Raw genomic sequence first — 57671 nt, forward strand, 5'->3', positions numbered from 1 at the left:
GGCCGCCGACGCGGCGCGCGACGGCGATGTCCTCCACGTCGTTGTGGAGCAGGCGGGGGGACGATTGGTCCACGCCGCCCTGGGCCCGCGCCCCTCCCGGTGGGTCGGGCTCGGCACCGGCCTCCGCGGGCCCGAGGTCGGCGTGGCGACGGACGGGCAGGCCGAGGTCGTGGCCATCCGCAGCGACGACGGGGACCTCGTGCGGCGCCGCGTCGGGCTCGACGGCGAGCCCGAGGGCGACTGGGCCCCGTTGAGCGCCACCGACGTGGTCGACGTCGACGTGACGGTCAACCTCGACGGTCGGCTCGAGGTCGGCGGGGTGACGTCGGACGGCACGGCCTTCAACATCTGGCAGTCCGAGCCGCCCCACGGCTGGTCGAGCTACTCCGACGACCGGGGCGGGACCGCCGGGCGGCGCGTCCAGCTGCTGACCAACCGCGACGGGCGCCTCGAGATCTACGCCGAGCGCGCCGACCGCACCCTGTGGAACACCTGGCAGGTCGCCCAGGGCCGGGGCTGGTTCCGGGAGTGGAACCCGCGGCACGTCGAGGACCTGCGTCGATGGCGGGTCGCCGTGGGCGCCGACGCCCGGCTCGTGGCCGTGGCCCTGACCGACACCGGCGTGATCCTGCGGCGCCAGGTCCCGGTGCCGCAGGCCGACGGCTCGGTGCGGATGATGTGGCCCCCGGCGACGGTGGTCGAGCCGCTCGACCCGCTCGGTGGGGCCACGCCGACCGACGTCACCGTGGTGTCCACCGACGACGGTGCCCGGGTCGTCGCCACCGGCGCCGGGCGGACCACCGCCATCGAGGTCGGGCTCGACACGCTCTCCCCGGTCCGTCCGCTCGCGGCGGGGGCCCTGGCCACCCTGGTGCCCGTCGACGGCTGACCGGTGCCCTCCCCCGCCACCGGTCAGCCGCCCGGGTCGACCGCCCGGCGCCACCCTGCCCGCCCCCACCGGGCCGGGCCACTGCACACCCGTGAACAGAAGTGAACCCCCTGGTCAGGGCCCATCTCTGGTCGCTCAGAGGTCGACGCCGCAGGGGTCGATGCCCTGGAGCGCCAGGGTCCGGCCGACGGAGGCGTCGATCGCCGCCTCGGTGAGGGTCCCGTCGGCCACGGCCGCCTCCAGCCGGTCGAGGAGGCCGGGCCGGTCGGCGTCCGACAGCAGGACGACGTCGACACCGGCGGCGAGCGCCCGCACCACGGCCTCGGCCGGCCCGAACCGGTCGGTGATGGAGTCCATGGCCGCCAGGTCGTCGGTCATCACGACCCCGTCGAAGCCCATCTCCACGCGCAGGAGGCGAACCGTCGCCGGGCTCAGGGAGGTGGGGGTCTCGGGCTCGGTGAGGCCGGGGACGTCGAGGTGGCCCAGCATCACGGCCGCCCGGGTCCCCAGGGTCGGGAGCAGGCGTCGGTAGGGCACCAGGTCACGGTCGCGCAGGGCGTCGAGCGGGGGCGTCGAGGCGGCACCCTCGTGGGTGTCACCGGACGCCGCGCCGTGGCCCGGGAAGTGCTTGAGGACCGGGGTGACGCCGGCGGCGAGGAGGCCCTCGGCGTAGGCCCCGGCGTAGGTGGCGACCACCTCCGGGTCCTCCGACCACGACCGGTCACCGATGACGGTCCGGTCGGGCTGGTCGGACACGTCGACCACCGGGGCCAGGTCCACGGTGACGCCCAGGCCGGCCATGACCCGGCCTCGGCGCTCGGCCAGGGCCCGGACCTCCGCGGGCGTCATGGTGGCGGCCATGTCCCGTGCCGAGGGGACCTCGCCGTCCAGGGCCTCGATGCGTTGCACCCGGCCGCCTTCCTCGTCGACGGCGACCAGCAGGCCGGTGGGTGACCCCGCCCGCAGCTCGGCGAGGGCACCGCTGGTGAGCAGCCCGGTGGCGTCGCCCCCCACGAACAGGCCCCCGACGTGGTCGTCCTGCACCGCGGCGGTGGCCTCGGCCGGGTCCGCCGGGTCCACGCCCACGACCACCAGCGTCGCCAGCCGGCGCCGGAGGGGCCATCGGTGGATGGCCTCGAGCGGGGCGCACCCCTCGGGGGCCGCCGTGGTGCCCGGTCCGTCGCCCGTGGTCGACGAGGGACCGCCGGTGGTCGACGGGTCGCCGGTGGCCGGGCCCGCTGTGGTCGGCGACGTGGGGGTGGGGGCCGACGTGCTGGCGGCCGTCGTCGGGTGGTCGTCACCCCCGCAGCCCGCGGCCAGCAGGGCGACGGCGGCCAGGGCGACCAGGGGGCGGCGCAGCGCGGTCAGGTCCAGAAGTCGTCGACCTCCTCGGTCGGGTACACCGTCTCGCACGGGATCCCGTCCCGATCCTCGTCCATGCGCTCCGGCCGGCCCTCGTCGAGCCAGTAGGCGACCGCGGCGCTGTAGTCGAGCTCCTCGGCGCGCAGGTCGCGGCACAGGAGCCCGGGCTCGATCCCGTCGTCCTCCAGGCGTGGCCCCCAGATCAGCTCCACGTCGCGTGCGGGGTACACGGTCTCGCACGGGATCCCGTCGAGGTCCTCGTCCATGGGCCCCGGTCGGCCCTGCTGGAGCCAGTAGGCCACGGCGTCCTCGTAGGCGAGGCCCCGGCCCAGCAGGTCGCGGCACAGCAGGCCGGCCGGGAGGTCGCCGCCCGCACCGGCCTCGGTCACGGGGGGCACGGTCGGGACCGACGTGGCGCTCGCGGGTGCGTCGTCGTCGTCGCCGAGGACGACGGCCATGAGGATGATGACCACGACGAGGACGACGACCCCGCCGACGGCGACGATGGTCAGGGCGTTGGCGGTGGTGTCCCCGGGGCGGCGCCGCGGCGCAGGCGGGCCGGCGGCGACGGCCGGTGGAGGGCCGAGACCACCCGACCGGGGGCGGGTGGAGGGTGACCGCCACGGCGACGCCCCCTCCTCCGTCTCCCCGGCCGTGGGACCGTCGACCACGTCGGTGGCCGGGGCCGGCCGCACCGTGGGCGCCGGCAGTGGATCGGGGAGGTCGGCGGCGCCGTCGAAGGCGACCGTCTCGTCCCCCGCCGACCCCTGCGGCTGCGGGTCGGTCGACGGCCTGTCCCCGGCCGGCGTCGCTCCCTCGGTCATGGCTCCCTCGTTCGCCGCCCGGCGGCGGGACGGTCCGTCACGGCGACGGTCACGGTACCGCCGCCCTCCGGACCCGGGCGCGGCGCGAGAGGGGGGATCGCTACCCGGCGCGCCGTCGGGCCGGCGACGGCGGGCGGGCCACCCGCTCGGCCAGGTCGGCCCGCATCTCGTCCTCGCGGGCCCGCATGGCGTCGCGGCCCTCGGTCACGGCGTCGCGGACGGCGGGGGCGACGCGCTTGGCCGCCTCGGTCGCCCGCTCCTGCACCTTCTCGGGCACGTAGCGCTCGACCGCCAGGCGGACGCGGCGCTGGACCCAGAGCGACGAGCCCAGGCCGGCCGCGGTTCCAGCGACGAAGTAGAAGGTCCGCTTCGGCATCAGTCCCTCCCTCGGAGCTTGCGGGCGGCCCGCTGGGCGCCGGTGGCGGCCGCCGCCGTCTTGATCACCGGGCGCGACAGCGCCACGTAGGCCGCCTTGGAGGCGCCGTCGACCCGGGTCGAGACGGCCTCGGCGGCGTCGAGGATCTGGCTGACCCGCTCGGTCTCCTCCCCGGCCCGGCGCACCGCCTCGGTGGCGTCGCGCAGGGCCGGCAGGGCCTCGCTCCGGACCTCCTCGACGGCGGCGGCCACGTCGGCGACGGTGCGGGACAGGCGGGCCACCACCACGGCCAGCACGGCCACCACGGCGAGGCAGGTGACGGCGGCCAGGACCGACGCCAGGTCGGTCGCGGTCACGACGGTCCCGGGTCGGGCTCGCTGCTGCGGAGGCGGTCCATGCGCTCGCGGATCTCCCTCTCGTGGCCGTGGGACGACGGCTCGTAGAACGTGCGGCCGGCGACCTCGTCGGGCAGGTGCTGCTGGGGCACCCACCCTCGGGGGTCGTCGTGAGGGTAGTCGTAGCCCTCGCCGTGCCCGAGCCCCTTGGCCCCGGCGTAGTGGCTGTCGCGCAGGTGCCCGGGCACCCGGCCCCGGGCGCCCTCCCGCACCTCGGCCCGGGCCCCCCAGATGGCGAGGGCGGTGCGGTTCGACTTCGGCGCCGTGGCCAGGTGCACGACCGCCTGGGCCAGGTTGAGCTGGGCCTCGGGCAGGCCGACGTGGTCGACCGCCCGGGACGCGGCCTCGGCGATCAGGAGCGACGTGGGGTCGGCCATGCCGATGTCCTCCGAGGCCAGGATCACCAGGCGGCGGGCGATGAAGCGGGCGTCCTCGCCCGCCTCGAGCATGGTGGCCAACCACCACACGCCGGCGTCGGGGTCCGAGCCGCGGATGCTCTTGATGAAGGCGCTGATGACGTCGTAGTGCTCGTCGCGGCCGTAGCGGAGGGCGTTGACGCCCAGGGCCGCCTCCATGTCCCCGGCGCCCACCTGGATCGGCGCGCCGGGGGTGCGCTCCCGCCCGGCGGCCAGGGCCACGGCGACCTCGAGGGCGGTCAGGGTCTGGCGGCCGTCGCCGCCGGCCCGCAGCACGAGGTGGTCGACCGCCTCGGCGGCGGCCTCGGCCCCCTCGGCCCGGAGCCCCCGCTGGACGAGGAGGCGGAGGGCGTCGGCGTCGAGGGGCTCGAGCCGGAACAGCGTCGACCGGCTGAGCAGCGGCGGGTTGACGGTGAAGTACGGGTTCTCGGTGGTGGCCCCGATCAGCACGATCAGGCCCTCCTCGACGGCCGGCAGGAGGGCGTCCTGCTGGGACTTGGAGAACCGGTGGACCTCGTCGAGGAACAGGATCGTGCCCTGGCCCCGCTCCCCCAGCCGCTGGCGCGACCGGGCGATGACCTCCCGGACGTCCTTGACCGAGGCGTCGACGGCCGAGAGGGCGGCGAACTCCTTGTCCGTGGTGCGGGCGACCAGCCGGGCGAGCGTCGTCTTGCCGGTGCCGGCCGGTCCCCAGAGGATCGCCGAGCTCAGGCGGTCGGCCTCGATCAGCCGGCGCAGCGGGGCATCGGGTCCGAGCAGGTGCTCCTGGCCGACCACCTCGTCGAGCGTCGCCGGTCGCAGCCGGTCGGCCAGCGGGGCCCGGGCGGACAGGCGCTCCGCGGCGGCCGCGGCGAAGAGGTCGTCGGCCACCGGCGGAGGCTACCCGGGCTCAGGCGTCGGCCAGCGCGGTCCGCACGGCGGCGACGACCTCGTCGGCGGGGACGGTCGTCTGGTCACCGTCGGCGGCACCCCGGAGGCGGCGCAGGCCCACGACGCCCTCGGCCTGCTCCTGCTCCCCGACGATGACGGCGAGGGCGGCACCGGAGCGGTCGGCCGCCTTCATCTGGGCCCGCATCGAGCGGTCGTCGAAGGCCCGGTCGGCCCGGAGGCCCTCGCGGCGCAGCACCCGGGTCAGGTCGCGGGCCACCGACCCGCCGGTCAGGTCGACGACGAAGACGTCGACCCCGCCGTCGGTGACCTCCAGGCTCGAGACGGCGAGCAGGGCCTCGATCGTCGTCGCCCACCCCACCCCGGGCACGGCCGGTCCGCCCAGGTCCTCCACCATGCCCTCGTGGCGCGAGCCCCGGATGACGGTGGCCTCGTCGGCGCCCTGGAGCTCGAAGGCCACGTGGACGGCGTGGGGCGAGCCCCCCGTCACCCGGTGGTCGAGGAGGTAGTCGATGCCGGCGGCACCGAGCCCCTCCTGCACCTGGGCCAGGTGCCGCCGAGCCTCGTCGGACAGGCCGTCCATGGCCCGGGGGGCGCCGGCCAGCACGGCGCGGGTGGCGGGGTCGCTGCTCCCCAGGACCTCGAGCGGGGTCGTGGCCGCTCGGCGCCGGTCGCGATCGGGGAGGTCGTCGGCGCGGGTCGCCAACCAGGCGCGGAGGGCCTCGACGTAGCGACGCCGGTCGGAGATCGTGCCCAGGCTGTTGAGCACGAGCGTGGGGCGGGCGACCCCGAGGGCGGCGAGGAGGTCGGCCGCCAGGGTGATGGCCTCGACGTCGAGGTCGGCGTCCGACGACCCCAGGGCCTGCACGCCGACCTCGTTGCGCTGGACCAGGCCGTCGGCCCCCGGCACGAGGCACGGGACGAGCGACCAGACCTTCCACGGGGTGGCCGGGTGGTGCTGGGCGAAGGCCCGGGCCGCGCTCGTCGCCCCCCCGGGCGTCAGGGCCAGGCGGGCGCGCTCGCCGGGGAGGCCCACCTCCACGACGGTGTCACCGACGACCCCCCGCACCAGGTCGGCGTCCTCGACGAGGGGGCTGCGGAGCCGGCCGTGGCCGGCCGCCTCGGCGACGGTGCCGACGACGTGGAGGAGGTGCTGCCAGCGCGCCGCCTCGGGGGCGAGCACGTCCTCGGTCCCCCTGGCGGCGCGGGCGGGGGTGCGCTCGGCCACTCCCGGCGACGCTAGTGGGTGCGGCGCGCCGGCCCCCGGGGACGGGGTCAGCTCAGCGCGTCGACCAGGGCCTTGGTGAAGGCCGGCAGGTCGTCGGGGTTGCGGCTGGTGATGAGGGGGCCGGCGCCGTCCTCGTCGACGACGACCTCCTCGTCCACCCAGGTGGCGCCGGCGTTGACCAGGTCGGTCCGGAGGCTCGGCCAGCTGGTGACCCGACGACCGTCGACCACGTCGGCGTCGATGAGCGTCCACGGCCCGTGGCAGATCACGGCGATGGGCAGGCCGGCGTCGGCGGCCGCCCGCACCAGGCGCTGGGCCTCGGCGTCGGTGCGGAGCTGGTCGGGGTTGGCCACGCCCCCCGGGAGGACGAGGGCGGCGTAGTCGGAGGCCTGGGCGTCGGCGGTGGTGAGGTCGACGGGGAAGGTGTCGGCCTTGTCGAGGTGGTCGAAGGCCTGGACCTCGCCGGCCTCGGTGGCGACCAGCACGGGGGTGGCGCCGGCCTGCTCCACCGCCTTCCAGGGCTCGGTCAGCTCCACCTGCTCCACGCCCTCGTTGGCGACGACGAAGGCGACCTTCTTGCCGGACAGATCAGCGGCCACGGTGCGGCTCCTCTGGTTCGGGGACCCGTCGCGGCTACCCACCCGTCGGGGTCCGAACCACCCCCAGCAAGCGCGGACCAACGACCGGTGCGTGGCACCGGTCGGCGCTCCGGCTACGGGGTGTTGCGGCCGGGCATCACCCGGTAGGCCTCGAAGACGCCGTCCAGGCCGCGGATGGCCCGGAGGACGGAGTCGAGGTGCGACGGGTCGCCCAGCTCGACCTCGAAGCGCATGGTCGTGTCCCGGTCGGGGTCGGACCGCGACTCGCAGGCGAGGATGTTGATGTCCAGGTCGGCGAAGGCCGAGGACGTGTCGCCGAGCAGGCGGGGCCGGTCGAGGGCCTTGATCTCCACCGCGGCGGTGAACGACCCCGATCCCGACTGGTCCCACTCGACCTCGATCAGCCGACCACCCTGGCCCTGGGAGAGCGACACCGCGTTGGCGCAGTCGGTGCGGTGGACCGACACCCCCCGGCCACGGGTGACGAAGCCCATGATCTCGTCGCCGGGCACCGGCGTGCAGCACTTGGCCAGGCGCACCATGACGTCGTCGAGGCCCTCGACGTGGACGCCGATGGTCGAGCGGGGCCGCCGGGCCCGCGGCGCCCGGGCCGTGATCGGGAGCTGCTCCTCGTGGTCGGGGTCGCCGCTGTGGAGCCGCTTGGCGATGCGGTTGGCCACCGACTCGGGCGAGACGTGGTGCTCGCCGATGGCGGCGTGGAGCGAGTCGAGGTCGACGTAGTTGAGCTCGTGGGCGATGTCGGCCAGCACCGTGCTGGCGTCCCGGATCGGCAGGCCCTCGCGGCGCAGCGCCTTGTCGAGGCCCTCGCGGCCGGTCTCGATGGCGTCCTCCCGACGCTCCCGGGAGTACCACTGGCGGATCCGGTTGGCCGCCTTGGGCGTCTTGACGATCTGGAGCCAGTCCCGCTTCGGGCCCGCCCCCTGGGTGCGCGACGTGACGATCTCGCAGGTGTCGCCGGACGTGAGGGTGTGGTCGAGCGGCACCAGGCGCCCGTTGACCTTGGCCCCGGCGCAGGTGTGGCCCACCTCGGTGTGGACCGCGTAGGCGAAGTCGATGGGCGTGGCCCCGTTGACCAGGGTGATGATCCGACCCTTGGGGGTGAAGACGTAGACCTCGTCCTGGTCGAGGTCGACCTTGAGCTGGTCGAGGAACCGCTCCGGGTCGGAGATCTCCGACTGCCACTCGACGATGCGGTTCAGCCACAGCATCTGGTCGCCGTCGGAGCCCGGCTCCTTGTAGCTCCAGTGGGCGGCCACGCCGACCTCGGCCCGACCGTGCATCTCCCGGGTGCGGATCTGGACCTCGAGGGGCTTGCCCTGCGGGCCGACGACGGTGGTGTGGAGCGACTGGTACAGGTTGAACTTCGGGTGGGCGATGTAGTCCTTGAAGCGCCCCTGCACCGGCGTCCAGGTGGCGTGGATCGAGCCCAGGGCGGCGTAGCAGTCCTTCACCTGGTCGACGAGGACGCGGATGCCCACCAGGTCGAAGATGTCGTCGAAGCCCCGCCCCTTCACGACCATCTTCTCGTAGATGCTCCAGTAGTGCTTCGGCCGACCGGTGACGTCGGCGTCGATCCGGAGCTCCTTGATCCGGCCCCGGACCTCCTCGAGCACCTGCATTAGGTACAGGTCGCGCTCGGGGGCCCGCATGGTGACCATGTGGTCGATCTCGGCGTAGTGCTTGGGCTTCTGGGTCGCGAACGCCAGGTCCTCGAGCTGCTGGCGCAGGTCCTGCATGCCGAGGCGGTGCGCCAGCGGTGCGTAGACGTCGAGGGTCTCCTGGGCGACGCGCTGCTGCTTCCAGTCCGGCATGGCCGCCAGGGTCCGCATGTTGTGGAGCCGGTCGGCCAGCTTGATGATGATGACCCGCAGGTCTCGGGACATGGCCACCAGCACCTTGCGCACCGTGGCCGCCTGCTGGGCCTCCTTGGAGTCGAACTGCAGGCGCTCGATCTTGGTGACGCCGTCGACGAGGTGGCGCACCTGGGCCCCGAACTCCCGCTCGACGTCGGCCAGGCTCATCCCGGTGTCCTCGACGGCGTCGTGGAGCAGGGCGGCCGAGATGGTGATGTCGTCGAGGCCCAGCCCGGCGACGATGCGCGCCACCGCCAGCGGATGGGTGACGTAGGCCTCGCCCGACTTGCGGCGCTGGCCCTCGTGCGCCGCCTTGGCCACGTCGTAGGCCTTGACGATGGTGGCCGTCGACCCCTTGGGGTGCTGGGCCCGGTAGTCGTGGAGCAGCGGGGCCAGGACCTCGTCGCGGGGCGCGGCCGACCGTCTCCACGGGAGCACCCGGTCGACGGTCGGCATGGCCCCATCATGCCGTGCGCCGGCCCCCGACCAGCGCGCCGGGCGGGCCATCGGTGGCCCCGAAGCCCTGTCGAACCGGGTTCCGGCGCCGACTGGTGAGGGATGACCACGCCGGCCCCATCCACGATGGCCCGCACCCGACGGGCCGTGGCCACCGCCCTGGCCCTCGCCGTGGCGACGACCGCCGCCCTCGTGCTCGCCCCGGTCCCGGTGGCGGCCGCCGAGGGCGACGACTGCATGGTGATCCGGGCCCACGAGGTGTTCCTGGGCCGGGAGCCCACGGGGAGCGAGCTCCAGACGTGGGTCGTCGCCTTCGAGAGCGGGACGCCGCGGTACGCCCTCCCCCGGGCTCTGGCGGCGAGCGACGAGTGGCTCCAGGTCGAGGTCACCAAGATCTACCGGCAGGCCCTCGACCGCGACCCCGACGCCGATGGCCTCGCCTTCTGGGTCGAGGAGCTGCGGGCCGGTGCCCAGGTGACGCGCATCGCCAGCCGCATCTACGGCTCCGGCGAGTTCGCGACCCTCGCCGGCGGAACCGACGAGGGCGTCATCACCGCCCTGTACGAGCGGATCCTCCACCGGTCCCCGTCCGACGACGACCTGGCCTACTGGCTCGGCGAGGCGGCGGTCCGGAGCAACGGCTCGATCGCCGCGTTCATGGTGGGATCGGTCGAGTCGCGGAACGACCGGGTCACCACGCTCTACCAGACGATCCTCGGGCGTGACCCCGAGCCGGACGGGCTCGTGTTCTGGTCCGAGCGCCTCCGCACCGTCAACGACGTCCGCCTCGCCGTCGACCTGGCGTCCAGCGGCGAGTTCTTCACCCGCGCCCAGGTGGGCTGTGGCGAGCCCCCGCCTCCGCCGCCACCGGAGGGCACCATCGCCTTCCAGGGACGAGGCTGGGGCCACGGTCGGGGCATGAGCCAGCACGGCGCCCTGGGCTACGCCGTCGACCACGGCTGGGGCACCGACGCGATCCTGGCCCACTACTACGGCGGGACGACCTCCGGCGTGGTGGCGGGCGATCCCCTCCAGCGCGTCTACCTGGTGGGCAGCGCCGGCACCGACCTCACCGCCACCCAGCCCGCCGGGCGCCTCCGGGTCGACGGGTGGGCCGGCGAGTGGGCCGCCGTCAGCGTGCGCCGCCTGAGCGCCACCGCCTACCGCGTCTACGCCGCGACGACGCCGGGCTGCAGCCCGTCGTGGACGCTCCTCGGCGAGACCACCGCGGCCGAGGTCGGCGTCGCCTCCACCGTGGCCCAGGGGGAGGACCCGGACCTGATGCTCCGGGACTGCCGCACGGGACGGTCCTACCGGGGCTCGCTCCGCAACGTCCGCACCGGCGGCACCGTGGGCAGCGCCGTCGTCAACGTCGTCGGCACCGAGGACCTCCTGCGCGGCATCGTGCCCAGGGAGGTCTCGCCCTACTGGGCCGGCGTCGGCGGCGGCCAGGGCGCCGCCGCCGTGCGCGCCCAGGCCGTCGCGGCCCGGTCCTACCTGCTGGCGGGCGACCGCCGGTGGGGCTCGTGGGCGACCACGTGCGACAGCGCCACCTGCCAGGCCTACGGGGGGTTCGGCGCCGAGGACGCCCGGACCGACGCGGCCGTCGCCGCCACCGCCGGTGGGGTCCGCCTCACCTCCTCCGGCGCGGTGGCCCGCACCGAGTTCGGGTCGTCGAGCGGCGGGTGGACCGCGGGCGGCGCCTTCCCCGCCGTCGTCGACGAGGGCGACGACATCAGCCTCAACCCGTACCACTCCTGGACCGTCACCATGGACGAGTCCCGCATCGAGTCCGCCTACCCGGGGCGGGGCGACTTCCAGCGCTTCAGCGGCTTCGTGCGGAACGGCCTCGGCCCGCTGGGCGGGCGCGTCACCCGGGTCACCCTCGTCTTCGCCAGCGGCACCCTCACCCAGACCGGCGACCAGGTCCGCGCCGCCCTCGGCCTCAGGTCCGACTGGTGGGCCGCCTGAGCCCCGGCGTCCGGGCAGGTCGCCTCAGTAGGTGACCAGGCTGGTGACGGGCACGTCGCCCAGCTGTGACCGTCCGTCGAGGAACGAGAGCTCGACGAGGAAGGCGAAGCCCGCCACCTCGGCCCCCAGCCGCTCGACCAGCCGGGCCGTGGCCGCCGCCGTGCCCCCGGTGGCGATGACGTCGTCGACGACGAGCACCCGCTCGTCCGCCGCCACCGCGTCCCGGTGGACCTCGAGGGTGTCGGAGCCGTACTCGAGGGCGTAGGTCTCGGACTCGACCTCCCACGGGAGCTTGCCCGGCTTGCGGACGGGCGAGAACCCCACCCGCAGGGCGAGGGCGACCGGCGGTCCGAGCAGGAAGCCACGGGCCTCCATGCCCAGCACCCGGTCGACCGGCCCGATGTCTCGCGCCACGGCCGCGGCCAGCGACTCGACGGCGTGGGCCAGCGCCGAGGCGTCGCCCAGCAGCGGGGTGATGTCGCGGAACAGCACTCCCGGTACGGGGAAGTCCGGGATCGGTCGGATGTGACGGGCCAGGTCGGCGGGGTCGTGCACGGCCGGGGGCCCGTCGGTCATCGCCGCTTGCCCTTCTTGCGCGGCCGGGGCGGCGGGGTGCCCTTCGGGCGGGGCGGGGCGGCGCCCTTCGTCCGGGGCGCCGCTCCGGTGGCCGGGGCGGACCCGGCCCCGGTGGGCGCCGGCTCCTTGGCCAGCGCCACGCCGCCGTCGGCGTCGTCGACCTTCGCCGGGGTGCCGGTCGACGGGCCGGTCGCCGCCTTGGCGCCCTTGCCCTCCAGGCGCTGGCGGAGGGTCCGGAACCGGGGCTCGCGCTCCTTGAGCAGGGCGAGCAGCGGCGAGGCGATGAAGATCGACGAGTAGGCGCCCGAGAGCTGGCCGATGAACAGGGCCAGGCCGAACTCCTGGAGGGTCGACGCCCCCAGCGCCAGGGACCCCACGACCAGCACCGACAGGATCGGCAAGATGGCCGTGATCTGGGTGTTGAGCGACCGCATCAGGACCTCGTTCAGCGACCGGTCGACCATGTCGCTGTAGGTCATGCGGGCGTTGGCGGTGAGCAGCCGCGTGTTCTCGTCGACGCGGTCGAACACCACGATGCCGTCGTAGATCGAGAAGCCCAGGATGGTGAGGATCGCCACCACCGTCGCCGGGGTGACGGGCAGCTGGAGGAGGGCGTAGGCGCCGATGACCACGAGGATGTCGTGGACCAGGGCGCCCAGGGTCGCCATGGCCATCCGGAACTCGAACCGGATGGTGATGTAGATCACGATGGCGATGAGGAAGACCACGAGGGCCTGCAGGGCCTTCCGGGAGATCTCCTCGCCCCAGGACGGGCCGACCTCGTTGATGGCGACCTCGTTGGCCTCGGCGCCGGTGAGCTCGACGAGGGCATCGACGACCTCGGCCCCCCGCTCCTGGCGCTCGGTGTCGTCGCCCTCGATGGTCGCGGTCTGGATCCGCAGGTCGTCGCCGACCTCCTGGACCTCGACCTCGGAGAAGCCCAGCTCGGAGACGGCGTCCTCGACGTCGGCGACGGTGGCGTCGCCGGCCGGGACCTCCCACTGGTTGCCGCCGGTGAAGTCGATGCCCAGGTTCAGGCCGCCGCGGACCCCGAAGGCGGCCAGCCCGACGAGGATGAAGGCGGCGGACACGCCGAACCAGATCCGCCACCGGGGCACGAAGGCGAACTCGGTCTCGCCGTGGTAGAGCCGCCGCAGGATGCCGCGCTTCGGTCCGGCCTGGCCGGTGGTCGGGGTGTCGCTCACGACGTCGCTCCTGCCTGGGCCCGGGGGGTGCGCCGGGCGCCGCCGCCCTCGTCGCCGCTGCGTCCCAGCCCGCGGGCCACGCCGAAGATCGGGTGCTCGGTGAAGAACCGGCTCCGGGCCAGCAGGGCGACCATGGGCCGGTCGAAGCAGTAGGCCACGAGGAGGTCCAAGACGACCGAGAGGCCGAGGAAGAAGGCGAAGCCGCGGACGGCGCCGACGGTGAGGTACCAGAGCAGGGCGGCGCCCATCAGCGAGGCGAGGTCGGCGGTGAGGATCGTCTTGAAGGCCTTCTGGAACCCCTTCTCGGTCGAGGACCGCACGCTCTTGCCCAGGCGCACCTCGTCCTTGAGCCGTTCGAAGTGGACGACGTAGGAGTCCACGGTCGTGCCCACCGACACCACGATGCCCACCACGCCCGACAGCGACAGGGTCAGGCCGCGGGTCGCCGAGAGCCAGCAGACCGTTCCGTACATCAGGGCGCTCCACACGCCGAGGCCGAGCACGACGACGACGCCGAGACCCCGGTAGTAGACGATGAGGTAGAGGGCCACGGCGGCGAGGCCGATCAGGCCGGCCAGGAGCCCGGCGCGCAGGGAGTCCTCGCCCAGGGTGGGCGACACCTGCCGCTCGGCGCTGCGGGTGAACTCCACCGGGAGGGCGCCGTAGCGGAGCTTGAGGGCCAGGTCCTTGGCCTCGCTCTCGGCGAAGCCGCCGTCGCCGCCCCCGCTGATCACGAAGTCGTCGTCGGCCAGGTTGGGGTCCCGCACCTGCGGCGCGGAGATGACCTCCTCGTCGAGGACGATGGCCATGAGGCCCGTGGGGCACGACGCCGCCACCGAGCTGCAGCCGTTCATCAGGGCGTTGGCCTCGTCGCGGCGGCTGCCCTTGATGGCGACCGACACGATCCAGCCCTGGCCGTCGGGCGAGAGCTCGGCCTGCGACTTGCTGAGCGCCTCCCCGTCGATCGACTCGGGGCCGACCTGGGTGCACGAGATCGGCTCGGCGTCGGGGTCGGGGCGGCTGGGGAAGGCGACGGCGGCGGCGGCCTCGGCCGACGGGTCGACGGGCGCCGTCGTCGTCGTGGTCTCCTCGGCCGGGGCCGTGGTCGTGGTCTCGTCGGTCGGCGCCGTGGTGGTGGTCTCGTCGGCCGGGGCGGTCGTCGTGGTGGTCTCCTGGCGGGCCAGCGGCGGCGCCGCGTACTCGCCGTCGACCGCGGGGGCGGCGCCGGCGGGGGCGGGACCGGCGGCGCCCTCCTCGCTGGTCGGGGGGGCCTCGGTGGACTCGGTCGGCGCCGGCTCGGTGGCGCCCGGGGCGGTGGTGGCGGTGTCCCCGGGCACCGTGGTGGCGCCGGGCTCGGTGCTGGTCGCCGGGTCCTCCGCCGGGACGCTGTCGGTCGGCGCCCCGGCGGCCCCGGCGACCCCGGCGGCGCACGGGTCGTCGCCGGCGGCAGCGGCCTCGGCGTCGTAGGGCAGGTTCTCGGCCAGCACCGGGCGGAACTGCAGCTTCGCCGTCTCGCCCAGGATCTCCTGGGCCCGCTCGCGGTCCTCGATGCCGGGCAGGTCGACGACCACGTTGTCGCCCTGGCGGGTGACCTCGGGCTCGGCCACGCCCAGCCCGTCGATGCGGTTGCGGATGATCTCCATGGCCTGGTCGATGCTGTCGTCGGCCGGGTTGCCCTGGGCCGAGAGCACGACCGAGAAGCCACCCTGGAGGTCGAGCCCCAGCTGCGGCTCGGAGCCTGTGACGACGACCATGGTCAGCGAGAACACGGCCAGGGCCAGCACCGACGCCAGCGCACCGAGGCCGCGGTTCCGCAGCCCGGTCAGCTTGCCCCGGCGCTCGAGGACGGTGCGGGCGGCGAGCAGGACGGCCCCCACCACCACGACGAGGGAGGCCCACGCCCAGCCCGAGGGCGAGGTGTCGTCGATGGCCAGGGTGACGATGCGGGCCACTAGGAGGGCGACCACCAGGGCGAGGACGGCCTCGGCCTCGTACCGGCGGCGCCGGGCCCGGCGCGATCCCTTGGCCCCGGCCTTGGGGCGGGGCGGGGCCGCCTTCTTGGCCGCCCGGGCCTTGCTGGGCCGGGGCGGGGGGCCGCTCTTCTTCGGCGTCTCGGCCGCGGGCGTCGACGGCGCGGCCGCGGCGTCGTCGCCGTCGTCCTCGTCGCTCTCGGTCGCGTCGCCGTCGGTGCCGTCGTCCTCGGTGGCCTCGTCCGCCGCGGCGTCGTCCCCCGTGGGGTCGCCCTCGGTGGCGTCCCCCGCGGCGTCGGGATCGGTGGCGCCGTCGATCGGGTCGTCGTCGCGGCCGTCGCTCATCGCCGCCCTCGCCGGGGCGCGACAGACGGTCCGACGGGGGTCTCCGATGTCAGCGGCAGATGTGGCACACAGGGTCCGATCAGATCCGGGAAAACAGCCCGGGCGACCATAGTGCGCGGCCCTCAGGCGGCCGGTGCGCGCTGCGGTGGCCGCCGGCGACGGATCCCGAGCGATCCGTGGCGCCGGGTCCAGCGGGACCGGTCTGTGGCCCCGCGGGCGCGCCGGTGACCCGCCGGGTGGGGCGGGTCACCGGGGGTCGGGGGTGTGGTGCCGTGGTGGGCTGCCCGCGTCAGGCGGCGGGTTCTCGGGTCCCGGCCAGGGGGTGGCCGGTCCCGTCGGGCGGGTGGCCGGGTGCCCGGGTGGGGACGAAGGAGACGCAGTCCTTGTGGAGGCGTTCGCCGGTGGGTCCGTCGTCGGGGGGCACCTGGGGCATTCGATCGTGCACCTGGAGGGCCTGATCGGTCCCAGGAACGGTGGGGCCGAGGGGCGTGTCCCGTCCTCGGTACCGATCGTGGATCTGGGCGGCGTGATCGGTACCAGGTACGGCGGGGCGGCCCGATCGGCGGCGCGGGCGCGTTCGTCGCGGACGGCACCCGGCCCGGCGTCCACCGGCTCAACCCCAGACGGTGAGCACCTCGGCTCGCCAGGCGTCCAGGCGCTGCTCGCGGATGGCGTCGGTGGTGCGGGCCACGAAGCGGAGCAGCCACGAGACGTTGTGGATCGTGAGCAACCGGTACGCCGACAGCTCGCCCACCTGCATCAGGTGGCGGAGGTAGCCCCGCGAGTAGCGGGCGCACGTGGGGCAGGGGCAGGTCTCGTCGACCGGCCCGGGGTCGCGGGCGTTGGCGACCCGCTTGACGTTGAACCGGCCGGCGTCGGTGAGCAGCGTGCCGTGGCGGGCCAGGCGGGTGGGCAGGACGCAGTCGAACATGTCCACGCCCAGGGCGATGGCCTCCACCAGGCTGGCCGGGTCGCCGACACCCATGAGGTAGCGGGGCTGGTCCTCGGGGAGACCGGCCAGGGCGGCGGCCAGGGCCGGGAGCATCTCGGCCCGGCTCTCCCCCACCGACAGCCCGCCGATGCCGTAGCCGTCGAAGCCGACGTCGGTGGTCCAGCGGGCGCTGGCGGCGCGCAGGGCCGGGTCGATGCCCCCCTGGACGATCCCGAACTGCGCCTGCACCAGCCCCCGCTCGGCGCTGGTCGCCTCGGCGGCGAGGAAGGCGGCGCGGCCCCGCTCGGCCCACCGGGCGGTCCGCTCGGCCGCCGCCCGCACCACCCGGTCGGGGGCGGGGAGCCCGGGGCACACGTCGAGCACCATCTGGATGTCGGCGCCGATGTCGGCCTGCACCGCCACCGCCGTCTCGGGCGACAGATGGTGGCTGCTGCCGTCGTAGGTCGAGCGGAAGAGGGCCCCGTCGTCGTCGACCTTCGGGGCCAGGCTGAAGATCTGGTAGCCGCCGGAGTCGGTGAGGCTGTGGCCGTCCCAGCCGGTGAAGGCGGCCAGCCCGCCCAGCTCGCGCACCACGTCGGCCCCGGGGCGCAGCATCAGGTGGTACGTGTTGGCCAGCACGACCGGCGGGGCGAGGGCGTCGAGGTCGTCGGCCCCGAGGGACCGCACCGAGCCGCGGGTCCCGACGGGCATGAAGGCCGGGCTGGGGAAGCTGCCCCGCGCTGTGACCACCCGGCCGGCGCGGGCGGCGCCGTCGCGGGCCTCGACCTCGACGGTGGCCTTCACACGTCCTCCGACCCCACCCGCCAGCCCGAGGGCGTCGGCGGCGCCGACACCGACACCTCCGACCGGCCCGGTCGGCCGTCGAGCAGGCAGCAGTCGCCGAAGGAGAGGAAGCGGTAGCCGCCGGCCAGGGCCGCCTCGTAGAGCTGGCGCCACCGGGGCCCCACCAATGCGTCGACCAGGACCAGCAGCGACGAGCGGGGCACGTGGAAGTTGGTCAGCAGGGTGTCGACGAGCGTGGGGCGGACGTCACCGTGGAGGTAGATGTCCGTGCGGCCCTCGGTCTGGCCCGTCGCCTCGACGGCCTCGAGGGCGCGCAGCGTCGTGGTGCCCACCGCGACGATGCGGCGCCCGTGGTCGCGGGCCCGGCGGCAGGCGTCGACGACCTCGGGCTCGACGCGGTAGGCCTCGGCGTGCATGGCGTGGTCCTCGACGACCTCGGTGGCGATGGGGCGGAACGTCCCCAGCCCGACCTGGAGGTCGACCCGCTCGATGCGGACGCCCCGCTCCCGGCAGCCGTCGAGCACCCGCTCGGTCAGGTGGAGCCCCGCGGTCGGGGCCGCCACCGACCCGGGTCTCCGGGCGTAGACGGTCTGGTAGCGCTCGGCGTCGTCGAGCTCGGCGTGGATGTAGGGCGGCAGCGGCACCTCGCCCACGGCGTCGAGCGGGGCCTCGTCGCCCAGGCGGACCCGCCGCACCCCGTCGCCCAGGTCGGCCCCGACCTCGATCGTGAGGGGGCCGGCGGACACGACCGTGCCCGGCGCGACCCTCCGGCTGGGGCGGACCAGGGCCCGCCACGAGCCGGTCGGCTCCCGCTCGAGCAGGAGGACCTCGACCGCTCCCCCGGTCGGCTTGGTGGCGTGGAGGCGGGCGGGCAGGACGCGGGTGTCGTTCACCACCAGCACGTCGCCGGGGTCGAGCAGCGCCGGCAGGTCCCGCACACCACGGTGGTCCGGTGGGGCGAGGGGGCCACGGTCGACCAGCATCCGCGCCGCGTCCCGCGGCTCGACCGGCACCTGGGCGATGCGGTCCTCGGGCAGGTCGTAGGCGAACGCCTCGACCGCGGTCCCGTCCGTTCTGTCAACCCTGGTGGGGCGTGGAGACGCATGGGGGTTGACAGAAGCGGGAGGGGTGGTCACGAGGACGCGACGGCGAGGGCCTCGAGGGCGGCACCGGCCAGCACCCGGGCCCCGATGGCGATGGCGCCCTCGTCGACGTCGAAGGCGGCGGCGTGGATGTCGGGCCCCTGGGTGCCGACGGGGCTCACCCCGAGCCGGATGAAGGCGCCGGGCACCCGCTCGAGGAACCACGAGAAGTCCTCGCCCCCGCCGCTCTGCCGGGTGGGCAGCACCCCCGACGGGCCGACGACCGCCGTCGCCGCCCGTCCCATCAGCGTGGTGGCCCACGGGTCGTTGTCGACCGGCGGGGCCCCGACCCGGTGGTCGAGCTCCCACGAGGCGCCGCGGGGCTCCGCGATGCCGGCGATCAGGGCCGGGAGGATCTTGGCCGCGTCCTCCCACCCGGCCCGGCCCGTGGCCCGCAGCGAGCCCCGGAGCTCGGCCGCGGTCGGGATGACGTTGGCGGCGTCGCCGGCCGCGATCGACCCGAAGGTGAGGTTCACCCCGTCGCGCGGGTCGGTCAGGCGGTCGAGCGAGGCGGGCAGGTCGGCGGCGAGCCGGCCGGCCACGTTGATCAGGTCGGCGGTCCGGTGGGGGCGGGCGGTGTGGCCGCCGGGTCCGGTGAGGCGGATCACGACCATGTCGGTCGCCGAGGTGATGGGGCCGGGCGACAGGCCGACCTGGCCGACCTCGATCTGGGGGTCGCAGTGCAGGGCGAAGACGGCGGTGGCCCCGTCGATGCGGCCGGCCTCGGCCAGAGGCCGGGCCCCCGACGGGATCGCCTCCTCGGCCGGCTGGAACACCACCCGGACCCGACCCGGGCGCCCGCGCAGGACCTCGGCCAGGGCGAGGGTCGCCCCCACCCCGGCGGCGACGTGGACGTCGTGGCCGCAGGCGTGGCACACACCGGGCACCGTGGACCGGTAGGGGACCTGCTTGACGTCCTGCATCCGCAGGGCGTCGATGTCGGCCCGGAGGGCGACGAGGGGTCCGTCGGTCCCGACCTCGGCGACCAGGCCGGTGGCACCCTCGCCCGGCGCGACGGCCACCCCGCGGGCGGAGAGCAGGTCGCGCAGCACGGCGGTGGTCCGCACCTCCTCCCACGACGGCTCGGGGTGGGCGTGGAGGTCGCGCCGCAGGGCGACCAGGTCGGCCTCGACGGCGGTGACGGCGCGCGCCACCCCGGCGTGGTCGATCTCGGCGTCGACGCCGCTCGGTCCCTCCGCGGACTCGCTCACGGGGACGAGAGCAGCACGCCGGGCCGGTCCGACGCCAGCTCGCCGACGAGGAGGTCGACCACCGGCCGCAGGGCCTCGGCCCCCACGGCCCCCTCGGGCACGACGGCCCGCTGTCGCTCGTAGCTCGCGCCTCCGCTGAGGATCCCGTCGACGCGGGCCAGCTCGGCCTCGCAGCCCAGCCGGGCCGCCACCGGGGCCATCTCCGACAGGAGGTCGCCGATGGCGGACCGCACCGGCTGCTGGGTGCCCCGGTCGTCGATGATGACGTCGGCGTCGAGGCCGTAGCGCCCGGCGCGCCACTTGTTCTGGCGCAGGACCCAGTCCTTGTGCCGGGGCAGGGTGAAGCCCCGGTCGACCATGGTGTCGAGGTGGCTCACGAGGCACTGGGCCAGGGCGGCCACCGCCGTCACCTCGGCCAGGGTGGGGATGCCGTCGCACATCCGCAGCTCGACGGTGCCGAAGTCGGGGTGGGGACGGATGTCCCACCACACCTCGCGCACCGTGGAGATCGCCTGCGAGGAGACCAGCGTCTCCATGAACTGCTCGAAGTCGTCCCAGCTCTCGATGGGGGCCGGCAGCCCGGCGGTGGGCAGGCCCTCGAAGATCTTGCTGCGCGACGAGGCCAGGCCGGTGTCGCGGCCCTCCCAGAACGGGCTCGACGCGCTGAGGGCGAGGAAGTGCGGGATGTAGCCGGCCAGGGCGTTGGCGATGGCGATGGCCTTCTCCGGCGAGCGGATCCCCACGTGGACGTGGACGCCGAAGATCTGGAGTCGGCGCGCCATCCACTGCATCTCCTGGATGAGCCGGGCGTAGCGGGGGTTGGGGCTGACCTCCTGGTCGTCCCACAACGAGAAGGGGTGGGTGCCCGAGCACATGAGGTCGAGCCCCCGGCGGTCGGCCGCCTCGGCCACCTCGTCCAGGGTGGCCTGGAGGTCGTGGCGGGCCTCGTCGACCGTGGTGCAGACGCCGGTGATGATCTCGACGGTGCACTCGAACAGCTCGTGCTTGGCCTTGGGGTGCTCCCCGTCGGGGTGGGGCGCGCCGATCTCGGCCAGCATCTCGGTCGCGGCGCTGGCCAGCTGGCCGGTGGCGCGATCGACGACCTCGAGCTCGACCTCGATCCCGAGGCTGGGCCCGGGCGAGCTGTTGAAGTCGATGTCCACCGGCGCATCCTTCCACCCGGCGCCGGACCCAAGCGCGGTCAGGTCTCTGCCGTCGCTCTGGGAGCCGGTCTCAGCCGAACAAGCCGGGGGGTGGGGCGTCGTCACCGCCGGGGGCACCGCGGGGCGGGACCCGTCCGGCGTGGGCCCAGGCCGCGGCGGTGGCGACCCGGCCCCGGGGGGTGCGCATGAGCAGGCCCTCGCGGATGAGGAACGGCTCGTGGACGTCCTCGACCGTCTCGGTGGGCTCGGCCACGCTGATGGCGAGGGTCGACAGCCCGACCGGCCCGCCACCGAAGCGGCCGCAGAGCGCCTCGAGCAGGGCCCGGTCGATCTTGTCGAGGCCCCGCTCGTCGACGCCGAAGGTCGCCAGCCCGGCCTTGGCCGTGTCGAGGTCGACGACGCCGGTGCCCCGGACGTCGGCGAAGTCCCGCACCCGGCGCAGCAGCCGGTTGGCGATCCGGGGCGTGCCCCGGGCCCGGCGGGCGATCTCGTGGGCGCCCTCCGGGTCGACCTCGACGTCGAGGATGCCGGCGGCCCGCACGACGATCGCCTCCAGGTCCTCGGGCTCGTAGAAGTCGAGCCGGGCGACCAGGCCGAAGCGGTCGCGCAGCGGGCCGGTGATGAGGCCGGTGCGGGTGGTGGCCCCGACCAGGGTGAAGCGGGGGACGTCGATGCGGATCGTGCGGGCCGCCGGCCCCTTGCCCAGCACGATGTCGACGGCGAAGTCCTCCATCGCCGGGTACAGCACCTCCTCGACGGCGCGGGAGAGCCGGTGGATCTCGTCGATGAAGAGCACGTCGCCGTCGGTGAGCTGGCTGAGGATGGCGGCCAGGTCGCCGGCCCGCTCCAGCGCCGGGCCCGAGGTGACGTGCAGGGCGACGTCGACCTCGGTGGCCACGATCCCGGCCAGGGTGGTCTTGCCCAGGCCCGGGGGTCCGGCGAAGAGGAGGTGGTCGGCGGCCTGGCCCCGGCGCCGGGCCGCCTCCAGGATGATGTGCAGGTGCTCCTTGAGCTCGGCCTGCCCGACGAAGTCCTCCAGGCGCCGCGGCCGGAGCCCGGCCTCGGCCGCCTCGTCGCCGGGGACGGGCTCGGGGGCCAGCACCTCGTCGTCGTCCGACGGCCCCAGATCGTCGGGCCCGAGCAGCTCCTCGCGGGCCATCAGCGCCGGGACACCATCTGCCGCAGGGCCACGCTGACCAGGGTGGACACGTCGTCGCCGTCGGGCAGGCCGCGGGTGGCCTCGGCGACCTCCTCGGGCGTGTAGCCGAGGGCGGCCAGGGCGTCGCGCACGTCGGCCCGGACCGACCCGCTCGACGGCGCGCCCCCGGTCGTGGGCCCGGCGGCGGCCACCGCGGCCCCGACGTCACCGGCCGGCAGCTCGAGCCGGCTCTTGAGCTCGACCAGCAGGCGCGCCGCCGTCTTCTTGCCCACCCCGGGCACCAGGCAGAGGGCGGACACGTCGTCGTCGGCCAGGACCCGCCGCAGGGCCAGCGGCTCGTGGATCGAGAGGATGGCCAGCGCCAGGGCGGGGCCCACGCCGTGGGCCGAGATCAGGGCCTCGAAGGTGACCCGCTCGTCGCGGGTGGCGAAGCCGTAGAGGACCTGGGCGTCCTCGCGGACGTGGTGGTGGGTCCACACCCGCACCTCGGCCCCGATGTCGCCCAGCAGGGCGGCGGTGGCCGGGCCGGCCTGGACCCGGTAGCCCACGCCCCCCACCTCGACCAGCAGCTCGCCGTCGGGGGTGCGCTCGAGGAGGGTGCCCCGCAGCGATCCGATCATCCCAGGCATGGTTGCTCCTCGTGCGGGGTCAGGGGCGGCCGGCGCCGAGGGCGGCGCGGGCCAGGGGCGAGTGGGCCAGGTGGCACAGGGCGAGGGCGGCGGCGTCGGCGGCATCGGCCGGCTCGGGGACCCGGTCCAGGCCCAGCAGGGTCTGGACCATCCGCCCGACCTGGTCCTTGTCGGCCCGGCCGTCGCCGGCCACGGCCTGCTTCACCTGGGTGGGCGTGTACTGGACGACCTGGGCGCCGGCGCGGTGGGCGGCGGCCATGGCCAGACCGCTGGCCTGGCCGGTGGCCATGGCCGAGCGCACGTTGACCTGGAAGAACACCTGCTCGACGGCGACCACCGCGGGCCGCGTCTCGTCCAGCAGGGCGACGATCTCGGCCTGGAGCTCGGCCAGCCGGGCCGGCAGGGGCGCCTGCGCGTCGGTGCGGATCACGCCGATGGCTCGCGCCCGGGACCGGCCCCGCGGGACGGCCTCGACGCAGGCGTAGCCGCACCGCGACAGCCCGGGATCGATGCCGAGGACGAACATGGGTTCGGAGCCTAGGCGGTCGCCCGGCGCGCCGAGCGCACCCCGGCCCGGGCGGATCCCGACCGGGCCACGGGCGGCGCACCGATGCCGCGTGACCCGACGGCGCCCGACCGGCCGGCGGCCCCCGGGCCTCCCACCTCCCCGTCCCTCACGAACGGGGGCACGACGACCGATGAGGGACGGGATGGCCCCGCCCGACCAGCCCCTCACCTCCGCCGCGCCCGCCGAGCCCGTGGTGCTCCTCGAGCACATCTCCCGGCGCTTCGCGCGCGTCGAGGCCCTGCGGGACCTGAGCCTGCGCGTCGACCGGGGGACGATCACCGTGCTCCTCGGCCCGAACGGGGCCGGCAAGACGACCGCCATCCGGATGATCACCGGGGCGCTCGGCGTCCACAGCGGCACCGTGCGGGTGTTCGGCCTCGACCCCGACGACAAGGTCCAGGGCCAGGAGGTGCGTCGCCGCTGCGGTGTGGTCTCGGCCAAGCCGGCGCTGTACGACCGGCTCTCGGGCTTCGACAACCTGCGCTACGCGGCCGAGCTCTACGGGCTGGGCTGGACCGACGAGACCAAGGAGCGGGTGGTCGAGGCGGCGACCCGCTTCGGCATCCAGGGCAGCCTCGACGCCCAGGTCGGCGGCTACTCGACGGGCATGAAGACCCGGCTGGCCCTGTCCCGCTCGGTGCTCCACCGCCCCGACCTGCTGCTGTTCGACGAGCCCACCTCCGGCCTCGACCCCGAGTCGAGCCAGGCCGTCCTCAAGCTCATCAAGGACATGGCCGCCGACGGCACCACCGTCGTCATGTGCACCCACCTCCTGCTCGAGGCCGAGGGCCTCGCCGAGCAGGTCGTCGTCATGGAGGCCGGCCAGGACATCGCGGCCGGCCCGCCCGACGACCTGATCCGCCGCTACTGGCCCGACGACACCGTCCGCCTCGGCGTCGAGGACCCCGCCATGCTCGACGACCTCTCCTCGCTCCCCGGCGTCCGCCGGGTGGTCCCGGTCCCCGACGTCCCCGCCGAGGTCGACGTCGACATCGACCACCTCCAGCGGGTCCCCGAGGTGGTGCTCGCCCTCACCACCCGCGGCGCCCGGCTGACCAAGGTGGCCCCGCACGAGCGCTCCCTCGAGGAGCTGTACTTCGCGGTCCGTCGTCCGCACCTGGCGACCGGCGACGCCGACGCCCTCGGTCGCGACGACGCCCCCCACCCCCTCGCGGTGGCCCCGCCGCCCGACGCTGTCGCCCAGGCGCAGCACCCTGCCCAGGAGGCATCGGTCTGATGGACCTCAAGCGCGTCCGCATCGTGGTCCGGACCGAGCTCAAGCAGCTCGCCCAGGCCAAGGACTTCTGGTTCCCGATGGTGATCCTCGGGAGCCTCTTCTTCGTCGTCGTCCCGACCGTCCTGTTCCTGACGATCACCCAGATCGGCGACGTCCAGGTCGTGGACAAGGTGTCCCGCGCCATCGACGTCCTGCCCCAGTCGACCCAGCAGGCGATCCCCGACGCGTCACCCGCCGGGCGGACCTCCTACGCCCTGGCCGTGTTCCTGCTGGCGCCGGTGGCGATCGTCGTGCCCCTCACCATCTCGACCGCGGTCGGCGCCGCCAGCCTCGTCGGCGAGCGCGAGAGGGGCACCGGCGAGTTCCTGGCCCACTCCCCCGCCGCCGCCCGCGAGATCTACCTGGGCAAGGTCATCGCCAGCATCATCCCCGGCTACATCACCACCTTCGTCGGGTTCGGCGCCTACTCGCTGATCGTCAACCTGCTCGTCGGCCCCGAGGTGGGCGGCTGGTTCTTCCCGACCGGCCAGTGGTGGGTCATGGTGCTGTGGGTCCTGCCGCCGTTCCTGGCCATCACGCTGTCGATCGTCCTGCGCCTCTCGGCCCGGGTGAAGTCCACCGCCGCCGCCCAGCAGGCGTCGGGCCTGGTGACGCTGCCGCTGATCGGCATCGCCTACGGCCAGGCCACCGGCTCGCTCTTCGGCGCCGCCTCGCTGGGGCTGTACATGGGCGCCCTCGCCTGGCTCGTCGCCCTGGTCTCGCTCTCCCGCGGCATGCAGAAGGTCCAGCGCTCCCGCCTCCTCGGCGTCGCCGACGGCATCTGAGCCCGACCCAGCACGGACCTGCACCGCATGGGTGCACATCCGAGTCGAGGACGGACGGCGAGGCCCTGGGCCGGGGACGACGCGTCGGTGAGCGCCGGGGCCGGCTGGCCGCTCAGGCCGGCTTCTGCCAGACCGACACGTGCGAGGGGCTGTCGGCGGTGAACGGCGCCCGCGTCCAGTCGGCCCACCGATGGCGCAGCTCGAGCCCGGCCAGGCGCGCCATCAGGTCGAGCTCCGAGGGCCACACGAAGCGGAACGGCGTCCGGACCTCGCGCGCCCCGGAGCCGTCGGCCACGAAGTGGTGGGAGACGGCGTGCTGGGCGACGAGATCGTCGTAGCGATCGATGCCGACGTAGCCGGGGGCGTGGGCGAACACGACCGCATCGTGGCCCGGGACGAGCCGGCGGAGGTCCGGGACACCGACCTCGACCACGAAGCGGCCCCCGGGCTCGAGGTGGGCGGCGGCGGTGGCGAAGCACGCGACCTGCCGGTCCTGGGTCTCGAGGTTCCCGATCGTGTTGTAGACGAGGTACACCAGCCGATGCGTCCGCCCGACGCGCACCGTGGCGATGTCGCCGATGGTGACGGAGACGGCATCGCCCCCCGGCTTGGCCCACAGGCGGGCCACCATGTCGGGCGACAGGTCGACGCCGCTGACCGGCACGCCGCGGGCGGCGAGCGGCAGGGCGACCCGCCCGGTCCCGATGGCCAGCTCGAGGGCGGCGCCGTCGCCGGCCAGGTGAGCGAGGAGGTCCACGGTCGGGCCGAGCACCTCGGGCGAGCCCATCGCTCCGAGCGTGGCGTCGTAGCGAGCCGCGACCTCGCCGGCGAAGTGATCGTCGAGCACGGCCGGACCGTCACACGCGGCGCCGCCGCGCTCCAAGCGAGTTCCGAGCCGAGCGAAGGGCCCGGCCCATCGCGGCGGTGGGCGAAGGGCGGCGACCTACGACGCGGTCATGGCCGCGACGGCGGCGACGATCTCCTCGCTGGGCTGGAAGGAGAGGCCGGCGACGGCACGGTGGATCCACCCGACGGTGCCGTCGGGGGCGATGACGAACACCGACCGCCGGTAGAAGCCGAGCGGGCCGACGATGCCGTAGCGGAGGCCGACGGCCTTGTCCTCGTCGGCCAGCAGCGGGAAGGCGAAGCCCCCGTGGTCGGCGGCGAAGGCCTCGTGGCTCTCGACCGACTGCGGGCTCATCGCCAGCACCTGGGCGCCGACGTCGGCGAAGGTGGCGATCTCGTCGGTGTAGGTGACGAGCTGGCGGGTGCAGACGGGGGTCCCGTCGCCCGGGTAGAAGACGAGCACCACGGGCTGGCCCCGGAGCTCCGAGAGCGACCAGGTCCGGACCTCACCTCCCTCGACGCCCGGGAGGGTGAAGTCGGGGGCCACGTCGCCCACCTTGGGCCCGGCGACCACGGGTCGCGGGGTCACCACGCTCACCCGACCTCCAGCGTCGCGAACACGTCGTCGGAGATGTCGAAGTTGGCGTGGACGGCCTGGACGTCGTCGTTGTCCTCGAGGGCGTCGATGAGGGCGAGCACCGACTTGGCCGCGCCCGGGTCGTCCAGCGGCACGAGGTTGGCCGCCTCCATCACCAGGTCCGACGACTCGACGGCGAAGCCGGCCTCCTCGAGGGCGGTGCGCACGGCGTTGGTGTCGCTGGGCGGGGTCGTGACCCGCCAGGCGGCGCCGTCGTCGGCGATGTCCTCGGCCCCGGCGTCGAGGGCGGCGAGCATCAGCTCGTCCTCGTCGGCGGCCCGGTCGACGATCACGATCCCCTTGCGCTCGAACTGCCAGGCGACGGCGCCGGGCTCGGCCATCGACCCGCCGGCCCGGTTGAAGGTGGTCCGGATCTCGGGGCCGGTCCGGTTCCGGTTGTCGGTCAGGACCTCGATGAGCAGGGCCACCCCGTGGGGGGCGTAGCCCTCGTAGGTGATCTGCTCGTAGATGACGCCCTCGAGCTGGCCGGTGCCCCGCTTGACGGCCCGGTCGATCGTGTCGAGCGGGACCGACGCGTCGCGGGCCTTCTGGTACATCGTCCGCAGCGTCGGGTTGGAGTCGACGTCGCCCCCGCCCTGGCGGGCGGCCACCTCGACCTGGCGGATCAGCTTGGCGAAGAGCTTGCCGCGCTTGGCGTCGGCGGCCCCCTTCTTGTGCTTGATCGTGGCCCACTTGGAATGGCCCGACATCTGGTTACTCCTCGAAGGTGGACAGGAACAGCTGGTGGAGCCGCAGGTCGTCGGTCAGCTCCGGGTGGAACGATGCCACGATCACCGGCCCCTGGCGGGCCAGGACCGGGCGGTCGGCCACGGCGGCCAGCACCTCGACCTCGGGGCCAGCCTCCTCGATCACCGGCGCCCGGATGAAGACGGCATGGAGCGGGACGTCGTCCCCGGCCACCTCCAGGTCGGCCTCGAAGGAGTCGACCTGGCGGCCGAAGGCGTTGCGGCGGACCCGGATGTCCACGGCGCCCAGGCTCCGCTGGTCGGGCCGGCCGTCGAGGACCTCGGTGGCCAGCAGGATCATCCCCGCGCAGGTGCCGAGGGCCGGCATCCCGCCGGCGAGGCGCTCGCCGAGCGGTCCGCGCAGGCCGCTGGTGTCGAGCAACCGGGACATGGTGGTCGACTCGCCCCCGGGCAGGACGAGCCCGTCGACGCCGGCCAGGTCGTCCGGGGTGCGGACCTCGAGCGGCGTGGCGCCGAGCGCGACCAGGGCGTCGAGGTGCGGGCGGACGGCGCCCTGGAGGGCGAGGACGCCGACCTTCCGGCCCCCGCTCACCAACCGCGGTCGGCGAACGTCGTCTCCAGCGACCCGACCTCGAGCCCGGGCATGGCCGGGCCGAGCCCGCGCGACACCTTGGCCAGGATCTCGGCCGAGCGGAAGTGGGTGGTGGCCTCGACGATGGCCTTGGCCCGGCGGGCCGGGTCGTCGGACTTGAAGATGCCCGAGCCCACGAAGGTCGCCTCGGCGCCGAGCTGCATGACGAGGGCGGCGTCGGCCGGGGTGGCGATGCCGCCGGCGCAGAACAGCGGCACGGGGAGGGCGCCGGTGGCGGCGATCTCCTGCACCAGCGGGAGCGGCGCCTGGAGCCGCTTGGCCCACTCGAACTGCTCGGCCGGGTCGGCCTGGGTGAGCTTGCGGATGTCGCCGAGGATCGTGCGCAGGTGGCGGACCGCCTCGACGATGTTGCCGGTGCCGGCCTCGCCCTTGGAGCGGATCATGCAGGCGCCCTCGGAGATGCGCCGCAGGGCCTCGCCCAGGTTGGTGGCACCGCACACGAAGGGGACGGTGAACGACCACTTGTCGATGTGGTGGGTCTCGTCGGCGGGGGTCAGGACCTCGGACTCGTCGACGAAGTCGACGCCCAAGGCCTCGAGGATCTGGGCCTCGACGAAGTGGCCGATGCGGGCCTTGGCCATGACCGGGATGGTCACCGCCGCCTTGATGCCCTCGATCATCTCGGGGTCGCTCATGCGGGCCACGCCGCCGTCGCGCCGGATGTCGGACGGCACCCGCTCGAGGGCCATCACGGCCACGGCGCCGGCGTCCTCGGCCACCTTGGCCTGCTCGGGGTCGACGACGTCCATGATGACGCCGCCCCGCAGCATCTCGGCCAGGCCCCGCTTGACGCGGAACGTCCCCGTCTCGGGCGGGGCGGACGCAGCGCGGGGCGTGTCGGTCATGCCGCCAGTCTACGACCGCTCCCGCGGATCCCCGAAGCCCGAATGGCCCGAGGATCGGTCCACCTCGGCTTCTGCCGACCCGCACGTGCCTCCCCGCGCCCTGGGGTTGGCCGGACGGTCAGGACGGAGGGCGCCGACGGGCCAGGACGGTCTCCCTCGTGGGGACGCGCCAGAGGATCCAGGCCACGCCGACGGCGCCCAGGGTGACGATCGCCAGCCGGACGGCCGGGCGGTCGACGCCGAGGGCGGCGCTGAGCCCGCACGAGACCACGAGCATGGTGATGGCCACGACCTTGGCCCGGCGGGGCATCCCCAGCCCGGCCCGGTAGTCGCGGACGAGGGGCCCGACGCCCGGTCGGTCGAGCACCCACTGCTCGAGCCGGGGGCTCGACCGCGAGAAGGCCCAGGCGGCGAGGACGAAGAACCCGGTGGTGGGGAGCCCGGGGACCACGATCCCGAGGGCGCCGAGGCCCACGGCGCCGCAACCGAACGTCACCCACCCGGCGCGGCCCAGGCGGCTCCGGGAGACGATCGTCTCTCCCGGCGCCGCCATGTCAGAGGGCGAGCCGCCAGGCGAGCCCGGGGCCCGAGCGGCCCGTCGCCGACGAAGGAGGCGACAAGAGCGGGCAGGCAACGCGAAGTGCCCACGATCGGTTGCGGCTCGAGGGCCGTCGACGCCCCTGACCAGATCGCGGCGCGATCACGCGGCGATGAGCTCGGCGAGGTCGAGGGCGATGAGGACCGCGAGCATGGCGATCACGGTGCCCCCGACGGCGGTGTAGTGCCAGCGGTACCGGTGGTCGGCCTGCCAGAAGCGCCGCATGCTCTTGACGTTGAACACCACGGCGAGGAGCCCGATGGGGATGCCGAGCAGCGGTCCCACCCCGGCGGCCAGGCCCAGGACGGGGCCGAGGAACGGGATGAGCAGGTAGGTGATGACGCAGCGGATGGCCGACACGAAGATCGACCGGCTGAAGGCGCTGCGCAGCGCCTCCTCGCCGAGGCGGGGCTGGGCGTCGCGGACCCGCAGGAGCCGGCGCATGAAGACGTCGGCGGGGCGGCGCGCCACGACCGGGCGGGCCGCGCCGGCGGTGCCGGGGGCGGCGGCCGGGGCGGCCGGGTCGGCGGTGACCGTGGGAAGGGTCGTCACCTCGCCATGCTCGCACCGGCTCAGGGCGCCGGCCAATCGGGCCCTCATCGGATGACGGTGGCCGTGCCCGGGCGGACCATCTCGATCCAGGTCCGGCCCGAGGACAGGGTGATCGGCTCGCCCGCGCCGTCGACGAGCACCAGGGGTGCGTCGAGCGACGGGCGCACCCAGCGACCGTCGATCGCCTTCCCGTCGGTGAGGACGGTCGCCGGGCCGCTCCCGACGCTCACCGCCTCGGGCGAGCGGGGGTCGGCCGGGCTGGCGCCGTAGTCGGTGACCATGACCACCACGTTGCGGGGCCCGATGGCGTAGCCGTCGCCGTCCACGTGGAGGCGGCCCCGCTGGTGCCGCACCCAGCGCCCGTGGTCGGGCAGCCAGCTCCAGGTCACCCGGGCGGCGGCGGCGCCGGAGAACGCCAGGTCGACGCCCCGCACGGGCTCGCCCGCCGGCGACCCGGTGCCCCGTGGTCGGAACGGCGCCAGCACGGGCGGGGTGCTGGCCCCGTCGGGGCGGGCCCAGACCTCCCACGGCCGGAGGTACAGGTTGTGGGGGGCGCGCCGGGCACCGACGCGGACGTAGGCCGGTGCCCACTCGCCGCCCCGGTCGACGAGGAAGGGGGAGGCGGCCACGGCACCGAGCACGCCGGGGTTGCCCCCCGAGTAGGCGAAGAGCGGCCGCCCGAGGATCGGCAGCAGGTTGACGTCGGTCGTGCGGGCCGAGCGGACGGGGCCGACCTCGGGGGCGTCGGTCGAGTGGAGGACGGCGACGAACCGGGTGATGCCCCCCTCCACCACCTCCTCGACGACCACGTCGGCGTGGGCCAGGCCGGTCTGGGGCACCGCCGTCTCGCCCGGCACGTCGAGGTTGTCGATCTTCACCGCCAGCGCCGGTCGGCCGAGGGCGGCGGGGTCGAGCACCGGCAGTCCCGTGAGCGGGGCGACGGAGCCGCCGTCGGGCTGGTCCTCGGGGAGGAACCGCAGCTCCTCGGGCGCGGGTGGGGGCGGGATCGTGGGTGGGGCGGTGCTCGGGGCGGCGGCGGAGGTCGTCGTGGGCTCGCCCGGCTCCGGTGCGGCCGTGCTGGTGGTGGTGGTGCCCCGGCCGGGGCCGGTGGCCTCGTCGGAGGCGGTGTCGCCGGCACCGACGACCACGACGGCACCGATGATGAGGGTGGCCAGGCCCAGCCCCCCGACCACCTGGCGGAGCAGCGTGGCGTTGATCCAGGCCCAGGCCGAGGCCAGGGCCGGCCGGGCCCTCACAGCTCCTCGAGCACCTCGATGCGCTGGCCCACCGGTGGAGGCGCCTCGTAGACCCGGCTGAGGGCCTCGCCGTAGGGCCCCTCGGGGCGGGCCCCGTGGATCCACAGGTGGGCCACGGAGGGCTCGGCCGGCGGGGCCGCCGACGGGTCGGCCTCGGCGATCTTCTCCAGCGCCGCGACCAGGCCCGGCGGGTAGCGGGTGATCTCGACCGCGGCCAGGTCCGACCAGGACTCGATCGGCTCGCCCCGGCCGACGATCGCCCGGGTGATCGGGGCGATGACGGTCGCCGGGAAGACCTGGCCCCCGCCGCCGAGCACGGGCCCGGCGAGGACGCCGACGAAGGCGTCGCCCCGGCGGATGCGGGCCAGCTCGTGGGCCAGGACCGCCTCCAGCTCGACCAGCGAGAGCCGGTCGAGGAGGCCCCGGGTGACGACCAGGTCGGCGTCGTCGACCGACCGGGCCACGGCCAGGGCGTTCGCGGTGGCGTCCTCGACCACCCGCAGCCGGGGCGGCTGCAGGCCGATGCCGACGCAGAGCCCCTCGACCAGGTTGTGGAGCCGGGGCTCGTCGGCCTCGGTGACCGGGTGGCTGCCGGTGGCGGCCAGGGCCACGGCGGGGGCCCGCTGCTTGACGTTGATCGAGAGGGTGATGAAGAGGCCGACAGCGGTGACGACGAAGAAGAGGGCGGTCAGCGGGTAGCCGACGACGAGGGAGACCACGACGCCGACCACTGCGTACGCGATCGCCACAGTCGCAGCCGGCACCGCGACCAGCTTCCGGGCGCGGGCCTCGTTCAGCTCGAGGGCGTCGTCCATGCTCAGAAGTCGACCGCCACGGGGCCGCGGGCGTCGCCCTCGGCCTGGAAGTACTCCCGCGGCCCGAAGCCGACCCGGCGGGCGATCAGCACGCCCGGGAAGCTCTGGATCTTGTCGTTGTACTGGTTGACCGAGTCGTTGTAGTACTGCCGGGCGTAGGCGATGCGGTCCTCGGTCTCGCTCAGCTCGGTCTGCAGCGACAAGAAGCTCTGGTTCGCCTTGAGGTCGGGGTAGGCCTCGCTGAGGGCGAAGACGTTGGCCAGGGCGCCGGTGACGGCCTTCTCGGCCTCGGCCTGCTCCCCCGGCGAGCCGGCGGCCACGGCCCGGTTGCGGGCGGCGACGACCGCCTCGAGGGTCGACTGCTCGTGGGTGGCGTAGCCCTTCACCGTCTCGACCAGGTTCGGGATCAGGTCGTGGCGGCGGTTGAGCTGCACCTCGATCTGGGCCCACGCCGACTCGACCCGGTTCTTGACCCGGACGAGGCCGTTGTAGGAGGCGATGCCCCACACCACCAGGCCGACGACGAGCACCACGACGACGACGATGAGCACGGTTGCCACGGCGCGATGCTAGTGGTGCCGGCGCCGACCGCCCTCAGACGACCTTGGCGTAGAGCTCGAGGTACCGGGTGGCCAGGGCGTCCATGGAGAACGTCTCGGCCCGCTGCCGGCCCGAGGCCACCAGGGCGGCGGCCCGGTCGCGGTCGGTCAGCACGGCGGTCACGGCCCGGGCCAGCCCGGCGGTGTCGCCCGGCGCGAACAGGAGGGCGTCGGCGTCGGCCCGGACCACCTTGCGGTAGCCGGGGAGGTCGCTGCACACGATGGGGACGCCCGCGGCCATCGCCTCGAGGAGCACGACACCGAAGGACTCCCCCCGCAGGGACGGGGCGCAGTAGACGGTGGCGGCCCGCAGGCGCGACGCCTTGTCGGCGTCGGAGATGCGGCCCAGCCACTCGATGCGGGGGTCGCCCGAGGTGCGCCGCTGCAGGCGGGCGGTGTCGGGACCGTCGCCGGCGATCCAGAGGCGGATGTCGCGGGGCAGGTCGGCGACGGCGTCGAGCAGAACCTCGAGGCCCTTGCGCTCGTCGTGGCGGCCGAGGAAGAGGATCGTCGGCGTGCCGTCGGTCGGGGTGGGCTCGGCCTCGGCGAACAGCGGGATCTCGATGGCGTTGTAGACCCGCTCGTAGGTGCCCCGCAGGTGGGTGCGGGCCAGGTCCTCGGCGTCGGCGGACACGGCGCAGCGCAGGTCGAGCCGGCCGGCCAGCCACCGCACGACCGGCCCGAGGGTCTTGTAGGCGCCGGAGACGCCGGCGGCGTGGAAGGTCCCGACGAGGGGGGCCGGCTTCACCACGAGCGTGGTGATGCACACGCCGGGGCCGAGCGGCTCGTGGACGTTGATGACGTCGAAGTCCTCGTCGTTGGCCGCCCGGATCAGGCGGAGCTGGGCCGACAGGTCCGGGGCGAGGGGGGCCACGGAGCCGTTGGCCGCGGTCGGCATGCTGTTGCCCAGCGGCGTCACCCACCCGTCGGGCGGGGGGCCGTCGCACGGGGCCAGGACGCGGGTCGGGTGGCCCTGGGCGCGCAGCGCCCGACCCAGACCGAGGACCTGGGCCTGCACCCCTCCCGGGATGGTGAGGCTGTAGGGGCAGACGAGGCCGATCCGCACGGGCGCGCAGCCTAGGAGGCCGACGCCGGATCCCTGGCAGGGCCGACCGGTGCGCGGCGCCACAGCCGGCCCCGAGGCCGGGATGCGACCCCTATGGTCCCCCGACGTGACGACAGACGACCTGGCGGATGCACTGGGCCCGGCGGTCTCCGCCGCGTGGGGCGAGGACGTGGCGATCGAGGGCCTGCGCCGGCTGTCGGGCGGTGCGTCCCGCGAGACGTGGGCGTTCACCGCGGTCGGCTCCGGGTCGGGCCGGCGGGACCTGATCCTGCAGCGCACGCGGCCGGGCGGGGGCACGGGGGCGCCGCCGATGGAGGTCGAGGACGCCCTGCTGGCCGCAGCGTCGGCGGCCGGCGTCCCGGTCCCGGCGACGGTCGTGGCCGCGGCCGACGCCGGACCCGCCCTCGGGCCGGCCCGCATCACCGAGGCCGTCCCGGGCGAGGCCCTCGGCCCCCGCCTGGTGCGGGCCGAGCGCACCGAGGAGGGCCGCCGCGCCCTCGCCGCCCAGATGGGCCGGGCCCTGGCCGCCATCCACGCCATCCCCGTCGACGAGCACCCCGCCCTCGAGCACAAGGACGTCCTCGACGGGGCGCGGGCCGGGCTCGACCTGGTCGGCGAGGCCCGCCCCGCCTTCGAGCTGGCCCTGCGGTGGCTCCACGACCACCGCCCGCCCCCGTCGGCGGCGGGCGACACCGTCGTCCACGGCGACTTCCGGGTCGGCAACCTGCTGGTCGAGGGGGACGAGCTGACCGCCGTGCTCGACTGGGAGCTGGCCCACCGGGGCGACCCCCTCGAGGACCTGGGCTGGCTCTGCGTCCGGGCCTGGCGCTTCGGGGGCGCCCACGAGGTGGGCGGGCTGGCCGACCTCGACGACCTGCTCGACGCCTACACCGCGGCGCGCGGGGTCGCCGTCGACCCCGCCCACGTGCGCTGGTGGACTGCGGCCGGGACCCTGACCTGGGGGCTGATCTGCGCCGTCCAGGCCCGCCGCCACCTCGACGGCCACGTCCGCTCGGTGGAGCTGGCCACCATCGGGCGCCGGGTGTGCGAGAACGAGTACGACCTGCTCGGCCTGATCGGCGTCGACGCCGGGCCCACCGACCCGGGACCGCCCGTCGCCCGCCCCGACCTCCACGGGCGGCCGACGGCGGTCGAGCTGCTCGACGCCGTGCGGGCCCACCTCACCGACGAGATCGCCCCCCTGCTCGAGGGGGCCCCCGCCTTCTCGCTCAAGGTCGTCGACCGGGCCCTCGCCACCGTCCAGCGGGAGGTGGAGGCGGCGCCGGCCGACGACGCCGCCCACGCCCGCCGGCTGGCCGCCCTGGGCGTCGCCGACGAGGCCGAGCTGGCCGCCCGCATCCGGGCCGGGGAGGTCCACCAGGACGACGTCGGCCCCGCCGTCCGCCAGGCCGTCGTCGCCCGCCTCCGGGTCGCCAACCCCCGCTGGCTGTCCGAGGCCGACCGCTCCCCCACCTAGGTGGCGAGCCACGGATGGTGCCAGGCACCTTCCGTGTCGAACACGAACGGTGCCTGGCACCATCCGTGCCGTTGCCGACCGCGGCGGCCAGGCGGCGTCCCGCCGGCCAGGTGTCGCCGGTCCGGATCGGTCAGCTGAGACCGGCGGCGGCGAGGGCCTCGTGGTCCGAGGGCCAGTTGGGCTGGACCAGGTGCCACTGGTCGGGGGCCCGCCGGATCAGCACCTCGAGGGCGTCGGCCAGGTCCTGGGTCACCCGGGCCACGTCCTCGCGCAGCTTCCCCCGCCGGGCGGTGTCGAGCGGGGGGAGGGCGATCCCGAGGTGCCGGTCGTTGTCGAAGTAGCAGCTCACCGGGATCAGCGGGGCGCCGGTGCGGATCGCCAGCGTCGCGGGACCGCCGGGCAGGGTCGTCCGCTCGCCGAAGAAGTCGACCGGGACACCCGTGCCCGACAGGTCCCGGTCGCTGGGCAGGGCCAGGACCCGGTTGGCCTTGAGGGCACGCATGCACGCGGTGGCCGCGTCGGGGCCGAAGGGCACCACCTCGATGCCGAACTCGTTGCGCAGCCCGACGAACCAGGCGGCCAGCTCCGGCGGCTCGATCACCTCGGCCACGGCGGTGACCGGGTGCCCCTTCACGGCGGTGAGCCAGAAGGCGGCCCACTCCCAGGCGCCCAGGTGGGGCAGGGCCAAGATCGCCCCCCTGCCGGCGTCGAGCGCCTCCACGATGTGGTCGAAGCCGATGGTGACGGTGCCGCGGTCGAGGTCCTCGACCGACGTGCCGGGGAGGCGGAAGGACTCGATCCAGTACTGGACGTAGGAGCCGAAGGCCTGGTCGACGAGGTCGGCCATCCGGGCCTCGGGCACGTCGCCGAGGGCCCGACGGAGGTTCCGCTCGATGATCAGCCGCCGCGAGGGGAGGCGGCGCACGCCGATCCGCCCGATGAGGCGGGCGACCGACGGCGTGGTGGGACCGGGCAGGGCCCGGGCCGCGAGGGCGCCGGCCCGGTAGCCGAGGTAGGACGGGTCGGGGCGACGCACCCGCGAGGCGGCGGTCAGGAGTCGGAGTCGCGCCGGCGGGCCGGGAAGCTGCGCTCCCGGACCGCGAACCGCTCGCGGGCGGTGGTGCGGCCCTGGCGCCGGGCGGCCGTGCGCGACATGCGCGCTTGGCGGCGGGCCCGGAGGCGCTCGGTGGTGGCCTTGGTGGGCACCGTGGTGCTGGCCTGGCGCCACACCTTCACGAACCGCTGGCCGGCGGTGACGGCGGTGAGGACCAGCATCACCCAGAGGATGGCGATCATCGCCGGCTGGAAGAGCACGGCGAGCCCGATGGCGATCAGGCGCTCGGCCCGCTCCATGACCCCGCCCTTGGCGTCGTAGCCGAGCGCCTCGGCCTTGGCCCGCTCGTAGCTGATGATCAGCGAGGCGGCCAGCACGGCGAGGGGCAGCACGGCGATGCGGCCGGCGCCCGGCTGCGACGACAGGTACCAGGCCATGCCGCCGAGGATGAACGAGTCGGCGACCCGGTCGCTGACCGAGTCGAAGAAGGCGCCGCGGGGCGACGCGGTGCCGGACGCCTTGGCCACGGCGCCGTCGAGGACGTCGGGCACGGCGCACAGCACGAGCAGGAGGAGCCCGAGGCGGAGGGCGCCGTTGGCGATGGCGACGCCGGTGGCGACGGCCATGACGACCCCGAGGATCGTGAGGTGGTCGGCCTTGATCCCGGTCTTCTTGAGGCTCGTGCCGATGGGGCGCAGCTGGACCTCGGCCTGGCTGCGGAACTGGCCGTCGAACATCGGACTCCTCGAGACGGGTGTGCTTGCAGAAGTTAGCAGGGCGTCCGTCCACGACCAGCATGCCCGATGGGCCCGCCCGTGCCCACCACTCCCCCGCGCCGGCCCATCCCGCTCGCTACCCTCCGGCCCATCCACCACCCCCAGGAGGGCGCATGCCGTCGTTCGGTCCGGACCGCATCCGCAACGTCGCCCTGGTGGGCCACGCCGGGGCGGGCAAGACGACCCTCGCCGAGGCCCTCCTCCACCTGTCCGGGGCCATCTCCCGGCGGGGGTCGGTCGAGGACGGCACCACGGTCAGCGACCACGACCCGGCCGAGAAGGCCCGGAAGCACTCGGTGACGCTGTCGGTGCTGCCGTTCGAGTGGAAGGGCCACCGCATCACCCTCCTGGACACCCCCGGCGACCCCGACTTCGCCTCCGACGTCGAGGCCGCCCTCCGGGTCGCCGACCTGGCCGTGTTCGTCGTCAGCGCCGTCGACGGCGTGCAGGTCGGCACCGAGGCGGCGTGGCGGGCCGCGGCCGCCCACGGCGTCCCCCGGATGGTCTTCGTCAGCAAGCTCGACCGCGAGCGGGCCTCGTTCGACGCCACCCTGGAGGCCCTGCGGGACCGCTTCGGCGCCGGCGTGGCTCCGCTCGAGCTGCCCATCGGGGCCGAGGGCGGGTTCCGGGGCGTGGCCGACCTGCTGAGCGACACCGCGTACAGCTACTCCGAGGGCACGGCGACGACGGGGGAGATCCCCGCCGACATGGAGGAGCAGGAGCACCGGGTCCACGACAACCTGGTCGAGGGCATCGTCGTGGCCGACGACGACCTGCTCGAGCGCTACCTCGAGGGCGACGTCCCGAGCGTCGAGGAGCTCGAGCGCACCCTCGCCGCCGGGGTCGACGACGCCACCGTCTTCCCGGTCGTCTGCGGGTCCGCCACCGCCGAGATCGCCGTCGATCGCCTGGCCGACTTCATCTGCGAGATCGGGCCCTCGCCCCTCGACCGGCCGCCGATCACCGTCACCGCCGGCGACACCACCGTCGACATCGCCCCCGACCCGGAGGGCCCCCCGCTGGCGTTCGTGTTCAAGACCGTCGCCGACCAGTTCGTCGGCCACCTCTCGATGTTCCGCGTGCTGAGCGGGACGATCCGGGGCGACGATCACCTCGTCAACACCCGGTCGGGCGCCGACGAGCGGCTCCACGCCCTCGTCCGGGTGCGTGGCGCCGACCAGGAGCCGGTCACCGAGCTGATCGCCGGCGAGATCGGCGCCGTGGCCAAGCTGTCGGCCACCCTCACCGGCGACACCCTCGCCCCGCGGGGCCGTCCGGTGGCGGCGGCACCGCTCGAGCCGCCCGAGGCCGTGCACGCCGTGGCCATCTCCGCCCGCACCCCGGCCGACGAGGACCGGCTGGCCCCCGCCCTCCACCGGCTGGTCGAGGAGGATCCCGGCATCCGGGTGCGGCGCGACGACGAGACGCACCAGACGCTCCTGTGCGGGGTGGGCGAGGCCCACGTCGGTCTCGCCCTGGAGCGGCTGGAGGCGAAGTTCGGCGTCGGCGTCGACGTGGGGGACGTCGCCGTCGCCTACCGGGAGACGATCACGGGCGAGGCCCAGGCCGAGGGCCGCCACAAGAAGCAGACCGGCGGCCACGGCCAGTTCGCGGTGTGCACCCTGGCCGTCGCCCCCGTCGAGCGGGGGGCGGGCTTCGGCTTCGCCAGCACCGTCGTCGGCGGGGCCATCTCCAAGGGCTACATCTCGGCCGTGCAGAAGGGCGTCGAGGAGACGATGGCCCGGGGCGGGCCCCTGGGCCACCCGGTCGTCGACGTCCACGTCACCGTCACCGACGGCAAGGAGCACGCCGTCGACTCGTCGGAGATGGCGTTCCGGGCCGCCGCCCGCCTGGCCCTCCTCGACGCCCTCGCCGCCGCCGGGCCGAGCCTCCTCGAGCCGACCAGCCGGGTGGAGGTCACCGTCCCCGCCGACGCCCAGGGCGACGTGATGGGCGACCTCACCGCCCGACGGGGCCGGATCGAGGGGGCCGAGGCGGGCGCCGACGGCGAGCAGGTGGTCATCGCCCGGGTCCCCACCTCCGAGATGCGCCGCTACGCCGTCGAGCTGCGGTCGCTCACCGGGGGACGGGGTCGGTTCCGGGTCGAGCCCGCCGGCTACGAGCCGCTCCCCGACCACCTGGTGGAGCAGGCCCGCCGCCAGCAGGCCGACGCCGACGACTAGAGCGGGGCCCTACTCGCCGGTCTTGAAGGGGACGCCGGTCCCGGTGAGCTCGCCGTCGAGCTCGCTCCAGTCCTCGGGGTTGTCCTCGACGAACCAGTCGATGACCTCGCCGTCGACCCCGTCGACCAGGACCAGGGCCCGGCGCTCGGGCGGGTTCTCGGCCGAGTAGCAGAGGATCCGCCACGTGGGCCGGCTGCGCAGCCCGCGCCAGCCCATCTGGGCCGAGGCGTGACCGACCGGGAAGCCGACGGTGCGGGTGGCCACGACCAGGGCGTCCTGCTCGTCGACGTCGAGGTCGAACCCCGACGCCAGGCAGTAGGCGCCGGCGGCGACCAGAGCGGCGGCGGCCCACAGGAGGCCCTCGTTCACGACCGAGGCGTCGTCGCCCCGCCGCCACACCCAGAAGGCGACGCAGGCCGCGGCCATCGCCAGGTAGAGGTAGCCCGGCACCCGCCGGCGGTTGTTGTTGGGGAAGACGTAGGGGCCGACGAATCCGGAGACGTCGAGGTCGTCGGGGAGGGCGTCGGTGACCTCGGCGTCGGACGTCGCCCCCTCCGCATGCTCCTCGGGGGTGGTCTCGTCGTCGGTGGGCACGGGCCGAACCTACCGAGCGGGCCAGGCGGCGGTCACCTTGCGGTGCGTCACCGCCAGCGGCTCGGGGAGGACGCGGGCCTCGGCGACCGAGGTCATGAAGTTGGCGTCGGCCGCCCAGCGGGGCAGGACGTGCACGTGCAGGTGGTCGGGGACGCCCGCGCCGGCGGCCGTCCCGAGGTTGAGGCCGACGTTGACGCCGTCGGGCTCGTAGGCGGCGCGCACGGCGGCGACGGCGTCGTGGACGGTCGCCCACAGCTCGGTGGTCTCCGCCGCCGAGAGGTCGGCCAGGTCGGCGACGGCCCGGTTGGGCAGCACCAGGAGGTGGCCGGACCCGTAGGGGAAGGCGTTCAGGACGACCGAGACGGTGGGGCCCCGCCGCACGACGTGGGCCTCCTCGTCGGGGACGTCGGCGGCGAGGATCCGCTCGAACAGGCTCAGCCCGGCGGCGTCGCGGCGCAGCTCGGCGTCGTCGGTCGAGATCCGGGCGATGTACTCACCCCGCCACCCGGCCCACAGCCGGGCCAGGCCGGGCGGTGGGCCGCCACCGGCCTCGGCCGCGGAGGGGCTCACGTCCGGCCGGGTCCGGTCGCTCACCGTCCGCCGGTCTGGGCCAGGACCTCGACCCGCAGGCGCTGCTCGAAGTCGTCGACGGACACGCCCCGCTCGACCTCGCCGCCCCGGGGGTTGACCCCCACGGTCCCGGCGGCCACGTCGTCGTCGCCCACGACGAGGATGTAGGGCAGCTTCTCGCCCTTGCCCTTGCGGATGCGGTTGCCCAGCTTCTCGGAGGCGTCGGCCACGTCGGCCCGGAAGCCCTCGGCCCGCAGGCGGTCGGCGACGCGGTCGGCGTAGGCCATGTGGTCGTCGCGCACGGGCAGCACCCGGACCTGCACGGGGGCGAGCCAGGTGGGGAAGGCGCCGGCGTAGTGCTCGAGCAGGACGCCGAAGAACCGCTCGATCGATCCGAACAGGGCCCGGTGGATCATCACCGGCGTGTGGCGGGCGCCGTCGGAGCCGACGTACTCCAGACCGAACAGGCCCGGCGTCTGGAAGTCGACCTGGATCGTCGACATCTGCCAGCTGCGGCCGATGGCGTCGCGCACCTGGACGGAGATCTTGGGGCCGTAGAAGGCGGCACCGCCCGGGTCGGGGACCAGCTCGAGGCCGGAGGCCTCGGCCGCGGCCCGGAGCATCTCGGTGGCCTCCTCCCAGTCCTCGTCGGCGCCGACGAACTTGTCGCTGTCGCCCTTGGTCGAGAGCTCCAGGGCGAAGTCGTCGAGCCCGTAGTCCCGCAGCAGGCCGAGCACGAAGTCGAGGAGGCTCTTGAGCTCGTCGGCCATCTGCTCCTTGGTGCAGTAGATGTGGCTGTCGTCCTGGGTCATGCCCCGCACCCGCGTCAGCCCGTGGATCACGCCGGACTTCTCGTACCGGTAGACGCTGCCGAACTCGAAGAGCCGCAGCGGGAGGTCGCGGTAGCTCTTCAGCCCCGATCGGAAGATCAGGGAGTGGAACGGGCAGTTCATGGGCTTGGCGTAGTAGTCGACGCCCTCGGCCCCGCCCTCGTCGGCGAAGTGCATGGGCGGGAACATGCCGTCGGCGTACCACTGGAGGTGGCCGGAGATCTTGAACAGGTCGGCCTTGGCGATGTGCGGCGAGTAGACGAACTCGTAGCCCGCGGCCTCGTGGCGGCGCCGCGAGTAGTCCTCCATGATCCGCCGGATGATCCCGCCCTTGGGGTGGAAGACAGCGAGGCCGGACCCGATCTCGTCGGGGAAGCTGAACAGGTCGAGCTCGACGCCGAGCTTGCGGTGGTCGCGCAGGGCGGCCTGCTCGAGGCGCTCGAGGTGGGCGGCCAGGTCGGCCTTCGACGCCCACGCCGTCCCGTAGATGCGCTGGAGCTGGGGCTTCGAGTCGTCGCCCCGCCAGTAGGCGCCGGCGATCCGCGTGAGCTGGAAGTGGCCGAGGTGGGTCTTGGTGTCGGGGACGTGCGGGCCCCGGCACAGGTCGATGAACCCCGGGTAGCCCCGGAACGGCGGCCGCTCCTTGGGCTGGTGGGGCGGGTTCTCGTAGGTGCGGGCGATGCCGGTCTCCGTGACCGACGTGGGGTCCTCGGCCTCGCCGTCGATGATCTCCAGCTTGAACGGGTGGTCGGCGAAGACCTCCCGGGCCCGGTCGTTGTCGATGTCGACGCGGACGAAGGGCTGGGACTCGGCCATGATCTCGCGCATCCGGGCCTCGATGCGGGGGAGGTCCTCGGGCGCGAAGGTGGCCGGCTTGCCGTCGGCCCCGGCCGGCAGCTGGAAGTCGTAGTAGAAGCCGTCCTCGATCGGCGGGCCGATGGCGAAGGTGGCCCCCGGGAACAGGTCGAGCACGGCCTGGGCCAGGACGTGCGTCGTGGAGTGGCGGATCGTGGAGAGGCCCCGCGGGCTGTCGGCCGTGACGATCTCGACCGTGTCGCCGTCCTCGACCGGCCACACCAGGTCGCGCTCGACCCCGTTGACGACGCCGATGACCGCCGCCTTGGCCAGCCGTCGCCCGATCGACTCGGCCACGCCGCCGACGGTGGTCCCCGCGGCCACCTGGCGCGAGGAACCGTCGGGCAGCGAGATCGTGATGTCGGACATGACGGCGACAGTACAGACCACCCCCCGATCCCATCGAAGGAGAAGCCCCCGGTCGGGCCCGTGCCCGCCCGCCTACCCTCGGGCGGCGTGAGCGAGCGGAGCGAGCGACCAGACGGCACGAGCGAGCGAGCAGACGGCACGAGCGATCCGGGGGACGACGCGTGGGCCGGTGACCGGGTCGCCCGGTGGCTGCGCCAGGCCGAGGGGCTCGAGGTCCAGCTGGCGCCGGTGTCGGAGGTGCTCTTCGCCACCGCCGCCCTGGCGCCGGGCGAGCGGGTGCTCGACGTCGGGTGCGGCACCGGCCCGACGACCCGCGAGGCGGCGGCCCGGGTGGGTCCGGACGGGTCGGTGATCGGTCTCGACGTCTCCGCCGCCATGCTCGAGGCGGCCGCCGCCGCCCCGGTGCCCGAGGGGGCGGCGCCCGTCGAGTGGGTCACGGCCGACGCCGTCACCTGGGCGCCGCCGGAGGCCGCCGTCGACGCCGTCATCTCCCGGTTCGGTGTCATGTTCTTCAGCGACCCGCCCACCGCCTTCGCCAACCTCGCCGCCGCCACCCGTCCCGGCGGCCGCCTCGCCGTCGCCGTCTGGGCCCGGCGCGACGAGTCGGGCCTGTTCGCGGTGCCGCTCCACGCCGCCCTCGGCGTCCTCCGGGCCCACGACGTCCCCGTCCCGGCCGGGCTGCCCGAGGACGGAGGGCCCTTCTCGCTAGGAGACGGGGCAGCGTCGGTGGCCCTCCTCGAGGGCGCCGGGTGGGCCGACGCCGCCGCCGTCTCCCACCGCCTCGACCTGCCCTTCGGCGGCGGCCTGCCACCCCGGGCCGCGGCCGAGGCGGCTGTCGACTTCGGACCGACCCGCGTCGCCCTCGAGGGGCTGGCCGACGACGTCGTGGCGGCGGCGGTCGACGCCATCGCCGAGGCCCTCGCCGGCCACGTCGACGGGTCCGGCCACGTCGTCCTCGGCGGTCACGTGATCGTCCTCACCGCCACCAAGCCCGACCCGTCGCGGGGCTGAGGCCAGGCCCCGGCGGCGCGAGACGAGGTGGATGACCACCGACACCACGCCGCCCAGGGCCAGGCCGCCGCCCATGGCGACGAGGGGGTCCTCGGACACCTGCCCGCCGACGGACCCGAGGGCCACACCGTTGGCCGCCCACAGCACGGCGCCCAGGGCCGCGGCCCGGGCGAAGCGGCGGCGGCGCAGGCCGAGGTAGCCGGCCGAGAAGGTGGTCGCCGTCCGCCCCCCGGGCACGAAGCGGGCGGTGATGATCACCTGCTCGCCGCGGGTCTCCAGGTGGTGGCCGGCCCAGGCGAGCAGCCGGCCGGGCCGACCCCGCACGTCACCCGGGTCCCGCCACCGCCGGCGGGCGAGCCGGCCGAGCGCGAAGGACGTCACGTCGCCGACGAGGGCCCCGGCCGCGGCGGCGGCGCCGATCGCCCACGGGTCGAGGTCGCCGCTGGTGGCCAGGGCCGCCGCGGCGATGACGACCGACTCGCTGGGCAGGACGGGGAAGACGGCGTCGAGGGCCGAGAGGGCGAAGACGACGACGTACGCCCACGCCGCCAGGCTGGCGAGACCGGCGACGTCGAGCATCCCTCGACCGTACGGACGGCCGGTGTTCCCGTGAACGGTGGGACCCCCCCAACCGGGGGTGGGGCCAGCCCCCCAGGGCGGCGGGGTGGTCGCGACGAGCGGTGCCGTCAGCTCGAGCGGCGGCGGGCCCCGGCCAGGGCGGCGGCTGCGCTCCGGGGCCGCTCCCCCGCACCCGTCTCGGGGTCGTCGACGGCGATCTCGTCGGGCTCGCCGGACCCGTGGCCGTGCCCGTTCGGCCCCGCCGGGTCGGAGACGTCCAGGTTCTGCCCGCCCACCTGGGCGACCTCGGCCGGCATGGTCTCGGCCTTCTTGGTGGCGTACTGGTTGACGTACTCCTGGCCCGACATGTCGCGGATGGAGAACATCACCTCGTCGATGATCTGCCGGAGCACGAGGCGGTCGCCGGCCCGGTCCTCGAAGCGGTCCATGGCGATCGGCGCCCCGAAGCGGATGACGACGGGCCGGAACGGGGTCGGGTACCTGGCCTCGGGCGGCATGACGTCGCGCGCCCCGCGGATGCCCACCGGGATGATCGGGGCCCCCGTGCGCAGGGCCAGGCGGGCCGGACCGGTGTGGCCCTTGTAGAGGCGGCCGTCGCGGCTGCGGGTGCCCTCGGGGTAGATGCCGAACAGCTCGCCCCGCTCCAGCACCCGCTGGGCGGCGGACAGGGCCCGCTCCGACGCGCTGCCCCCACCCCGGTCGATGGGGATCATCCCCATGGCCGGGAACAGGTGCTTGGTCTTCCAGCTGTCCATGTACTCGGCCTTGCCCACGTAGGTGATGCGCCGGGGCAGGACGGACGGGACGAAGAACGAGTCGAGGACCGAGGTGTGGTTGGGGCAGATGATCGCCGGTCCCTCGCGGGGGACGTTCTCGGCCCCCTCGACGTGGAACCGCCAGGTGAACGAGAAGAGGGGCTTGATGATGGCCTTGGCCACCGGGTACAGCTGACCCGCCTCGCGCTCGCTCATCCCACGCATGCTGCCACAGTGCTGCCCCTCTGGGGCACCCGTCACACGGAGGCGCAGGACAGGTGCGCCGCCCGCTACGGGAGGTGGCTGGCGGTCGGGCCCAGGACGTCCACTCCGAGCAGGGACGCAGCCGCCGAGACGCCCTCGCCCCGCCGGGCCGCGGCGTCGATGGCCGCCACCGCCGTGGGCGTGTCGAGGTCGTCGTCGAGCGCGGCCCGGACCTCGGAGAGGGCGGCGTCGCCCTCCCCCGCGTCGACCCAGCGTGCGAGCCGGGCCTCGCCCTCGGGCATCGCCGTGTCGTCCCACTCCCACTCGTGCCGGTAGTGGTGGGAGACGACGGCGAGGCGGATGGCCCGGGCGTCGTGGTGCTTGCGCAGCTCGCTGACGAAGGCCAGGTTGCCGAGCGACTTCGACATCTTCTCGCCGTCCATCCGCACCATGGCCTGGTGCATCCAGTGGCGGACGAAGGGCTCCCCGGTGGCCGCCTCGGACTGGGCCGCCTCGCACTCGTGGTGGGGGAAGATGAGGTCGGCGCCGCCGCCGTGCAGGTCGATGGTGGTGCCCAGCTCGCGGAGGGCCAGCGCCGAGCACTCGATGTGCCACCCCGGCCGACCCGGGCCCCACAGCGAGTCCCACGCCGGCTCGTCGTCGGCCGAGGGCTGCCACAGGATGAAGTCGAGGGGGTCGCGCTTGTTGGGGTCGTCGGGGTTGCCGCCCCGCTCGGCCGCCAGCCGGAGCATCTCGTCGCGGTCGAACCCGGACAGCGACCCGAACCGGGGCGAGCTGGACACGTCGAAGTAGACGGCGCCCCCGGCGGCGTAGGCGTGGCCCTGGTCGATGACCATCCCGATGAAGCCGCGGATGTCGGGGATGGCCGACGTCGCCCGGGGCTCGGACCACACGGGCAGCTGACCCAGGGCCTCCATGTCGTCGTCGAACTTGGCCACCTCGGCGGCGGCCAGGTCGAGGTAGTGGACGCCGATCTCGCGGGCCTTCTGGAGGATGGAGTCGTCGACGTCGGTGATGTTGCGGACGCAGCGGGTCTCGTGGCCCCGGTCCCGCAGCCGGCGCTGGAGGACGTCGTAGGTGATGTAGACGGCGGCGTGGCCGATGTGGGTCGCGTCGTACGGCGTGATGCCGCACGTGTACATGGTGACGACCTCGCACGGCGTGAAGGGCACGACCTCGCCCTTGGCCGTGTCGTACAGGCGCATGGGCCCGCCCGCGCCCCCGGTTCGCTCGCTCGCGCCCCCGGTTCGCTCGCTCCGCTCGCTCACTGGCCCGCGACCTTCTGGCGCTCGGCCGCGGCCCGGATCGCCTCGGGGGACCGGGGCGTGGTGAGGCCGTCCTCGAGCCCGGTGAAGCGGAGGGCGACCCGGGTCTTGTAGCGGACGTTCACCTGGAGCAGGACGGCGGCGAAGGCCTCGATGGGCGCGGCGTTGGACAGCTCGCCCGAGTCGAGGGCCCGCAGGTCGGGGATGCTCGAGACGATGCCGAGGGTGGTCTCGGTGGCCGAGGGGTGGTCGGAGCACACCAGGACGTCGGACTCGATCGGGTGGGCGATGTCGCCCAGCTCCTTGGCCGGGACGTGGTGGAAGGCGGCGGCCACGTGCGAGCGGGGCACGGCGGCCTGGACGCTGGCCGCCACCGAGCCCCGCGGCGGCACCAGGGGCTGGAACTCGTGGCCGACCTTGGCCAGGGCGTTGGCCATGGAGATGACCACCTTGCCGGCGAGGGCCTCCTGGGCCGAGGCCGCGGTGGTCGCGGCCGCGTCCCACGGGGTGGCGATGACGACGACGTCGGCCTCCGCGGCGCCGGCGTTGTCGGCCGCCTCGATGGCCAGCTCGTGCCCGGGCCACTTGGCGTGCAGGCCGTCGACGACCTCCATGGCCCGGTACTTCGAGCGGGATCCGATGACGACGTCGTAGCCGACCGAGGCCAGCCGGACGGCGAGGCCCCGACCGGCCGGGCCGGTGGCCCCGAGCACTCCGATGCGCATGGCCGGCACCCTATTGGGCCGGAGAGGATCGTCCCCTCACGCGTCGGCGTCGGAGCCCTTCCCGCCGAGCGGCGATGACGGTGACCGGGACGGGTTCCCGGCGTCGCCGCGCCGGTGGCAGGCTCCGGCCATGCCCGTCGACGACCCGCGCACCCCGTCGGCGCACCGGCCTTCCGGCTGATGGCGGACCACCCGGCCCTCGAGCTGGCCGACGTGGCCGTGGTGCGCTCCGGCCGCGCCCTCCTCGACGGGGTGGGCTGGACCGTCCGGCCCGGCGAGCGGTGGGTCCTCCTCGGCCCCAACGGCAGCGGCAAGACGACGCTCCTGCGCGTCGCCGGGCTGTGGCTGCGCCCCACCCGGGGCACCGTGGTCGTCGACGGCGAGCGGTCGGGGCGCACCGACGTCCGCACCCTCCGGGCCCGGATCGGGTTCACCAGCGCCGCCCTCTCCGACTCCCTGCGCGCTGACGTCGACGCCCTGGACGTGGTGATGACCGGCCGCCGGGCCGCCCTCGAGGCCTGGTGGCACCCGTGGAGCGACGAGGACCGGGACGCGGCGCGCCACGAGATGGCCCGGGTCGGCGCCGCCCACCTCGCCGGGCGGGCCTTCGGCACCCTGTCCTCGGGCGAGCGCCAGCGGGTCCTGCTGGCCCGGGCCCTCGCCGGCACCCCGGCGCTCCTGCTCCTCGACGAGCCCGCCGCCGGTCTCGACCTGGGCGCCCGCGAGGACCTCGTCGACCGGCTGGGCGCCCTCGCCGGCGATGCCACGGCGCCGGCCACCGTCCTCGTCACCCACCACCCGGAGGAGATCCCGGCCGGCTACACCCACGGCCTGCTGCTGCGCGACGGACGGGTGGTCGCCGCCGGCCCGATCGGCGAGGTGGTCGACGACGCCCCGCTCTCGCAGGCCTTCGCCCTCGACCTGGCCGTCACGTGGAGCAGCGGGCGGGTGAGCGCCCGCCGTCGCTGAGCGCCCGGCCGCGACGTGCCAGGCACCTCGCGTCCCATCGCCCCGCTCACCTCGGTGCACCGCCACGGCGTGGGCGGGCACGCGCCACCCGGTACGTTCGGGGCGATGAGTGACGAGGTGCCCCAGGGCGTCGACCCCCAGCAGATCACGGCGTGGCTGTCCGAGCGGGCGGACGTCCACCCGCCGCTGCGGTTCGAGCGCATCGCGGGGGGCCAGTCGAACCTGACCTACCGGGTGTTCGACACCACCGGCCTGCGCTGGGTCCTGCGCCGCCCGCCCCTCGGGCAGGTGCTGGCCACGGCCCACGACATGGGCCGCGAGAGCCGCATCATCGAGGCCCTCGCCCCGACCGACGTCCCCGTCGCCCCGCTCGTCGGCGCCAGCCTCGACGACTCCGTCAACGGGGCGCCCTTCTACGTCATGGAGTTCGTCGAGGGGCACGTGGTGCGGGGCGAGGCCGAGGCCGCCGTCCTCAGCCCGCAGGCCCGGGCCCACGCCGGTGAGCAGCTCATCGACGTCATGGCCCGCATCCACGCCGTCGACCCCGACGCCGTGGGGCTGGGCGACCTCGGCCGCCGCGAGGGCTACATCCCCCGCCAGCTCAAGCGCTGGTACGGCCAGTGGGAGAAGTCCAAGTCGCGGGAGATCCCCCACGTCGACCAGGTGCACGACGCCCTGCTCGCCTCCGTCCCCGAGCAGGGCCCGGCCACCATCGTCCACGGCGACTACCGCCTCGACAACTGCCTCCTCACCGACGACGGCGACGTCGCCGCCGTGCTCGACTGGGAGATCTGCACCCTCGGCGACCCCCTCGCCGACCTGGGTCTGCTCGTCGTCTACTGGGGCGAGGACGAGTCCGGCTTCACCGCCCTGCCCGGCGGCGCGACCCGGGCGGAGGGCTTCCCGCCGGCCTCGGCCCTGGTCGCCCGCTACGCCGAGGCCTCGGGCCGCGACGTCAGCCAGGTCGACTTCTACGTCGCCTTCGGGTACTGGAAGCTCGCCTGCATCCTCGAGGGCGTCTACAGCCGCTACCGCGGCGGCGCCATGGGCGCTTCGGACGACGGGGCGTGGGAGCTGTTCGCCAAGCAGGTCGAGATGCTCGCCGACGCCGCCGCCGCCACGGTCGACCGCATGAGCGGGAGCGGGAGCGGCTGAGGTGGCCGCGACCTACGAGAAGCGGGCGCACCGACCGCTCGAGCGGCCGGTCCTCGTCGTCGCCCTGGAGGGCTGGATCGACGCCGGGATGGCCGCCAGCGGGGCGGCGTCGACCCTGCTGTCCGAGCTCGACACCGAGACGGTCGCCTCCTTCGACGCCGACGAGCTCCTCGACCACCGGGCCCGGCGCCCGGTCCTCCACCTGGTCGCCGGCGTGTCCGAGGGGCTGAGCTGGCCCAGCATCGAGCTGCTGGCCGCCCAGGACCTCGACGGCCGCGACCTGCTGATCCTCGCCGGCCCCGAACCCGACCACTCGTGGCGGGCGTTCAGCCACGCCGTGGTGGGCCTGGCCACCGAGCTCGGGTCCGAGATCGTCGTGGGCCTGGGCGCCTACCCGGCCACGGTCCCCCACACCCGCCCCATCCGCCTGTCGATCACGGCCGGCACCGAGGAGCTGGCCAGCGGCTGGCCGTTCCTGCGGGGCAGCCTCGACGTGCCCGCCGGCGCCCAGGCCGTCGTCGAGCGCTTCGCCGCCGACCGCGGCCTGGACTCGCTGACCCTGTGGGCCCAGATCCCCCACTACGCCAGCGGCGGTCCCTACCCGGCCGGGAGCATGGCCCTGCTCGAGAGCCTGGAGCTCGTCAGCGGCCTGCGCCTGCCGCGGGGCGTGCTGGTGGAGGAGGCGGCCGAGACCGACGAGCGCCTCGACGCCGCCATCGCCCGCAACGAGGAGCACCTCACCATGCTGCGGGCGCTCGAGGCCGACGCCGACGACACCCCGTCCGAGGGCGAGATCCCGTCGGGTGACGAGCTGGCCGCCGAGCTCGAGCGCTTCCTGCGCGACCAGGGCGGGGCGTGATCCCGGAGGCGCCGGCGCGCACGGATCACCTCCGAGGTGATCCGTGACGGCCGTCGGGGGCTGCACCGTCGCCACCCGCAGCTACCTGGCCGACGCCCGCCTCGCCGCCCGCTCGTTCGTCGACCACCACCCGGGCGCCCGCTTCACGATCCTCGTCGTCGACGGCGACCACATGCCCCCGGCGGGCTGGACCCACCGCGACGTCGAGCTGGTCACGCCCTCGCAGCTCGGCTTCCCCACCGACGAGCTGCTGGCCATGGCCGCGATCTACAGCCCGTTCGAGATGGCCTGCGCCCTCAAGCCCCTCGCCCTGCGGCGCACGCTCGAGCAGGCCGACGTGGCCGTGTACGTCGACGGCGACGTCGAGGTCCTCGACCCCATGGACGAGCTCGTCGCCGCCGGGGCCGCCCACGACGTCGTCCTGGTGCCCCACGTGCTCGACCCCGTCCCCCGCGACGGGCGGCTGCCCGACGAGCCGGGCCTGCTGGGGTCGGGGATGTTCAACGGCGGGCTGCTGGCGGTCCGCCGGTCGAGCACGCCGTTCCTCGACTGGTGGCAGGAGCGGCTCCGGCGCGACGGACTCGGCCGTCCCGACATGATGATGCTGGCCGACCAGCGCTGGCTCGACTTCGTCCCCGTGCTGTTCGACCACCACGTGCTGCGGGACCCGACCTACGACGTCGCCTACTGGAACCTGCACGAGCGGCCCACGGCATGGGTCGACGGCCGGCTCTGCGTCGTCGACCGGCCGGTGCGGTGCTTCCACTACTCGGGCCTCACCGACGCCCGCCCCTGGCTGCTCAGCGGGTTCGCCGCCGGCAGCCCCCGCGTCACGCTCGCCGATGCCCCCGCCGTGGCCCGCCAGTGCCGGGGCTGGCTGGAGCGCCGCCGGGGCGTCGACGCCGAGGCCGACCGGGCCCTCGGGTACCACTGGTCCCGCACGGCGCGCGGCGTCGAGGTCGACCGCCGGGCGCGGATCATCTTCCGCACCGCCCTCCTCGCCGCCGAGGCCGACGCCACCGGCCGCACCCCCCCGCCGCCCAGCCCCTTCGCCCCCGACGGCGGGGAGGCGTGGGAGGCCTGGCTGCGCACGCCGCCGTCGGCCGACGACGTGGGCCCGTACCTGGCCGTCGTGCTCGAGGAGGCGCCCGCCCTCCGCCTCCGCTTCCCCGCCGTGCCCGGCGACGACGCCGCCGGCCTGCTCGCCTGGGCGGCCAGCGACGAGGGCGACGCCGCCCACATCCCCGAAGCCCTCCGCCCCCTGCCCGAGGAGGTCCCCGTGACCGGTGCCGCCGCGACCCACACCGTGCGCACCCCGCCCCGTCCCGACGCCGCCGCCCAGCGGCCCGTCGAGGCCGTCACCCGGGCCCAGGCCGCCGTGGGCGCCCCGACCGGCGGTCCCGGGGGCGTCGTCGGCAAGGTGGTCGACCGCCTGCTCGACGGGCGCGACCGCCACCACGACGAGGTCACCACCGCCCTCGCCGACGCCGTCGCCGAGCTGGCGGCGCGCCTGGCCGACCTCTCCGACCGCGTCGACCGCACCAACGACCGGGTCCACGACGGCGCCGTCCGCGCCGACCGGGCCGAGGAGACCGACGCCGAGCTGCGGGCCGAGGCCGAGCGCCTGGCCCGGCGGGCCGACGCCACCGCCGCCGACCTCGACTCCGTCCGGGCCGACCTGGCCGGGGCCCACGAGCAGGACCGCATCACCGCCGCCATCGTCGCCGACGCCGAGGCCCGCCTCGTCGAGGACGTGGCCGACCTGCGGCGGCGCATCGACAAGCTGACCGAAGACGACGACGAAGGAGAACAGCGATGAAGGTCGACGGAGGCGTCGGCGGTGACCTCACGGGCATCGCCGACGGCGTGAGGCTGGCCGAGGCGGCGGGCTACGACGGGGTGTTCGCGTCGGAGACCAACCAGGACCCGTTCCTGACCCTGCTGCTCGCCGCCGAGCACAGCGAGAGCATCGAGATCGGCACGAACATCGCGGTGGCGTTCGCCCGCAACCCGATGACCCTCGCCCAGAGCGCCCACGACCTGCAGCGGTTCTCCGACGGCCGGTTCATCCTCGGGCTCGGGAGCCAGATCAAGCCCCACATCACCAAGCGGTTCTCGATGGAGTGGAGCCACCCGGCGGCGCGCATGCGGGAGATGATCCAGGCCCTGCGGGCCATCTGGGCCACGTGGAACGACGGCGCCGAGCTGGCCTTCGAGGGCGAGTTCTACCGGCACACCCTGATGACGCCGTTCTTCACCCCGCCGCCGTCGCCCCACGGCCCGCCGCCGGTCTACCTGGCCGCCGTCGGCCCCCTGATGACCAAGGTCGCCGGCGAGGTGGCCGACGGCCTCCTCGCCCACGGCTTCACCACCCCCGAGTACCTCCGCGACGTCACCATGCCCGCCCTCGAGGAGGGGCTGGCGGCCGGCGGGCGCTCCCTGGCGGACATCAGCATCGCCCTGCCCGCCTTCGTCGTCACCGGCGACTCCGACGAGGCCACCGAGAAGGCGTCGGCCGCGGTGCGGGGCCAGATCGCGTTCTACGGTTCGACGCCGGCGTACAAGGGCGTCCTCGAGCACCACGGGTGGGACGACCTGCAGCCGCAGCTCAACCAGCTCTCGAAGCAGCGGAGGTGGGCCGAGATGGGCGAGCTCATCACCGACGACGTCCTCGAGGCCTTCGCCGTCGTGGCCGAGCCCGACGACGTCGCCCAGGGCCTCCTCGACCGCTTCACCGGCACCGTCGACCGGATGAGCTTCTACGCCCCGTACAAGGCGCCCGATGACCTGTGGGCCCAGGTGCGGTCCACCCTCCAGGCCGCCGGCTAGCGGCACCCCGCGACCGCCGCGCGGTGCCCGGCACCGGGTGGCGGTCCCGTCCCCGCCAGGAGAGCTCGTGCCCAAGCAGGACCACGGAGGACCCGTCCCGATCGAGGCCGGCGGGCGGACCGTCGAGATCACCAGCCCCGAGAAGGTCATGTTCCCCGGCGAGCCAGAAGCCCCGGGGAGAGCGGCCGGCCGCCCCTTCACCAAGCTCGACCTGGCCCGGTACTACGCCGCCGTCGAGGAGCCGCTCATGCGCACCGTGCGCGACCGGCCCACCCTGCTCCAGCGGTTCCCCAACGGCGTCACCGGCAAGAGCTTCTTCCAGAAGCGCATCCCCGACTCGGCGCCCGACTGGCTGGAGACCACCACCGTCTCGACGATCAACGGCACCGAGTCGCGGGCGATCGTGATGGCCGACCTGGCCCACGTCCTGTGGGTGGTGAACCAGGGCGTGCTCGGGTTCCACCCCTGGCCCTACCGGGCGTCGGCGCCCGACGACGTCGACGAGCTCCGCCTCGACCTCGACCCCTCCCCCGGCACCACCTTCGACATGGTGCGGGAGGCGGCCCACCATGTCCGTGACTTCCTCACCGAGGTCGGGATCACGGCCTTCCCCAAGACGACCGGCAACCGGGGCCTCCACCTCTACGTCCGGGTCGAGCCGGGGTGGGACTCCTTCGGCACCCGCCAGGCCGCCATCGCCGTGGCCCGGACGATGCAGGAGCGCCACCCCGACCTGATCACCGGCGAGTGGTGGAAGCAGGACCGGGGTGAGCGGATCTTCGTCGACTTCAACCAGAACGCCCCGCACAAGACGGTCTTCGGGGCCTGGTGCGTGCGCTCCCGCGTCGGCGCCCAGTGCTCGACCCCGTTCCGGTGGGACGAGCTCGACGCCATCCACCCCGACGAGCTGACGCTGGCCACCGTCCCGGCCCGGGTCGCCGCCGACGGCGATCCGTGGGCCGCCATCGACGACGCCCCCCAGTCGATCGAGCCCCTCGTCGCCCGCTACCGGGCCGACCTCGAGCGCGGCATCCCCGACGCCCCGTGGCCGCCCGTCTACCCGAAGATGCCCGACGAGGCCCGCCGCGTGCACCCCAGCCGAGCCCGCGCCGACGGCTGAGCACGGAAGGTGCCAGGCACCATCCCTGGCCGCTTGCCGATGCGGCAAGCCGGGTTGCGGGCCGGGGCGGGCCGGGCGCACGCTGCGGCCATGAGCCACGACCACGACGCCCCCGACCTCGACCTCGACGAGCTGTTCAGCCCGACCTTCTGGGACGAGCGCTACGGGGGCGTCGAGCGGACGTGGAGCGGGCGCCCCAACCAGCGGCTGGTCGAGGTGGTGGAGGGCATGACGCCGGGCCGGGCCCTCGACCTGGGCGCCGGCGAGGGCGGCGACGCCGCCTGGCTGGCCCAGCAGGGGTGGCGGGTCACGGCCCTGGACGCCTCGCAGGTGGCCCTCGACCGGGCCGCCCGGTTCGTCGCCGACGACCGGGTCACCTGGCGCCAGGCGGACCTCCGGACCTGGACCCCGGAGCCCGGCCTCGAGGTCGACCTGGCCACCATGTGCTTCCTGCACCTCCCCCACCCGCACCACGGGCGGCTCATCGCCCAGCTCGCCGCCGTGGTCCGGCCCGGCGGGACGATGGTCCACCTCAGCCACCACCGCGACGACATCGCCGTCGGCCGCTGGGACATGCCCGACGTGATGCGCCCGGCCGCCGAGATCGCCGCCGACCTCGACGCCGCGGTCTGGGAGGTCGTCCGGGCCGACGACCCCACCCGCATGGAACCTCGCCACGGCCACCACGGCCACGGCGCCGGCGACGACCACGAGCCCCACGGCGAGCTCGTCCAGGTGCGAGACACCGTCGTCGTCGCCCGCCGGCGCTGACGCCCGCCCTCTCGCCCGACGCGCCGGAGCCCCACGACGCTGTGGGGCTCCGGAGAGCGGATCGCCGGGCACACGGCCTCCGCAGTCCCCCGGCTGGTGCGCCGGGGAAGGGTGTCTCCCGCTCGATCGGCAGGCGATCGCCGGGCGTGAGGGCTCAGGCCGTGGTGTCAGACCCCCACGAGCTCGGCGGCGAGGTAGCGGTCCCGGCACAGCGACCGCTGGAGCTTCCCGGAGCTGGTCTTGGGCAGCGTCCCGGCGGCGACGAGGACGACCTCGCGGCACGCCAGGCCCACCGAGGTCCGGACCCGCTCGGCGACGTCGTCGCGGACGCTCAGCCCGTGATCGCCCTTCACCTCGGCGACCACCACGACCTCCTCGCCCCGCCGACCCTGGACCCCGATGGCCACGACGTTCCCGGGCCGCACGCCCTCGACGTCGCTCACGGCCCGCTCGACGTCCTGGGGGTAGACGTTGCGGCCGGCGACGATGATGAGGTCCTTGATGCGGCCGCAGAGGACCAGCTCGCCGTCGACCAGGTAGGCCAGGTCGCCGGTGCGGAGCCACTCGTCGTGGAAGGTGTCGCGGGTGACCTCGGGCCGCTTGTAGTAGCCGCTGGTGACCGACGTGCCCCGGATCTCCAGCTCGCCGACCTCGCGGTCGCGGAGGGTCGCGCCGGACTCGGGGTCCACGACGCGCATCTCCAGGCCCGGCACGGCCCGCCCCAGCAGGGCGAGGCGGCGGGCCCCGTCGGCGTCGGGGTCGCCGACGGGGGCGGCGTAGCGCTCGGTCTCCAGCACCCGGCCGTCGACGACGTCGGTGCGCAGGCCCTGGCCGGGGCGGGGGAAGGCCCCGGCGATGCACACCTCGGCCATGCCGAAGGCGGGGAAGATGGCCCCCGGCCGCAGCCCGTGGCGGGCGCCGGCCTCGACGAGCGCCTCGACCTGGGCGGCGTCGACGGGCTCGGCCCCGTTGAGGGCCACCCGCATCGGTGAGAGGTCGAGCCCGTCGAGCCGGCGCATGGCCTTGGTGGCGAGCACCCAGGCGAAGTTCGGGCCGGCGGTGGCCGTGGCTCCGTAGTCGGACATCCACTGCACCCATCGCGAGGGCGAGGCCATGAAGTCCTGCGGGCCGGCCAGGGCCAGGTCGCCGCCCGAGGCCATGCAGAGGGTGAGGATCCCGACCAGGCCCATGTCGTGGTAGAGCGGCAGCCACGACACGAGGACGTCGCTGTCGGGGTCGTAGTCGGTCGCCTCCATGATGGCGTCGAGGTTGGCGGTGACGGCCCGGTGCGGGAGCATGACGCCCTTGGGCTCGGCGGTGGAGCCGCTGGTGAACTGGAGGATCGCCAGCCGGCTGGGGTCGATCCGGGGGGCGACGTAGGCAGCCGGGGCGGCCGACAGCTCGGGCAGCGGCACGAAGGGCGGGTCGCCGTCGCGGGGCTCGACGAACCCGGCGAGCTGCTCGTCGATCAGGACCATGGCGGCGTCGGCCTGGCGGAGCCGGGCCCGGGTCTGGTCGACGAACTCCTCGATCGACCCCATCCGCATCGGAAGCGGCATGACCATGACGGTGGCGCCGGCCAGCCACGTCGCCTGGATGGCCGTGACCAGGGGACGGCTCGTCGGGCCGAGGAGGGCGACGTGGTCGCCGGGGCCGATCCCCCGGGCCTGGAGGGCGGCGGCCATGCCCCGGGCGTCGTCGTGCAGGTCCGCCCACGGCACGCGCTGGGCGTCGTCGCCGTGGAGGAAGGTGATGGCGCCGCGGCCGCGCGCCGCCGCCGCTTCGATCCGGAGGGGGAGGGTCAGCACGCGGGTCCGACTCCCCGGACCGGCAGGGGGTTACCCCGGCGTCCCCCGGGCGGGTGTCGGGGCGCCACGAGCCCGTCAGCGAGCGCCCGCACCGGGGCGGAGGAGGGGTGTCGGCCGGGCCGGCACCGCTACCTTCACAGCATGGCCGAGCCCGTCACCACCGATGCCGACACCCCCGTCCACCGCTACTCGGCCGCCCTCGCCAACGAGATCGAGACCCGCTGGCAGGACCGGTGGGAGGCCGACGGCACCTTCCACACACCCAACCCCGTCGGGCCCCTGAGCGACGGCTTCGCGACCATGGCCGGCAAGCCCGCCCGCTACATCGCCGACATGTTCCCGTACCCCTCGGGCGCCGGGCTCCACGTCGGTCACCCGCTCGGTTACATCGGCACCGACGTCTACGCCCGCTACCTGCGGATGACCGGGCACAACGTCGTCCACACCATGGGCTACGACGCCTTCGGCCTGCCCGCCGAGCAGTACGCCCTGCAGACGAACACCCACCCCCGGGTCACCACCGAGGCCAACATCGCCACCATGCGGGCCCAGCTCCGCCGGCTGGGGCTGGCCCACGACGACCGTCGGTCGGTGTCGACCACCGACACCGACTTCTACCGCTGGACGCAGTGGATCTTCCTCCAGATCTTCGGCGCCTGGTACGACCGCGACGCCGACCGGGCCCGCCCGATCGACGAACTGGTCGCCGAGCTCGACGCCGGCGTCCGCCGGCCCGACTCGGGCACCGACGACACCGGCAAGGCCTGGTCCGAGCTCGACGCATCCGAGCGCCGTCGGATCGTCAACCGCCACCGCCTGGCCTACCTGGCCGACGTCCCCGTCAACTGGTGCCCGGGGTTGGGCACGGTCCTGGCCAACGAGGAGGTCACCGCCGACGGTCGCTCGGAGCGGGGCAACTTCCCCGTCTACCGCCGCAACCTCAAGCAGTGGATGTTCCGCATCACGGCGTACGCCGACCGGCTGATCGACGACCTCGACCAGCTGGACTGGACCGACGCCATCAAGAACCAGCAGCGGAACTGGATCGGCCGCTCGACCGGCGCCCGGGTCGTCTTCCCCACCGGCGCCGGCGCCCTGGAGGTCTTCACCACCCGGCCCGACACCCTGTTCGGCGCCACCTACATGGTCGTCGCCCCCGAGCACCCGCTGGTCGGCGCCCTCACCACCGACGAGTGGCCCGCCGGCACCGCCGAGGCCTGGACCGGCGGCGAGGCCACGCCCAAGGCCGCGGTCACCGCCTACCAGGAGGCCGCCAG

53 protein-coding genes and 2 pseudogenes (2 of these 55 only partly in view) are annotated in these 57671 nt (G+C 74.9%); 15 read left to right on the plus strand and 40 right to left on the minus strand.

Annotated elements, in window-relative coordinates:
* A protein-coding gene (locus HC251_RS13750) for a hypothetical protein (RefSeq protein ID WP_219941176.1) crosses the window boundary here: on the plus strand, window positions 1-889 show its 3' portion. Its footprint begins 800 nt before the window's first position; the window shows 889 of its 1689 coding nt (coding positions 801-1689); its start codon lies beyond the left edge, outside the window; the stop codon is at window positions 887-889.
* Between the two features lie 135 nt (window positions 890-1024).
* Here HC251_RS13750 and HC251_RS13755 read toward each other — a convergent pair whose 3' ends face one another.
* The 8 genes from HC251_RS13755 to HC251_RS13790 form a co-directional block, all read right to left on the minus strand.
* Entirely contained in the window at window positions 1025-2302 is a 1278-nt protein-coding gene (locus HC251_RS13755; protein ID WP_219941177.1) for a glycoside hydrolase family 3 N-terminal domain-containing protein, read from the minus strand.
* Window positions 2254-3075 (minus strand): hypothetical protein, encoded by an 822-nt coding sequence (locus HC251_RS13760; RefSeq protein ID WP_219941178.1) that lies wholly within the window; start codon window positions 3073-3075, stop codon window positions 2254-2256. The genes HC251_RS13755 and HC251_RS13760 overlap by 49 nt, the downstream gene beginning before the upstream one ends.
* Before the next feature lie 100 nt (window positions 3076-3175).
* Window positions 3176-3451: a hypothetical protein gene (locus HC251_RS13765; RefSeq protein WP_219941179.1), complete on the minus strand. Its 276-nt coding sequence runs from the start codon at window positions 3449-3451 to the stop codon at window positions 3176-3178.
* Window positions 3451-3807, minus strand: coding sequence for a hypothetical protein (locus HC251_RS13770; RefSeq protein WP_219941180.1), 357 nt, complete (start codon window positions 3805-3807; stop codon window positions 3451-3453). Before HC251_RS13770 ends, HC251_RS13765 begins: the two co-directional genes overlap by 1 nt.
* Window positions 3804-5132 (minus strand): replication-associated recombination protein A, encoded by a 1329-nt coding sequence (locus HC251_RS13775; protein WP_219941181.1) that lies wholly within the window; start codon window positions 5130-5132, stop codon window positions 3804-3806. Before HC251_RS13775 ends, HC251_RS13770 begins: the two co-directional genes overlap by 4 nt.
* A gap of 19 nt (window positions 5133-5151) precedes the next feature.
* Window positions 5152-6378 carry an ATP phosphoribosyltransferase regulatory subunit gene (locus HC251_RS13780; RefSeq protein ID WP_219941182.1) on the minus strand — a complete coding sequence of 409 codons (1227 nt, stop codon included), beginning with the start codon at window positions 6376-6378 and terminating at the stop codon, window positions 5152-5154.
* Between the two features lie 47 nt (window positions 6379-6425).
* On the minus strand, window positions 6426-6977 hold the full coding sequence (locus HC251_RS13785) for a type 1 glutamine amidotransferase domain-containing protein (RefSeq protein WP_219941183.1): 552 nt from the start codon (window positions 6975-6977) through the stop codon (window positions 6426-6428).
* A 113-nt stretch (window positions 6978-7090) separates the two neighbouring features.
* Window positions 7091-9307 carry a bifunctional (p)ppGpp synthetase/guanosine-3',5'-bis(diphosphate) 3'-pyrophosphohydrolase gene (locus tag HC251_RS13790; RefSeq protein WP_219941184.1) on the minus strand — a complete coding sequence of 739 codons (2217 nt, stop codon included), beginning with the start codon at window positions 9305-9307 and terminating at the stop codon, window positions 7091-7093.
* Window positions 9308-9433: 126 nt separating this feature from the next.
* Here HC251_RS13790 and HC251_RS13795 point away from each other — a divergent pair, with 126 nt between their 5' ends.
* Window positions 9434-11278: a DUF4214 domain-containing protein gene (locus HC251_RS13795; protein ID WP_219941185.1), complete on the plus strand. Its 1845-nt coding sequence runs from the start codon at window positions 9434-9436 to the stop codon at window positions 11276-11278.
* A 24-nt stretch (window positions 11279-11302) separates the two neighbouring features.
* Here the strand turns inward: HC251_RS13795 and HC251_RS13800 are convergent, their stop codons facing one another.
* The 11 genes and pseudogenes from HC251_RS13800 to ruvC all read right to left on the minus strand — a co-directional run bounded on the left by HC251_RS13800 (window position 11303) and on the right by ruvC (window position 22939).
* Complete coding sequence (locus HC251_RS13800) at window positions 11303-11854, minus strand: adenine phosphoribosyltransferase (RefSeq protein WP_219941186.1); 552 nt, start codon at window positions 11852-11854, stop codon at window positions 11303-11305.
* Window positions 11851-13059, minus strand: coding sequence for a protein translocase subunit SecF (gene secF / locus HC251_RS13805; protein ID WP_219941187.1), 1209 nt, complete (start codon window positions 13057-13059; stop codon window positions 11851-11853). The genes HC251_RS13800 and secF overlap by 4 nt, the downstream gene beginning before the upstream one ends.
* On the minus strand, window positions 13056-15374 hold the full coding sequence (secD, locus tag HC251_RS13810; protein WP_219941188.1) for a protein translocase subunit SecD: 2319 nt from the start codon (window positions 15372-15374) through the stop codon (window positions 13056-13058). The genes secF and secD overlap by 4 nt, the downstream gene beginning before the upstream one ends.
* Window positions 15375-15663: 289 nt before the next feature.
* Entirely contained in the window at window positions 15664-15798 is a 135-nt protein-coding gene (locus tag HC251_RS25645) for a hypothetical protein (RefSeq protein ID WP_255566410.1), read from the minus strand.
* Window positions 15799-15987: 189 nt separating this feature from the next.
* Window positions 15988-17109, minus strand: coding sequence for a tRNA guanosine(34) transglycosylase Tgt (tgt, locus tag HC251_RS13815; RefSeq protein WP_219941189.1), 1122 nt, complete (start codon window positions 17107-17109; stop codon window positions 15988-15990).
* Window positions 17106-18176, minus strand: a pseudogene (queA, locus tag HC251_RS13820) (tRNA preQ1(34) S-adenosylmethionine ribosyltransferase-isomerase QueA); the annotation flags it as partial. The pseudogene queA and the gene tgt, both read right to left, overlap by 4 nt.
* 65 nt (window positions 18177-18241) lie before the next feature.
* Window positions 18242-19462, minus strand: coding sequence for an amidohydrolase (locus tag HC251_RS13825; protein ID WP_219941191.1), 1221 nt, complete (start codon window positions 19460-19462; stop codon window positions 18242-18244).
* A complete protein-coding gene (locus tag HC251_RS13830) occupies window positions 19459-20625 on the minus strand; it encodes a glutamate--cysteine ligase (protein ID WP_219941192.1) in 1167 nt (388 codons plus the stop codon). The genes HC251_RS13825 and HC251_RS13830 overlap by 4 nt, the downstream gene beginning before the upstream one ends.
* Window positions 20626-20695: 70 nt before the next feature.
* Window positions 20696-21784, minus strand: coding sequence for a Holliday junction branch migration DNA helicase RuvB (gene ruvB / locus HC251_RS13835; protein ID WP_219941193.1), 1089 nt, complete (start codon window positions 21782-21784; stop codon window positions 20696-20698).
* Window positions 21784-22413, minus strand: coding sequence for a Holliday junction branch migration protein RuvA (gene ruvA / locus HC251_RS13840; protein WP_219941194.1), 630 nt, complete (start codon window positions 22411-22413; stop codon window positions 21784-21786). The genes ruvB and ruvA overlap by 1 nt, the downstream gene beginning before the upstream one ends.
* Before the next feature lie 19 nt (window positions 22414-22432).
* Entirely contained in the window at window positions 22433-22939 is a 507-nt protein-coding gene (gene ruvC / locus HC251_RS13845) for a crossover junction endodeoxyribonuclease RuvC (protein ID WP_219941195.1), read from the minus strand.
* A gap of 184 nt (window positions 22940-23123) precedes the next feature.
* Between ruvC and HC251_RS13850 the strand changes: the two genes are divergently transcribed.
* Window positions 23124-24218 (plus strand): ABC transporter ATP-binding protein, encoded by a 1095-nt coding sequence (locus tag HC251_RS13850; RefSeq protein ID WP_219941196.1) that lies wholly within the window; start codon window positions 23124-23126, stop codon window positions 24216-24218.
* On the plus strand, window positions 24218-25042 hold the full coding sequence (locus HC251_RS13855) for an ABC transporter permease subunit (protein WP_219941197.1): 825 nt from the start codon (window positions 24218-24220) through the stop codon (window positions 25040-25042). The genes HC251_RS13850 and HC251_RS13855 overlap by 1 nt, the downstream gene beginning before the upstream one ends.
* Before the next feature lie 112 nt (window positions 25043-25154).
* Here HC251_RS13855 and HC251_RS13860 read toward each other — a convergent pair whose 3' ends face one another.
* The 11 genes from HC251_RS13860 to HC251_RS13910 all read right to left on the minus strand — a co-directional run bounded on the left by HC251_RS13860 (window position 25155) and on the right by HC251_RS13910 (window position 33615).
* Entirely contained in the window at window positions 25155-25829 is a 675-nt protein-coding gene (locus tag HC251_RS13860; protein ID WP_219945707.1) for a class I SAM-dependent methyltransferase, read from the minus strand.
* A gap of 156 nt (window positions 25830-25985) precedes the next feature.
* Entirely contained in the window at window positions 25986-26477 is a 492-nt protein-coding gene (locus tag HC251_RS13865) for a peroxiredoxin (RefSeq protein ID WP_255566412.1), read from the minus strand.
* A gap of 5 nt (window positions 26478-26482) precedes the next feature.
* Window positions 26483-27235 carry a YebC/PmpR family DNA-binding transcriptional regulator gene (locus HC251_RS13870; protein WP_219941198.1) on the minus strand — a complete coding sequence of 251 codons (753 nt, stop codon included), beginning with the start codon at window positions 27233-27235 and terminating at the stop codon, window positions 26483-26485.
* A 4-nt stretch (window positions 27236-27239) separates the two neighbouring features.
* Window positions 27240-27824: a pyridoxal 5'-phosphate synthase glutaminase subunit PdxT gene (gene pdxT, locus HC251_RS13875; RefSeq protein WP_219941199.1), complete on the minus strand. Its 585-nt coding sequence runs from the start codon at window positions 27822-27824 to the stop codon at window positions 27240-27242.
* Entirely contained in the window at window positions 27821-28729 is a 909-nt protein-coding gene (gene pdxS, locus HC251_RS13880) for a pyridoxal 5'-phosphate synthase lyase subunit PdxS (RefSeq protein ID WP_219941200.1), read from the minus strand. Before pdxS ends, pdxT begins: the two co-directional genes overlap by 4 nt.
* Window positions 28730-28847: 118 nt before the next feature.
* On the minus strand, window positions 28848-29282 hold the full coding sequence (locus HC251_RS13885; RefSeq protein WP_219941201.1) for a YbaN family protein: 435 nt from the start codon (window positions 29280-29282) through the stop codon (window positions 28848-28850).
* 147 nt (window positions 29283-29429) lie between these two features.
* Window positions 29430-29879, minus strand: coding sequence for a hypothetical protein (locus HC251_RS13890; RefSeq protein ID WP_219941202.1), 450 nt, complete (start codon window positions 29877-29879; stop codon window positions 29430-29432).
* A gap of 44 nt (window positions 29880-29923) precedes the next feature.
* A complete protein-coding gene (locus tag HC251_RS13895) occupies window positions 29924-31135 on the minus strand; it encodes a DUF3048 domain-containing protein (RefSeq protein ID WP_219941203.1) in 1212 nt (403 codons plus the stop codon).
* Entirely contained in the window at window positions 31132-31950 is an 819-nt protein-coding gene (locus HC251_RS13900; protein WP_219941204.1) for a M48 family metalloprotease, read from the minus strand. The genes HC251_RS13895 and HC251_RS13900 overlap by 4 nt, the downstream gene beginning before the upstream one ends.
* 2 nt (window positions 31951-31952) lie before the next feature.
* A complete protein-coding gene (locus tag HC251_RS13905; protein ID WP_219941205.1) occupies window positions 31953-32510 on the minus strand; it encodes a LemA family protein in 558 nt (185 codons plus the stop codon).
* A 34-nt stretch (window positions 32511-32544) separates the two neighbouring features.
* A complete protein-coding gene (locus HC251_RS13910) occupies window positions 32545-33615 on the minus strand; it encodes a glycosyltransferase family 4 protein (protein ID WP_219941206.1) in 1071 nt (356 codons plus the stop codon).
* 106 nt (window positions 33616-33721) lie between these two features.
* Here HC251_RS13910 and HC251_RS13915 point away from each other — a divergent pair, with 106 nt between their 5' ends.
* The gene (locus HC251_RS13915) at window positions 33722-35092 is read left to right on the plus strand and encodes a phosphotransferase (RefSeq protein ID WP_219941207.1); all 1371 of its coding nucleotides are present in this window, start codon (window positions 33722-33724) and stop codon (window positions 35090-35092) included.
* A 130-nt stretch (window positions 35093-35222) separates the two neighbouring features.
* Here HC251_RS13915 and HC251_RS13920 read toward each other — a convergent pair whose 3' ends face one another.
* On the minus strand, window positions 35223-36128 hold the full coding sequence (locus tag HC251_RS13920; RefSeq protein WP_219941208.1) for a phosphatidylinositol mannoside acyltransferase: 906 nt from the start codon (window positions 36126-36128) through the stop codon (window positions 35223-35225).
* 14 nt (window positions 36129-36142) lie between these two features.
* Entirely contained in the window at window positions 36143-36883 is a 741-nt protein-coding gene (locus tag HC251_RS13925; protein WP_219941209.1) for a CDP-alcohol phosphatidyltransferase family protein, read from the minus strand.
* Window positions 36884-37035: 152 nt separating this feature from the next.
* On the opposite strand from HC251_RS13925, the gene fusA reads away from it, so the two are divergent.
* Window positions 37036-39105 (plus strand): elongation factor G, encoded by a 2070-nt coding sequence (gene fusA / locus HC251_RS13930; protein WP_219941210.1) that lies wholly within the window; start codon window positions 37036-37038, stop codon window positions 39103-39105.
* A 9-nt stretch (window positions 39106-39114) separates the two neighbouring features.
* On the opposite strand, the gene HC251_RS13935 is transcribed toward fusA, so the two are convergent.
* From HC251_RS13935 to thrS, 3 genes are read right to left on the minus strand one after another with little or no spacing between them, the layout of a single operon-like run.
* Complete coding sequence (locus HC251_RS13935; protein ID WP_219941211.1) at window positions 39115-39699, minus strand: hypothetical protein; 585 nt, start codon at window positions 39697-39699, stop codon at window positions 39115-39117.
* A 9-nt stretch (window positions 39700-39708) separates the two neighbouring features.
* Entirely contained in the window at window positions 39709-40269 is a 561-nt protein-coding gene (locus tag HC251_RS13940; RefSeq protein ID WP_255566413.1) for an HIT domain-containing protein, read from the minus strand.
* Window positions 40270-40289: 20 nt separating this feature from the next.
* The gene (thrS, locus tag HC251_RS13945; protein ID WP_219941212.1) at window positions 40290-42323 is read right to left on the minus strand and encodes a threonine--tRNA ligase; all 2034 of its coding nucleotides are present in this window, start codon (window positions 42321-42323) and stop codon (window positions 40290-40292) included.
* Between the two features lie 87 nt (window positions 42324-42410).
* Here thrS and HC251_RS13950 point away from each other — a divergent pair, with 87 nt between their 5' ends.
* Window positions 42411-43334 (plus strand): class I SAM-dependent methyltransferase, encoded by a 924-nt coding sequence (locus HC251_RS13950; RefSeq protein ID WP_219941213.1) that lies wholly within the window; start codon window positions 42411-42413, stop codon window positions 43332-43334.
* Window positions 43335-43460: 126 nt separating this feature from the next.
* Here the strand turns inward: HC251_RS13950 and HC251_RS25650 are convergent.
* The 4 genes and pseudogenes from HC251_RS25650 to npdG all read right to left on the minus strand — a co-directional run.
* A pseudogene (locus HC251_RS25650) lies at window positions 43461-43913 on the minus strand (DedA family protein); the annotation flags it as partial.
* Between the two features lie 107 nt (window positions 43914-44020).
* The gene (locus HC251_RS13955; protein ID WP_219941214.1) at window positions 44021-44884 is read right to left on the minus strand and encodes a 1-acyl-sn-glycerol-3-phosphate acyltransferase; all 864 of its coding nucleotides are present in this window, start codon (window positions 44882-44884) and stop codon (window positions 44021-44023) included.
* Window positions 44885-44958: 74 nt separating this feature from the next.
* The gene (gene cysS, locus HC251_RS13960) at window positions 44959-46098 is read right to left on the minus strand and encodes a cysteine--tRNA ligase (RefSeq protein ID WP_219941215.1); all 1140 of its coding nucleotides are present in this window, start codon (window positions 46096-46098) and stop codon (window positions 44959-44961) included.
* A gap of 59 nt (window positions 46099-46157) precedes the next feature.
* Window positions 46158-46883: an NADPH-dependent F420 reductase gene (npdG, locus tag HC251_RS13965; protein ID WP_219941216.1), complete on the minus strand. Its 726-nt coding sequence runs from the start codon at window positions 46881-46883 to the stop codon at window positions 46158-46160.
* Window positions 46884-47063: 180 nt separating this feature from the next.
* On the opposite strand from npdG, the gene HC251_RS13970 reads away from it, so the two are divergent.
* The 7 genes from HC251_RS13970 (at window position 47064) to HC251_RS14000 (ending at window position 54586) form a co-directional block, all read left to right on the plus strand.
* Entirely contained in the window at window positions 47064-47852 is a 789-nt protein-coding gene (locus HC251_RS13970) for an ABC transporter ATP-binding protein (protein WP_219941217.1), read from the plus strand.
* Between the two features lie 105 nt (window positions 47853-47957).
* Window positions 47958-49007: a phosphotransferase family protein gene (locus tag HC251_RS13975; RefSeq protein ID WP_219941218.1), complete on the plus strand. Its 1050-nt coding sequence runs from the start codon at window positions 47958-47960 to the stop codon at window positions 49005-49007.
* A 1-nt stretch (window position 49008) separates the two neighbouring features.
* Window positions 49009-49866: a proteasome assembly chaperone family protein gene (locus HC251_RS13980; protein WP_219941219.1), complete on the plus strand. Its 858-nt coding sequence runs from the start codon at window positions 49009-49011 to the stop codon at window positions 49864-49866.
* Window positions 49867-49909: 43 nt separating this feature from the next.
* Window positions 49910-51685 (plus strand): hypothetical protein, encoded by a 1776-nt coding sequence (locus HC251_RS13985; protein ID WP_219941220.1) that lies wholly within the window; start codon window positions 49910-49912, stop codon window positions 51683-51685.
* Window positions 51682-52695: a TIGR03617 family F420-dependent LLM class oxidoreductase gene (locus HC251_RS13990; protein ID WP_219941221.1), complete on the plus strand. Its 1014-nt coding sequence runs from the start codon at window positions 51682-51684 to the stop codon at window positions 52693-52695. The genes HC251_RS13985 and HC251_RS13990 overlap by 4 nt, the downstream gene beginning before the upstream one ends.
* A gap of 67 nt (window positions 52696-52762) precedes the next feature.
* Complete coding sequence (gene ligD / locus HC251_RS13995; RefSeq protein WP_255566414.1) at window positions 52763-53815, plus strand: non-homologous end-joining DNA ligase; 1053 nt, start codon at window positions 52763-52765, stop codon at window positions 53813-53815.
* 90 nt (window positions 53816-53905) lie between these two features.
* Window positions 53906-54586 (plus strand): bifunctional 2-polyprenyl-6-hydroxyphenol methylase/3-demethylubiquinol 3-O-methyltransferase UbiG, encoded by a 681-nt coding sequence (locus tag HC251_RS14000; RefSeq protein ID WP_219941223.1) that lies wholly within the window; start codon window positions 53906-53908, stop codon window positions 54584-54586.
* Between the two features lie 167 nt (window positions 54587-54753).
* On the opposite strand, the gene HC251_RS14005 is transcribed toward HC251_RS14000, so the two are convergent.
* Window positions 54754-56394 (minus strand): fatty acyl-AMP ligase, encoded by a 1641-nt coding sequence (locus HC251_RS14005; protein ID WP_255566415.1) that lies wholly within the window; start codon window positions 56392-56394, stop codon window positions 54754-54756.
* A 141-nt stretch (window positions 56395-56535) separates the two neighbouring features.
* Here HC251_RS14005 and leuS point away from each other — a divergent pair, with 141 nt between their 5' ends.
* Window positions 56536-57671, plus strand: partial view of a leucine--tRNA ligase gene (gene leuS / locus HC251_RS14010; RefSeq protein WP_219941224.1) — the start only. It continues 1714 nt past the right edge of the window; the window shows 1136 of its 2850 coding nt (coding positions 1-1136); it begins with the start codon at window positions 56536-56538; the stop codon falls past the right edge of the window.

Origin of the sequence: Iamia sp. SCSIO 61187, assembly GCF_019443745.1 — a bacterium.
In the GTDB taxonomy this organism is placed as follows: Bacteria; Actinomycetota; Acidimicrobiia; order Acidimicrobiales; family Iamiaceae; genus Iamia.

Bases quoted from the DNA above. Each gene is read 5' to 3' on its own strand.
- HC251_RS13760 (WP_219941178.1), bottom strand. From the start codon at position 3,075: ATGACCGAGGGAGCGACGCCGGCCGGGGACAGGCCGTCGACCGACCCG.
- HC251_RS13765 (WP_219941179.1), bottom strand. From the start codon at position 3,451: ATGCCGAAGCGGACCTTCTACTTCGTCGCTGGAACCGCGGCCGGCCTG.
- HC251_RS13790 (WP_219941184.1), bottom strand. From the start codon at position 9,307: ATGCCGACCGTCGACCGGGTGCTCCCGTGGAGACGGTCGGCCGCGCCC.
- HC251_RS13795 (WP_219941185.1), top strand. From the start codon at position 9,434: ATGGCCCGCACCCGACGGGCCGTGGCCACCGCCCTGGCCCTCGCCGTG.
- HC251_RS13800 (WP_219941186.1), bottom strand. From the start codon at position 11,854: ATGACCGACGGGCCCCCGGCCGTGCACGACCCCGCCGACCTGGCCCGT.
- secD (WP_219941188.1), bottom strand. From the start codon at position 15,374: ATGAGCGACGGCCGCGACGACGACCCGATCGACGGCGCCACCGATCCC.
- ruvB (WP_219941193.1), bottom strand. From the start codon at position 21,784: ATGGCCCGCGAGGAGCTGCTCGGGCCCGACGATCTGGGGCCGTCGGAC.
- ruvA (WP_219941194.1), bottom strand. From the start codon at position 22,413: ATGCCTGGGATGATCGGATCGCTGCGGGGCACCCTCCTCGAGCGCACC.
- ruvC (WP_219941195.1), bottom strand. From the start codon at position 22,939: ATGTTCGTCCTCGGCATCGATCCCGGGCTGTCGCGGTGCGGCTACGCC.
- HC251_RS13850 (WP_219941196.1), top strand. From the start codon at position 23,124: ATGGCCCCGCCCGACCAGCCCCTCACCTCCGCCGCGCCCGCCGAGCCC.
- HC251_RS13855 (WP_219941197.1), top strand. From the start codon at position 24,218: ATGGACCTCAAGCGCGTCCGCATCGTGGTCCGGACCGAGCTCAAGCAG.
- HC251_RS13860 (WP_219945707.1), bottom strand. From the start codon at position 25,829: ATGGGCTCGCCCGAGGTGCTCGGCCCGACCGTGGACCTCCTCGCTCAC.
- HC251_RS13870 (WP_219941198.1), bottom strand. From the start codon at position 27,235: ATGTCGGGCCATTCCAAGTGGGCCACGATCAAGCACAAGAAGGGGGCC.
- pdxS (WP_219941200.1), bottom strand. From the start codon at position 28,729: ATGACCGACACGCCCCGCGCTGCGTCCGCCCCGCCCGAGACGGGGACG.
- HC251_RS13885 (WP_219941201.1), bottom strand. From the start codon at position 29,282: ATGGCGGCGCCGGGAGAGACGATCGTCTCCCGGAGCCGCCTGGGCCGC.
- HC251_RS13900 (WP_219941204.1), bottom strand. From the start codon at position 31,950: ATGGACGACGCCCTCGAGCTGAACGAGGCCCGCGCCCGGAAGCTGGTC.
- HC251_RS13925 (WP_219941209.1), bottom strand. From the start codon at position 36,883: ATGTTCGACGGCCAGTTCCGCAGCCAGGCCGAGGTCCAGCTGCGCCCC.
- fusA (WP_219941210.1), top strand. From the start codon at position 37,036: ATGCCGTCGTTCGGTCCGGACCGCATCCGCAACGTCGCCCTGGTGGGC.
- thrS (WP_219941212.1), bottom strand. From the start codon at position 42,323: ATGTCCGACATCACGATCTCGCTGCCCGACGGTTCCTCGCGCCAGGTG.
- HC251_RS13955 (WP_219941214.1), bottom strand. From the start codon at position 44,884: ATGAGCGAGCGCGAGGCGGGTCAGCTGTACCCGGTGGCCAAGGCCATC.
- cysS (WP_219941215.1), bottom strand. From the start codon at position 46,098: ATGCGCCTGTACGACACGGCCAAGGGCGAGGTCGTGCCCTTCACGCCG.
- npdG (WP_219941216.1), bottom strand. From the start codon at position 46,883: ATGCGCATCGGAGTGCTCGGGGCCACCGGCCCGGCCGGTCGGGGCCTC.
- HC251_RS13970 (WP_219941217.1), top strand. From the start codon at position 47,064: ATGGCGGACCACCCGGCCCTCGAGCTGGCCGACGTGGCCGTGGTGCGC.
- HC251_RS13975 (WP_219941218.1), top strand. From the start codon at position 47,958: ATGAGTGACGAGGTGCCCCAGGGCGTCGACCCCCAGCAGATCACGGCG.
- HC251_RS13990 (WP_219941221.1), top strand. From the start codon at position 51,682: ATGAAGGTCGACGGAGGCGTCGGCGGTGACCTCACGGGCATCGCCGAC.
- HC251_RS14000 (WP_219941223.1), top strand. From the start codon at position 53,906: ATGAGCCACGACCACGACGCCCCCGACCTCGACCTCGACGAGCTGTTC.